Here is a 55,956-nt window from a genome sequence, read left to right as displayed (position 1 = left end):
GAGCAGGCATGTCGATGGGCTGGCCGAGGCACTGATGTTCGACCTTGATGAAAAGCCGCGCCTCGTGCACCGCCTCGACAAGGACACGTCGGGCGTTCTGTTGCTGGCGCGCACGCGGCTGGCGGCCAAGGCGTTGACCGAGGCGATGCGGCACCGCGAAACGCGCAAGATCTACTGGGCGCTCGTCGCCGGCGTGCCGACGCCCTACCTGGGCGAGATCAAGTATGGGCTGGTCAAGGCCCCGGGCCGCGGCAAGGGCGGCGAGGGCGAGAAGATGATCGCCGTGCATCCGCGCGACATCGACGACACGCGCGGCGCGAAACGGGCGCATACGCTCTATGCCACGCTTTACCGCGTGGCGAGCCGCGCGGCATGGGTCGCGATGGAACCGGTGACGGGCCGCACCCACCAGCTGCGCGCCCACATGGCCGAGATCGGGCACCCGATTGTGGGTGACGGAAAATATGGCGGATCAAGCCAGGAAAACATGGGCGACGGCTGGGGCGCGAAGGTGGGTGGCATCATCTCGTCCAAGCTGCACCTGCACGCGCGCATGATGCGGTTCGAACAGCCAGAAACGCGCAAGGTCATCACCGTGACGGCCCCGTTGCCCGACCACATGAAAGACAGTTGGGACACGTTTGGCTGGACCGAGGATCTGGCCGCCGAAGACCCGTTCGAGGCGCTGTAAAATGCGGCTGGTGGTGTTTGACGTGGACGGCACGCTGGTCGACAGCCAGGCCGACATCATCGCCAGCATGGCGGCGGCCTTCGATGCGGTCGGCCGCGATGCCCCGTCGCGGCAACAGGTCCTGAGCATCGTGGGCCTGTCCCTGCCGGTTGCCATGGCGCGGTTGGCACCGGATGCGGATCACGACCTCATGGTGCGCCGGTACAAGGACAGCTATGCCGCGTTGCGCGTGACCAAGGGGGCGTCGTCCTCGCCGCTGTATCCCGGTGCGCGCGCCGCCCTTGATCGCCTGAATGCGCGCGATGACATCGTGTTGGGTGTGGCCACGGGCAAGTCCAGGCGCGGCCTTGACGGATTGATCGAGACGCATGGGCTTCACGGCGTGTTCGTCACCCTTCAAGTGGCCGATTTCCACCCGTCCAAGCCGCATCCGTCCATGCTGTACACCGCGTTGAACGACGCAGGAGTGGCGGCGCGGGATGCGGTGATGATCGGCGACACAAGCTTTGACGCGGACATGGCCCGGGCGGCGCAGATGCCGTTTATCGGGGTCAGCTGGGGCTATCACCCGGTGTCGCACCTGACCGGTGCGTATCGCGTGCTGGATGATTTTTCGGAACTCGATGACGCGCTGGGCGCGCTGTGGGGGCAGTGACATGAGCGAATGGAAGCAAAAGCGGTTCTGGACAACCGCAACGCCCGAACGGACAGCGGCAGGATGGACCGTCACGCTGGACGGGCGGGCGATCAAGACACCGGCCAAGGCGGCGTTGGTGCTGCCGACATCCGCGCTTGCACATGCCGTCGCCGCCGAATGGGACGCGCAGGACGGGGTGGTGAACCCGCTGTCCATGCCCTTCACCCGCAGCGCCAATGCCGCCATCGACAAGGTCGCGGTTCAACATGCCGAAGTGGCGGACATGCTCGCCGCCTACGGCGATGCGGATCTGCTGTGCTACCGCGCCGATAGGCCACAAGGGTTGATCGACCGGCAGGCGGCACAATGGGACCCCTATCTGGACTGGGCCGCGGATGTGCTGGGCGCGCGTCTGTTGCCGCGCACCGGGTTGATGCACGAATCACAGGACGCGGCGGCACTGGCAACACTGTCCCGGCAGGTGCATGCGCTGTCGCATTTCGAATTGGCGGCGTTTCACGACCTTGTCAGCCTGTCCGGATCACTGGTCCTTGGTTTCGCTGCTGCCCAAGACCTGAACCCTGCGCATACAATTTGGGCAGCGTCCCGCCTGGACGAAATCTGGCAGGAAGAGGAATGGGGCGTCGATGAAGAGGCGCAGGAGGTGGCCGCGATCAAGCAGGCATCGTTCCTGCACGCAAAAGCCTTTTTTGACGCCTGCAAAGGGGCCTGAACCCCGGCCCCGAACAGGGGTGAGATACTGCACAATTATGCATCGTTTTTGGTGAAGCGGCCCTTGACGTCCAGCGATGAATCCGCCCAAACTGCGGCCCACCGGTACGGGACAACCCCGACCGGATCGCCTTCGGTGCATCATGCTCACTCAGGGTGCGCCGATCGAACCGCCGAAACATGGCGGAAAATCAGGAAGAGGTAAAAATGAAAAAAACCGTAATCTTTGGCGCGCTGACCGCCGCTGGCCTGAGCGCCGGCGCTGCGGCTGCTGGCACGCTCGATGACGTGAAAGCACGTGGCACGCTGAACTGCGGCGTGACAACCGGTCTGGTCGGCTTTGCCGCACCCGACGCAAATGGCGAATGGAAAGGCTTCGACGTGGCTGTGTGCCGCGCTGTCGCCGCCGCTGTGCTGGGCGACCCCACCGCAGTCGAATTCGTGCCCACAACCGGCAAGACGCGCTTCACCGCGCTTGCGTCCGGCGAAATCGACATGCTGGCACGGAACACCACCTGGACGTTCAGCCGCGATGTGGACCTCAAGTTCACCTTCGTTGGCGTGAACTACTATGACGGCCAGGGCTTCATGGTTCCAAAGGACCTGGGCGTGTCGTCGGCCAAGGATCTGGACGGCGCGACCGTCTGCATCCAGACCGGCACCACAACCGAGCTGAACCTGGCGGACTTCTTCCGCTCGAACAACATCAGCTACGAGCCGGTTCCGATCGAAACCAACGCCGAAGCACAACAGCAGTACCTTGCCGGTGCCTGTGACGTGTACACCACCGACGCCTCGGGTCTGGCCGCGACACGCGCCACGTTCGAAGCCCCCGGTGACCACGTTCTGCTGCCCGAAATCATCTCGAAAGAGCCGCTGGGCCCGCTGGTCCGTCACGGCGACAACGAATGGGGCGATGTGGTCCGCTGGACCCTGAACGCGCTGATCTCGGCCGAAGAGCTGGGCATCACCTCCACCAACATCTCCGAGATGGGTGCAGGCACCAACAACCCTGAAATCAACCGTATCCTGGGCACCGAAGGTACCCTGGGCGAGATGCTGGGTCTGGACGCGGACTGGGCGATGAAAGCCATCAGCGCCAGCGGCAACTACGGCGAAGTGTTTGAACAGAACATCGGCGAAAGCACACCGATCGGTCTGGCCCGTGGCCTGAACGCTCAGTGGACCGATGGCGGCCTGCTCTACAGCCCGCCCTTCCGCTAAGATACAAAGCCGAGGGGCGCAGGTTAATCCCTGCGCCCCTCGCGCATTTGGACACAAGACCGCTGAAAACAGCGGCAGGACTGTCCAAAATGCAGCCAACAACTGAAAACCCGGCCCCGCGCACTGCCGCGTAAAACCAAAGGCCGGAACCACGGGGACCATCTCCATGACCACGTTGACCGACCCTCCTCAGGAGTCGTTCCGCCTGTCGATGCTTTTGAACGACACGCGGTACAGATCATATACGTTTCAATTCATTGCCCTGATCGTTCTGATCGCGTCCGCCGCCTTCCTGATGAGCAACCTGTTCAGCAACCTGGCCGCTGCCGGACTGAACATTTCGTATCAGTTCCTCGGGACGCCCGCGGGCTACGACATCAACCAGACATTGATTGAATACACCAGCCAGTCGTCCAACGCGCGTGCCGCGCTGGTGGGCATCCTGAACACGCTGCTTGTGGCCTTTCTGGCCTGTGTGACGGCCACAGTCTTTGGCGTGATCGCCGGGGTCCTGCGCCTATCCAACAACTGGCTCGTGTCCAAGCTGATGTCCTTCTACGTGGAGATTTTCCGCAACATTCCGGTCCTGATCTGGATCATCATCATTTTCACCATCATGATTGCGGTGCTGCCGGGGCCTCGGGCCTTCCGCGGGGACGATCCCGCGGCCAGCATGGTGCTCGATGCCATCGCCTTTACCAACCGGGGGGTCTACATCCCTGCACCGGTCTGGGGCGCGGGTTCGCTCGTGGTTGTGGCGACGTTCGTCCTGTCGGTGATCGGCGTCTTTGCCTACCGGCGATACGCGACCAAGCTGCTGTATGACACCGGACGCCTGCTGCCGATGGGCTGGCCCAGCCTGGTCATCCTCTTTGTGCCGACGCTGCTGGTCTACTTCGTCATGGGCATGCCCATCGGGCTCGACTACCCCGAGCTGAAGGGCTTTAACTTTTCCGGCGGGATCAAGGTCGGTGGACCGCTGATCGCGCTGTGGTTCGCCCTGTCGATCTATACAGGCGCCTTCATCGCGGAGAACGTCCGCGCAGGGATTCAGGCCATTTCCAAGGGCCAGTCCGAAGCAGCGGGTGCGCTGGGCCTGCGTCCGGGACGGATCATGAACCTTGTGGTGTTGCCGCAGGCGCTGCGGGTCATTATCCCGCCGCTCATCTCGCAATATCTCAACATCACCAAGAACTCGTCGCTGGCGATCGCCGTGGGGTATGCCGACATCACGGCTACGCTGGGCGGGATCACCCTGAACCAGACGGGCCGGGCCATCGAATGCGTGCTGCTGCTGATGTTGTTCTACCTGACGATCTCCCTGGCCATCTCGGCCGTCATGAACGTCTACAACACGTCCGTTAAGTTGAAGGAGCGCTGAGATGTCGGATACTTCTGCTGCCTTCGTGCGCACCGAAACGGTGCCACCTTCGCCGCCGCCTTCCTCGGCCACCGGCCCGGTCAAATGGGCCAGGGACAACCTGTTTTCCACGCCCTTCTACTCGGTCCTGACCGTCGTCGCGCTTTATGTGATCTACGTGATCCTCAGCAACACGTTGCCATGGATCTTCGCCGGGGTCTGGAACACGTCCAGCCTGGCGGAATGTCGTGAGGTTCTGGACGGCGAGTCGGGGGGCTGCTTTTCGGTCCTGACGGAACGCTGGAACCAGTTGTTGTTCGGGTTCAAATATCCGCCGGATGAATATTGGCGCCCCGCGCTGGCCTTCGTGCTGTTCTTTGCAGCCGCCGCGCCGGTGCTGTTTTACAAGCTGCCGCGCAAGCTGTTGCTGTTCACGGCGATCTTTCCGTTCCTGGCCTATTACCTGATCTGGGGCGGCACCATCCTGACACCGATCCTGGCGCTTGCCGGGGTTGTGTTTGGCTACATCGTCTACCAGCGCTTTGTTGCGGGCAGCTTTGCCGCCGGTTTCTTTGGCGGGATCGCGGCGGCGCTTGTGGTCTGGATCATCGGTGGAATGCTGATCCCCGACAACGCGAACGACGGTGCCATGCTTCAGGCGGTGCCGTCCCGCGATCTGGGGGGCTTCATGCTCAACATGATGCTGGGCGTGGCCTGTGTGTCGCTGTCGGTGCCGCTGGGCATCGCGCTGGCACTGGGCCGTCAGTCAGACATGCCGCTGATCAAGTGGATCTGCGTGATCTTCATCGAATTCATCCGGGGCGTGCCGCTGATCACCCTGCTGTTCGTGGCGTCGGTGATGCTGGCCTATTTCTTTCCGCCCGGCACGACGACCGACCTGTTCCTGCGCGTGGTGATCATGATCACAATGTTCTCGGCCGCCTATATCGCCGAGGTGATCCGGGGCGGCCTTGCCGCCCTGCCACGGGGACAATACGAGGCGGCGGACAGTCTGGGCCTGGATTACCCGCAAGCGATGCGCCTGATCATCCTGCCGCAAGCGCTCAAGATCTCGATCCCGGGGATCGTGAACGTGGCGGTGGGTCTGTTCAAGGACACGACGCTGGTGTCGGTCATTTCGATGTTCGACCTTGTGGGCATGATCCGGGGTCCCATCCTCGCCTCGACCGAATGGAACGGGGTGTACTGGGAACTGCTGGGCTTTGCAGCGCTGCTGTTCTTCGTCGTCTGCTACGGCATCTCTCAATACTCGCAGTGGCTGGAACGCCAGCTTGCGACCGATCACCGCTAAGGAGTGGATGATATGACTGACACAACACTTTCAGCGCCCGACACGGGCGACATCAAACACGTGGATGCCAACGTCTCGACCGAGGTCGCGATTTCCATCGACAAGATGAACAAGTGGTACGGGTCCTTTCACGTGCTGCGTGACATCGACCTGACCGTGTACCAGGGCGAACGGATCGTGATTGCCGGACCGTCGGGCTCGGGCAAATCCACGCTGATCCGGTGCATCAACGCGCTGGAAGAGCACCAGCAGGGCTCGATCACGGTGGACGGCACGCTGTTGTCGTCGGACGTCAAGAACATCGACAAGATCCGGTCCGAGGTCGGCATGTGCTTTCAGCACTTCAACCTGTTCCCGCACCTGTCGATCCTGGAAAACTGCACGCTGGCCCCGATCTGGGTGCGCAAGACGCCCAAGAAGGAAGCCGAAGAGATCGCGATGCACTTCCTGGAAAAGGTGAAGATCCCCGATCAGGCCGACAAGTATCCGGGCCAGTTGTCGGGTGGTCAGCAGCAGCGTGTGGCGATTGCCCGCAGCCTGTGCATGCGGCCGCGCATCATGCTGTTTGACGAACCCACATCGGCACTGGACCCCGAGATGATCAAGGAGGTTCTGGACACCATGGTTGAATTGGCCGAGGAAGGCATGACCATGCTGTGCGTCACGCACGAGATGGGCTTTGCCCGTCAGGTGGCGAACCGCGTGATCTTTATGGACGAAGGTCAGATCGTGGAACAGAACGAACCCGAAGAGTTCTTCAACAACCCGCAAAGCCCACGGACACAACTGTTCCTGAGCCAGATCCTGGGGCATTGACGAAAGGTGCGCAGTGAATGCGCACCCTACATCAACTCGCGCGGGATCGCGAAATCAATCGGCTGGCCCGCGCGCCAGCCGATGTCGTTCCAGCCCGCCGCCTCAAACCGGATGACCGCCGTGGCACAGGTCGGATAGTCGGCAAAGCGCGGATGCGGCGGGGCCCGTGTCACCAGGCGATCCGCAAAATCCGCACTGCCCGGATTGTGGCCCAGCATCAGGACGGTGGGCGCTGTCTGCTCCTGCAACACCTCCATCATCATTTCCGGCCCCGCATGGTACAGCGCGCGGGTGAAGGTGATGGGGATGTCAAAGCCCAGTTTCACAAAGGTCTGGCCCGTCCGCGCGCTTGACGAACTGACGGCTGCATCGGGGTGGTGTCCTTGCGCGCGCAGCCAATCCCCCATCGCCACCGCGGACGCGATGCCGCGCGTGTTCAACGGGCGGTCGTGATCGGCAAGGTCGGGATTGTCCCAACTGGACTTGGCGTGCCGCATGAGGATCAGGGTGCAGGTCATCCGACGAAGGCCTTCATGTGAAAGGCCGACTGCGCCGCTGGACGTGCAAAGGCCTGACTGACCGGGCAGGCGCGGCGCGCGAGACAGCCGCCGGTCATGCACGACTGACCCGCGGGCGTATCCAGATACGCCTTGCACGCCGGCACGTCATAAGGGGCGTCGGCCGAAAGCGCGCCAACGGGGCAGGCCGAGACGCAGGGTCTGGCATGGCACGTGGTGCAAGGATGTGTCCCCGCGGGGACAGGTTCAAATTCTTCGGTGAATTCAAGGGCACTGCGTATGGAGATCATCAGTCCCGCCCGATCATGCACCATCATGCCCGTTGGGCTTGGCCAGAACCGCCCGGTGTCAAGCGCCCAGGCGATGAAGGGGGCGTAGGGTGGGCCGTCGGACGGAAAATGCGCCGTAGCGCCCGTCGCCCGGGCGATGCCGCCCAGAATGCGCTTGGACCACGTATCGACGGGATCGGTGACCTTGTTCAGGTATTCCGGGCTTTGGGTGAATACGTCCCACCAGTGGGCGTCGGTCCCGATAAGCACGCGGTTTGCGCTGTGACCCATGACCATCAGGCCATGGGGTGCAACGCAGGCGGCGATGTCATCCAGTGTCATTTCCGGGCAAAAGGCAGGGCCAGCGACCAGCCCAGCTTGGCCGGGCGGTCATCCTGCCATTCAAGGCCGACGGCCATGTCGTCATGTCCCGCCTCGGGCTGGGCAATGTAGGTGCCGAACATCCGGTCCCAGATCGACAGGGAAAAACCGTAGTTGCTGTCATGTTCGTGCCGATGCACCGAATGGTGCACGCGGTGCATGTCGGGCGTGACCAGCACCCGCCGTAGGGTGGCGTCCAGCCAGAGCGGCAGGCGGATGTTGGCGTGATTGAACATGGCGGTGCCGTTCAGGATGATCTCGAACAGGATCACGGCCAGCGCGGCGGGGCCGAGCAGATAGACGGCACCGATCTTGATCAACATGGACAGGCCAATCTCGATCGGGTGAAAGCGGATGGCGGTGGTCACGTCCATGTCCACATCGGCGTGATGGACCCGGTGCAGGCGCCAGAGGATCGGCACCTTGTGCGTGATCAGGTGCTGCGCCCAGATGATGAAATCCAGGATGACGACGGCGGCGATCACCTCGATCCAGGTGGGCAGCGCAAGCGCATTGAACAGGCCCCATCCCTGATTGGACGCGTCGATGGCCGCACCGACGGCCAGAACGGGCAGCGCAAAGGCCATGAGACGGATAATGACCGTATTGGCCAGCGTGATACCCCAATTCGTGACCCACCGGCGCGACCGGGTCTGGGTGCGGACACGGCGCGGCACCACGGCTTCGACCAATGCAAAAAGCGAAAACAGGCCGAGAAAGACACCAAAGCGGATGAGCGTTTCGTTTTCCATGCCCCATATCTACCGCGCTGCGCCCCCGGCGCAATGCGGCGCGCAGACACGTTTGTGTCAGCGGGGGCGGATGATGGACCCCGCGCCGTGATCGGTGAAAAGTTCGAGAAGACAGGCGTTTGGTGCGCGACCATCCAGGATCACGACCGCGCGGACGCCGCTGGCAATGGCGTCGAGCGCGGTTTCGGTCTTGGGGATCATGCCGCCCGCGATGATGCCGTCGGCGGTCAGGTCGCGGATCTGATCGGCGGTGAGTTCGGTGACAACCTCGCCATCCGCGTTCTTGACGCCGGACACATCCGTCAGCAACAAGAGCCGGTCGGCCTTGAGCGCGCCTGCGATGGCACCGGCGGCCGTGTCGCCATTGATGTTGAAGGTTTCGCCGTTTGCGCCCGACCCCAGCGGGGCAATCACCGGGATCATCGCGCGATCAAAGAGCGTGGACAGGATGGTCGGGTCCATTTGCGCGGGCGTGCCCACCAGGCCCAGGGCCGCATCCGTCTGGTCACAGGTGATCAGGTTCGCGTCCTTGCCCGACAGGCCGACCGCCTTGCCACCTGCGCGGTTGATCGCTTGCACGATGCGCTTGTTCACAACCCCCGACAGCACCATTTCGACCACTTCCATGGTCGCGGCGTCGGTCACGCGCTTGCCGTTGACGAAATCGGACTGGATATCCAGCCGCTTCAGCATGTCGTTGATCATGGGCCCGCCGCCATGCACGATCACCGGGTTCACGCCGACCTGGCGCATCAGGACGACATCGTTGGCAAAGCTTTCCATCGCCGCGTCCGAGCCCATGGCGTGGCCGCCCAGCTTGATGACGACGGTCGCACCGGTATAGCGCTGCATGTAGGGCAGTGCCTGGCTGAGGGTGCGGGCGGTGGCGATCCAGTCGCGGTTCATGTCTTGGGTCTTCATCTGTTGGGGCCTTTGAAACGGGCGGGCGAATTTTCGAAAATTCGCGGGCGCTATTCAAGCGTGGCGATGATGGCGCGGAGCGTTTCGATGCCGTCGCCCTTTTCACTGCTGGTCAGCACGATCTCGGGAAAGGCGGCAGGGTGTTTGGACAGCGCCTGTCGGACCTGGGCCAGCACCGCATCGCGATCCTTGGCCTTCACCTTGTCCGCCTTGGTCAGCACGCATTGGAATGTCACCGCAGAGGTGTCGAGGAGCTTGAGAATATCCTCGTCCACCGACTTGATCCCGTGCCGGGCATCGATCAGCACAAAGGCGCGGCGCAGGGTTTGACGCCCCGACAGGTAGTGTTTGAGCAGCCGTTGCCATTTTTCGACCACGGGCAGGGGCGCATTGGCGTAGCCATAGCCGGGCAGGTCGACAAGGTAGTGGTCGTCGCCAGCGGTGAAATAGTTGATCTCCTGCGTGCGACCCGGCGTATTGGACGCCCGCGCCAGCCCCTTGCGCCCGGTGAGCGCGTTGATCAGCGACGATTTTCCGACATTCGAGCGTCCGGCAAAGCAGACCTCCATCCGGTCGGCGGGGGGCAGACCGGACATAGCGACCACGCCTTTGACGAATTCGGTTTCGCCCGCGAACAGGAGGCGGCCCTGTTCGGCGGTCTGCGGGTCAGGTGTTTCGGCCACGGGAAAGGGCAGCGCGGCTGTCATGTCAACCGATCCCCCACAGCGACGGTGCCGCCGGATTTGACCTTGAAATAGACCCCGAAATCGCGCGTGTTCCAGCCATCTTCGAGGGTGCGCAACATGCCGATATCGCGGTGTCCGTTTTGCGGGTTGGCGTCGGGCGCGCGGCAGCGTTCGATGGGTTCGACCGGCGCCAGTGTCACGCCGCCGATGGTGATGTCACCGGCCAGCAGGTCGATTTCCTCGAACGGGGCCAGCCCGTCCAGCCAGAGGTTGATCCGGAACCGCCGCATGTCGACATGCATGCCGGCCCGCTGGCTGAGCGCGCGCAGAGAGGACAGGTTGCCGATCGAGACCGAGGCGTAGGGCACGTCCGTCATGCCCTGGGGCGGCGCCTTGACCAGCCGTGCGGGGCCCGGGCGGCCCGTTGGCCACAGATCACCGATCCATGCGCCCAGGGTTTCGGGGGCGGTGTCCGGTTTGAAATCAAGCGGGTCACGGTCCGGATGTGTGAGCAGCACGCCGTTGTCCGTGCTGACCGCGCCCACAGCGGCTAGCGCCGGGCCCGACGCGACCTGCAGGAAGTTGCGGCGGGGTTGCCAATCATCGGTGTCGTCCGCCTCGGCATTCAGGAGCGCCCAGGTGCGGTCGCCCACAACCGCATGGTCCGGGGTCAGGTCCGCCTGGTCGCAGGCTTCGGATCCGATCCCCTTGATCGGGTGCCGCCAGATATGGGCGAGGGTGCCCGTCACTTCTTGGGTTCCTCGGCCGCCTTCTTTTTGAAGCCGCTGGTGATGTTGCCCAGAAGGTCGGGTTTGTAGCCCTGGCTGCGCATGATCAGGTATTGCTGTGTGAACGTGATCACGTTGTTGGCGATCCAGTAGACGACAAGGCCACTGGCGAAACTGCCCAGCATGAACATGAAGACCCAAGGCATCCACGCAAAGATCATCTGCTGCGTGGGATCGGTGGGCGCCGGGTTCAGCTTTTGCTGCAGCCACATCGAGATACCCAGCAGGATCGGCAGGATGCCGATGAAGATCAGCGCCATGATGCTGGTGGGATCGGGCGCTGCGTTGGGCAGCAGGCCGAAGAGGTTGATGATCGAGGTGGGGTCCGGCGCGCTGAGGTCCTGGAAGGGCCCGAAGAAGGGGGCGTGGCGCAATTCAATCGTGACGAAGATCACCTTGTAGAGCGAGAAGAAGATGGGGATTTGCAGAAGGATCGGCAAACAGCCCGCGGCGGGGTTCACCTTTTCCTTCTTGTACAGCTCCATCATGCCCTGCTGCAGCTTCTGCTTGTCGTCGCCTGCGCGTTCCTTCAGCTCCTCCATCTGGGGCTGGAGTTCCTTCATCTTGGCCATGGAGACGTAGGACTTGTAGGCCAGCGGCACGAGGACGGCCTTGATGATGAGCGTGAGGCCGATGATGGCCCAGCCCATGTTGCCGATCAGGACGTTAAGTTCGTGCAGCAGCCAAAAGATCGGCTTGGTCAGGAAAAAGAACCAGCCCCAGTCGATGCTGTCGATGAAGCCGTCGACACCGGCGGATTGGTAGTCGCGGATGGTTTCCCATTCCTTGGCGCCGGCAAAAAGCTGCGTCTGGATGGCGACGGTCGCGCCGTCGGCCACGTCCTGCGTGGGCAGGCGCGTGACGGCGCGGTAGACATCGCTGCGCGGCGCGTAGGTCAGCGCCTGATCAAAGCTTTGCACACCCGTGGGGATCAGGATCGACTGCCAGTAATGGTCGGTGAAGCCGACCCACCCCTGGGTCACGCCCTGGGTCACGATGGCCGGGCGTCCCCACGCCGCGTCAACATCGGCGTCGGGGATTTCATCCCAATCGGTTTCCGCCAATTCACCGTCGGCCATGGCCACGGCGCCTTCGTGCAAGATGAAGAAGTTCTTGAGGTCCGACGGTTCGCCATGGCGGGTCAGCATGCCATAGGGCGCGGCGCGCACGGCGGCACCGGATGCATTGGTCACCGACTGGGTGATGTCGAACATGTACTGGTCATCGATGCTGATCATCCGTTCGAACACCAGGCCCGCGCCATTGTCCCAGCTGAGCGTGATGGGAGAGCCCACGGACAGGGTGTCACCGTCCGTCTGTTGCCACAGCGTGTTTGGACCGGGCACGGCGTCCGCCTCCAGACCGCTGCCCGGGGCCCAGCCGTAGACAGCATAATAGGCGTCCGGCGATCCCACGGGCGCCATCATGGTCACGATGTCCGCGCCGGGTTCCAGGCTGGTGCGATAGTCCTTCAGCCGCAGATCATCGATGCGCCCGCCCAAAAGCGAGATCGAGCCGGAAATACGGGGTGTTTCAATGGCGATGCGGGGCGCGTCGGCAGTGTCCGAGGCCGCATCCGCAGCCGGTTGCGCCGGATCGGCGGCACCCGCAACGGACGGCACGGCGCCCGCGTCTTCGGTTTGCGCCGTCTGCGACGCCGGTGCGTCCAGCGGCACCTCGGGTTCCGGCGGTGGAAACAGGACGAACCACACGAGAATGACAAGGAAACTGAGCGCCGTTGCAAGAATGAGGTTCTTGTTCTGATCGTCCATCGGGGACTGCCACCTGCTGTCTGAAACGTTTCACGGGTTCAACAGAGTGCAGGCCCAAAGGTCAAGCGGATTCGGGCGAATTGCGGCGACCTGGCCCGTCGCAATGGGCCGTGGATGTGCCATGGTCAAAATCAGGGTCGGATGGCTGCCCCAAGCTGTGCAGCGGCACGCCGGCCTAGTTCATGCGCCGCACCGGCAGGGAGGGGGCCGCTTGCAACTTGGCCTCGTGCGCACGGACCCAGTCCAGGGTCTTTTCGAAAGGCATGGGCCGCGCGATGCCAAAACCCTGAACATAGTCACAGCCCAGCTGTGCCAGCAGGGCATGTTCCCCCACGGTTTCAACACCTTCGGCCAGGGTTTCGATGCCCATCCGTTCTGCCATGGTCAGCACGGCGCTGATCATGCGTTGCTGTTCGGGATCGCGGTCCGCCTTCATCACGAAGGAGCGGTCAATCTTGATCCGGCCCACGCCGAAGCGGCGGATCGAGGCAATCGACGCGTGGCCCGTCCCGAAATCATCCAGATCAACCCGGCACCCCAGCTTGGTCAGCGCGTTGATGTTGCGCGTGATGGTATCATCGGTCGTGTCCGTCACGACGGTTTCCAGAATCTCGACGGCGAGGCGGTCGGGGGTGAGGTCGAACCGGTCCAGTTCCCAACGCACCTTGTCTACCAGCTTGGGATTGTTCAGTTCCGACCCGGAGAAGTTGACACCCACATGCGGCACGTGCAGCCCGGCGGAATCCCACGCCTTGAGCGCGGTGAAGCTGTGGTAGATCATGATTTCCGCCAGACGTTCCAGCAGCCCGGCATCTTCGATGGCCGGCAGGAATTCGGCCGGGGAAATGGCGCCCTTGTCGGGGTGAATCCACCGCGCCAGCGCCTCGAACCCTGCGACCTTGCCCGTGTCAGTGGAAATCTGGGGTTGGAACCAGGGCTGGATATGTCCCTGTTCCAGTGCCGCGGCCACCTCGTCCCGCAGATGGGCGCGGTTCTTGAGGCGAGAGTGCAATTCGGTCGAATAGGCGCGCACCGAAGAGGGGCCGCGCCGCTGCGCTTCGGTCAGGGCGGCAAGCGATCCGTCGATCCAATCCTGCCCGGACGCGCCCGGCGCGCGGTTGAGCAGGCAAAACCCGATACTGACCGAGACATAGACCGTGGCGCCGTCAATCGCGATGGGTTCCTCGATCGCTTGCTGGTAACGCCCGCACAGCTGGATACAGCTTTCGAGATCGAGGTGTTGCACAGCCCCCAGGCACATCGAAAACCGGTAGTCCCCTGTACGGCTGAGCGTGTCGGTATCACGCATGGTGGCAACCAGCCGGTCGGCGACGGCCTTGAGAATACGGTCAATTGCGGCCCGTTCGAAACGGTCGGCCAGGCTGGTATGGTCATCAACCTCGATCGAGAAGATCGCGCTGTGCCGGTCCGCAGGCGGCGCATCCTGACGCATCGTTTCGACCTTTTCGGCGAAGGTGTCCCGGGACACCAGGCCGGGGACAATGGCCCGCGCGCTGCCCTTGCGCAACAGATCCTCGACCCCGCCAAAGACAAACCACGCGATGGGCAGCGCCAGGGCCATCGCCGTCAGGGCCATTTCCCCGCCCAGCCAATATGCGGCAAGCATGAGCGCGGGCAGAAACGCCAGCATTTGCGGCCCGCTCAGGGCCGTGGCAGCGCCCTGTCGCAGACGTTTCATCATATCCGGCGCGCGGAATTCCATCATTGACCCCTTTTTCCGTCCTGCCCTGTCGCAACCACAGGCTGATCAAAGCAGTAGGAAATCGAGGTGAGCGCGCGCTTAACGCAAATCCGGAATGTTCTCGTTTTTTTCTTCAAATTGTTCGGACCTGCGGATCAGCCCGGCAAAGTCGAACAGTTTGGGGTCCAGGAGGTGCGAGGGCCGCGCATTCATCAGCGCGCGGAACATCACCTGCCGCCGGCCGGGGCTGTTGGCTTCCCATCCATCGAGGATCTGCTTGACCTGCTGGCGCTGCAATCCGTCCTGGCTGCCGCACAGGTCGCACGGAATGATGGGATAGGTCATGGCCCGCGCGAACTTCTCGCAATCCGCCTCGGCCACATGTGCAAGGGGGCGATAGACAAACAGGTCCCCTTCCTCGTTCACCAGCTTGGGCGGCATGGTCGCGAGCCGCCCGCCGTGAAAGAGGTTCATGAAGAAGGTTTCCAGGATATCATCGCGGTGATGGCCCAGGACAACCGCCGTGCAACCTTCCTCGCGCGCGATGCGGTAGAGATTGCCACGCCGGAGCCGCGAGCAGAGCGCACAGAACGTCCGCCCCTCGGGCACCTTGTCCATGACGATGGAATAGGTGTCCTGATATTCGATCCGGTGCGGCACCTGCATCCGTTCCAGAAATTCGGGCAGCACGGTCGCGGGAAACCCGGGTTGGCCCTGATCCAGGTTGCAGGCCAGCAAGTCGACCGGCAGCAGGCCGCGCCATTTCAGTTCGTACAGAACCGCCAGCAGCGTGTAGCTGTCCTTGCCCCCCGACAGGCACACCAGCCATTTGCCGCCCGGTTCGATCATGCCGTATTGCTCGATCGCCTCACGGGTGTAGCGGACGATGCGTTTGCGCAGCTTTTTGAATTCGGTCGTCGCGGGCGCGCCGGAAAAGAGCGGGTGGATATCGTCGCCGTTGTCTAGCATGTCGTCTCCTGCATCGCCGTTGCTTTTGCGGGTTCAGCGCGCAAAGCGCAATAATCCTTTGCGATGCCGCGGCGACGACGACATCATTCCATTCATTGTTTCGATACCCCCCATTGCAAGGACCCCGGAATAGATGTTGCTGATCGCCTCCCGTCGAAAACTTGGACACAAGCGCCGCGACAAGCGCAGGACAAGCGCACAGACCCATTACCTGGCCGTGAGCCGCCACACAGAGTCCAACAGTACGGACCTGGTCACGGATATCGGTCAGGCCACGTGGCTGTCGCATGTCAAGGATGCGGGTGCCGCCCATGGTATGGCCATCTATGTGCATGGGTTCAACACGCCGCAAAAGACGATGCTGGCGCGGCATTACCGGATGAAGCATCACGTGCGGCGGAACGGGTTCAAGGGTGTGGTCATTGCCTTTGACTGGCCGAATTTCGCAAGCAAATGGCAGTATTCTGCGGACCGCACGCTGGCCCTTGGGGTGGCGCCGTTCCTGATGTCGGACGTGGTTGCCCCTGTTGTGCAGGCGGTGCCCGCCGCGAAGATCCACATCGTTGCCCATTCGATGGGCGCGTTGCTGACGACCGAAGCGCTCAAGACGCGGGCGGCGGGGCTGTCCTTTGACCAGGTCTGTTTCGTGTCGGCCGATGTCGATGCCAGGGACTTTGCGCCCCATTCCACCGATTGGACGGCCGTGACCGGGGCCTGTAACCGGTTTACCAACTTTTGCAGCGGCACGGACAAGGTGCTGAAAGTGCCGGGTGCCTTTGTAAATGGCATGCAAAAGCGGTTGGGGCAGGCCGGGCTGCCGCAGGCGGGGGCGGGTGATACGTTCGATGTCGAGGGGCAGCACAGGTTTGCCGAGGTCAAGCAGCGCAACAGCGCCCAGCATTCCCATACCTGGTGGTTCGAGGACGCGTTCTTTTTCAAGGACCTGTGCCAGACGCTGATGGGGGGATCGGCCGCGCATGTGTCGACACGGTTGCCGGGACATCCGCCCCCCAAGCAGATGATCCGCGCGCGCCCCTGATCGGCGCCGGGCCTTGCGTGAACCAATCCGGGCAGCGCGCCGTATCCTTTCCAGCAGGAAAAGGGTGTGAATATGCGTTGGTGTGTCATGGGTTTGGCGTTTGCGATGTTGGCGGCGTGCACGGGCAAACCCGATCTGGATGACGCGGCCCTGTCTGACCGGAAGCTGAACCTCGAAGAGTTCTTTGACGGCGAATTGATTGCCTATGGGCAGTTCCAGGATGTGTTCGGCATGGTCCGGCGGCGGTTCACCGTCGAGATCGAGGGCACGTGGGATGGGGAGACCCTGACCCTGGTCGAGGATTTCGTCTATGAAGATGACAGCACCGAACAGCGGATCTGGACCCTGACGAAAACGGGACCCGACAGCTGGGCCGGCACGGCCCCCGGCGTGATCGGCACGGCGACGGGACAAGAGACGGGCGACACGTTCAACTGGCAGTACAAGATCGACTTGCCGGTGCCCGATGGCACGCTGCGCGTGACCTTTGACGACTGGATGTGGCTGCTGAGCGACGACCGCCTGTTGAACCGGGCCTACATGAAACGGGCAGGCGTCGATATCGGTGACGTGATCATCACGTTCGAAAAACTGGACTAGGCACCGGACATCACCATTCAGGCGATTGCCTGCGTGACGCGCGGGGTCGCATGGCAGTGTGGGCTTGCGCCCCAGTGCTTGGCGCGGCGGGGCCTTGACTGTTCACGCCGCCCCACAGGCAGGCAGAGCGGCCTTTTCCGTCAGGGGTCGTCGCGGTTGGGCACCGGGTCGTACCCGTCACCGCCCCAGGGGTGACACCGCGCAATGCGGCGCGCGGCCAACCAGCTTCCCTTGAGTGCGCCGTACTTTTCCAAGGCGTCCATCGCATAGGCGCTGCACGTGGGCTGATACCGGCAATTGAAGCCGACCCACGGCGAAAACAGCAGCCGGTATGCGCGCACGGGCAGGGAGACGATGAAGGCAAACGGGGTCACGGCAACTGATCCAGCGCGGCGTTGCAATCCGCGATCAGGTCCGAAAACGGGCGGGAGGCGGTGATATCGGCGCGGCCCACCAGCACGTAATCGGTGGCCGCACGCCCCCGCTGGCCAAGCACGTGGCGCGCAACCTCGCGCAGGCGCCGTTTGGCCCGGTTGCGCGCGACCGCATTGCCGACTTTCTTGGAACAGGTGAAACCGACGCGGATCGGCCCATCATCGTCGCGTTTGCGCGCCTGCAGGATAAACCCCGGCATCACAACCCGCCTGGCCCGCGCGGCGCGCAGGAAATCCGCGCGGGTCTTGAGGGTCTCCAAACGCAACGATCCCGCCGGCGGCATATCCCCGCCAGCGGGTGTGCTGGGCGAAGAGGCCGTCGGCGGGGTCATAGGTCTTCCCGTGTCAGGGACGCTTAGGCGCTCAGCGACTTCCGACCGCGGGCGCGGCGGGCGTTGAGGATCTTGCGGCCAGCCTTGGTTGCCATGCGGGCACGGAAACCGTGACGGCGTTTGCGCACGAGGTTCGAAGGTTGGTAGGTGCGTTTCATCGCATTGGCTCCGGATCTGTTGGCCCACATACCCGCGGATTCGGGATAGGGCAGTATTCGAAGCCCGTCCTCTAATGCGCAGACCGGGGCAAGTAAACCCTCTGGACACCGAAATCGGCGCGGTTTGCAACAAAACGGGCCACATCCGCGCCGCTATGTTTCAATGTGTTGCGGGAAGCCAAATAAACCTCACGGAAATGGGCACTTCCGTTCAACCGCCCGTGATAAACCTGTTTTGGAGGGTGCGGGACGCGCATTTTCAGGTCACACACAGCGCAACATCCGGCGCATTTTGACGAACGCCCCGAAGGATAGGCCATGACCGATACGAGCGACCCACGCAAATCGACCCTGATGCGGAACCTTCCGTTGATCGGGATCCTGATCATTGCCGCCATCGGTGCCTTTACCTTGCGCGACTATCTCAGCTTTCAGACGCTGGCGGACAACCGCGAAGCGCTGATCGATTTTCGGGATGCCAATTACCTGCTGACAGCCCTGGTTTTCGTTGCTGTATATGTCCTGATCGTGGGGTTTTCCCTGCCGGGCGCCAGCATTGCCACGCTGACAGGCGGCTTTCTGTTTGGAACGGTGTTCGGGTCATTGTTCGCGGTGACTGCCGCGACCATCGGGGCCACGATCATCTTTCTTGCGGCGCGCCATGGCTTTGGCGAGACGCTGGGCCAGAAAATGGAAGCGTCCAAGGGGACCATCAAGAAGATCAAGGACGGCATCGACGAAAACCAGTGGTCGATGCTGTTTGTCATCCGGTTGGTCCCGGCGGTTCCCTTCTTTGTCGCCAACCTGATCCCGGCCTTCATGCAGGTGCCGCTGCACCGCTATGTCATTTCGACCTTCTTCGGCATCATCCCCGGCTCTGTCGTCTTCAACTCGGTCGGTGCCGGTCTGGGCGAGGTATTTGCCCGCGGCGAAACGCCTGATCTCGGGATCATCTTTGAACCGCACATACTTCTTCCTATCCTTGGTCTGGCGGCACTGTCCCTGCTGCCGGTGGTGGTCAAGGCCGTGACGGGCAAGAAAGGTCTGTAAATTCGATGAAACGTATCAAGACCGACATCCTGGTCATCGGGGCCGGGTCCGGTGGCCTGTCCGTGGCCGCCGGTGCCGTTCAGATGGGGGCCAAGGTGGTCCTTCTGGAAGGGCACAAGATGGGCGGCGATTGCCTGAACTATGGCTGTGTGCCGTCCAAGGCGCTGATTGCAAGCGGCAAGGCAGCCTATGGTCAGACCCACAGTGCCGAATATGGCGTGGCCAATGCGGCCCCGCAGGTCGATTATGCCGCGGCCAAGGATCATGTGAACCAGGTGATTGCGCAGATCGAACCGGTCGACAGTCAGGAACGGTTCGAAGGTTTGGGTGTGCATGTCATCCGGGAATTCGGGCGGTTCATCTCGGACACGGAAGTGCAGGCCGGTGACACGGTCATTGCAGCGCGCCGCATCGTCATTGCGACCGGGTCGAGCCCGCTGGTGCCGCCCATCGACGGGATCGAGACGGTGCCATATCTGACCAACGAAACCTTGTGGGACCTGCGCGTGCGCCCCGATCACCTGTTGATCATCGGCGGCGGTCCCATCGGGATGGAAATGGCGCAGGCGCACCGACGTCTGGGGTCACAGGTGACCGTGATCGAGGGCGCCAAGGCGCTGGGCAAGGATGATCCGGAAATGGCCGAGGTCGTGTTGACCAACCTGCGCCGCGAGGGGATCGTGATTGCCGAAGACGCGCAGGCCGACCGCATCGAAGGCCGCGACGCGTCGGTGACGGTCCATACCAAGGACGGGCGCAGCTTTGACGGCTCGCACCTGTTGGTGGCCGTCGGGCGCACGTCCAACACCGACAGTCTGAACCTTGATGCCGCCGGGATTGAAACCACCAGGTCCGGGGTAAAGGTTGATGACAGCCTGCGCACCACCAATCGCCGCGTCTATGCCGTGGGGGATGCCGCGGGCGGGCTGCAATTTACGCATGTGGCCGGGTATCATGCCGGGGTCATCATCCGGTCGCTGCTGTTTGCGTTGCCGTCCAAGGCCAAGACGGCACATATTCCGTGGGCGACCTACACCGATCCTGAACTGGCCCAGGTCGGCCTGACCGAAGCGCAGGCGAGGGAGCAGCATGGTGACAAGCTGGAGGTGGTCCGTTTCCACTATAACCACAACGATCGCGCCATTGCCGAACGCAAGACCGATGGCCTGATCAAGGTCATGGTGGTCAAGGGCCGCCCCGTCGGGGCCTCTATCGCCGGTCATCAGGCGGGCGAGTTGATCAACCTGTGGTCCCTTGTCATCGCCAACAGCATGAAAATGAGCCAGGTCGCCGCCATGGTGTCGCCCTATCCCACCATCGGCGAGGTCAACAAACGCGCCGCCGGTGCCTATTTCAGTCCGCGCCTTTTTGAAAGTGATCTGGTCAAACGGGTGGTAGGGCTTGTGCAACGCCTTGTTCCTTGACCACATAGCACGATGATGAACTCACTCTCCGGCCGTTTCCTGATCCTGACCACGATCTTCGTGATGCTGGCCGAGATTCTGATCTTTGTGCCGTCGATTGCGCGGTTCCGCGAGGAATATCTGCAGAACCGGTTGGAGCGGGCGCAGATCGCGTCGCTCGCGTTGCTGGCGGACGACATGATCGACAGCGCGCTGGAAGCGGAGCTTTTGGAAAATGCGGGCGTCTTCAACGTCGTGCTGCGCCGGGACGAGGTGCGGCAGCTTATGCTGGCCTCACCCATGCCGCAGCCCATCGACGGCACGTTTGACCTGCGGGACGGCACGGCACCGGTTCTGATCCGCGATGCGCTGATGCGGATCGTCGAGCCTGAGAACGAGGTCATCCGGGTGATCGGGGCGCCCACGCGCGAAGCCGGGCTGCTGATCGAGGTCACAATGGAAACGGCCCCCTTGCGCGCCGCGATGATCGACTATGGCATTCGCATCCTGGTGCTGTCGGCCGTGATTTCGATCGTGACGGCAGGGCTTTTGTTCATTGCGGTCCGCGCCATCCTGGTCAAACCGATCCGCGGCGTGGTGGGGCATATGCAGCGCTATGCCGCGGCCCCGGAGGATGCCCGCCGCATCATCACGCCCAATGCGGGGGTGACCGAGTTGCGCGAGGCCGAAGAGGCGCTGCGCAGCTTGCAGACCGAACTGATTTCGGCGTTGCGCCAAAAGGATCGGTTGGCGCAGTTGGGAAGCGCGGTGTCCAAGATCAGCCATGACTTGCGCAATATCCTGACATCGGCCCAATTGTTCACCGACCGTATCGAGGCATCCGAAGACCCGCTGGTGCGGCGCATGGCCCCCAAGCTGGTGAACTCGATGACCCGGGCCGTGCATCTGTGCGAAAGCACGCTGGCCTTCGGCAAGGCGGAAGAACCCAGCCCGACGCTGATGATCTTTACGCTGGATGATCTGGTCGAGGATGTTTTGGAAAGCGAACGCCTTGCGATCGGCGAAAACGACCTGTCGCTGAGCGAGAACATCCCGCCGTTGTTTTCCCTGCGTGCCGATCCCGAACAGCTGTTTCGGGTGATTTCCAATCTGGTGCGCAATGCGCGGCAGGCCATCATCGCCACCGGCAACCCCGGAGAGATCAACGTGTCTGCCTATGAAGATGCCGACAATTGGTGGATCGAGATTGCGGATACCGGCCCCGGCCTGCCGCCAAAGGCGCAAGAGCATCTGTTCCAGCCGTTCCAGGGCGGTGTGGCGAAGGGCGGCACCGGTCTGGGCCTGGCCATCGCCCAGGAACTGGTGCGCGGCCATGGTGGCGCGCTTGAACTGGACCGCACGGGGCCGAAAGGCACGGTGTTCTCGATCCGGCTGCCCAAGGGCGACGGCATTTGAGATCCGTGGCGCTTTTGCCCAGATAAGCCCTTGCAAACCGTCGCGGGCAGGACTAAACCGCCCGCCAGTGGACCGATAGCTCAGCTGGATAGAGTACTTGACTACGAATCAAGGGGTCGGGGGTTCGAATCCTCCTCGGTCCGCCACTTTCCCCTTGAAAAGTTGGCAGTCAATGTGGCGCACAGGCTGCGTCCGGCTGGCATCTGCGGAAGACAATTCAGGCTGACTGCATGAATTTGCGCGAACAAATCGGTCAGCCCTTGTCCCCAATGGATGACCGTTGCCGCGGGCGTGAGTGCTGAGGGAAATGCCCCTGGTCCGCTGACGTCGTGCGCAACGATCCGGCGCCGGTTTTTTGAGCCTGCAAACATGATCTTGATGCGGTTGCACCGCTTGCACCTGCGCACCGAACAGGACGTCCTGTCTGAAACGACGGGAATGGCGACCAGTCGTGGTTCACCTGGATTGCGTTACGCGTCGGCGCCTTGGCGGGCAATTGCGGCGTAAGATGTCAACGCCGCCCCGCATCCTTGTTCCCAGATTACGGAAGACCATCTGCAAAACGCCTCGGAGAAGGGGCGGGATTGTGCCAGGTCACCGTAGATCTTGTCTTGTTCCAACCACGCTTCGGGGCGATCCCTTGCGGCGTCTGCCGCTTGGCGCAATTCGGTCCAAAGCGGATCGTTGGCTTCGATGACCGTGCCGTTTTCACGTGTCCCCGCACACATGCGCGCCCAGAAGGCTTCGACCAGCGCCAACCCTTCTACAGATCGACCGGCTGCCAGTTGATCGCGAACGATGGGCAGAACGAAGCCTGGGTGGCGGGCAGAGCCGTCAAAGGACACCCGGCGTGTGGTGTCGACAATCCGAGGGTTCGAAAACCGCGCCTCGATCAGGTCCACGTATTCTTCGGGTGTCTTACCCGGCACAGGCGCGACCGTGGGCGCGATCTCGGTACGTTCGACCCTGCCAAAGAATGCCCGAACATCCGGATGTGCCATACAGCCGGCTATCGTTTCGATGCCCAGTATTTCACCCACATTTGCAACAACCTGATGGCCCGCATTCAGAATTCGGATCTTCATGGTTTCAAATGCGTGGACATCCTTGGAAAAGGTCGCGCCCATTTCATTCCAGTCCGGCCGACCCGCACAGAACGTGTCTTCCATCACCCATTGGCGAAAGGCCTCGTGGGTGACGACGGCCTTGTCCACAATGCCGAAACCTTCGGCAAGGGCCAGTTCGCCCGGTCCCGTGGCGGGGGCGATGCAATCGACCATCGAGTTGGGGAAGGAAACCTTGGCATCGATCCAGTCCGCCAAATCGGGATCTGACATACGGGAAAGGGACACGACCGTCTGGCGCAAGATATCGCCATTGCCTTGGAGGTTGTCACAGCTGAGGCAGGTGAACGGGCCATGTCCTTGTGCGCGGCGCAGCCCAAGGGCCGCCACGATCGCGCCAAAGGCGGTGATCGGGGTGCCGGGGTGGGTGGCGTCATGTTGCACATCCGTATGGGCCCGGTCGAAGCGTTTGGTGACGGGATCAACGTAATACCCGCTTTCCGTCACGGTCATTGCAACAATGCGAATTGCCGGATCGGCCATTTGCGCGATGAGCGCGCCATTGCCCTCTTCAATAGGCAGATAGTCGATCATGGAGCCGATGACTTCTGCGGACACGTCTTTCGGGTCAAGTTCGATCAGCGTTGTGAGACAGTCCTGCGCCAGCAGCTTTTCCCGCATGGCTGCATCGTAGGGGCGCACACCCGCGCCGATGATCGCCCAGTCGTGCGCGTGACCCGCCTGCATCAGACGGTGCAGATACCAGGCCTGATGCGCACGGTGGAAATTGCCGACACCGATATGCACGATGCCCGGTGTCAGGGCGCTGCGATCATAGCGCGGACGCTCAACTGTCAACCGATCAAGCGTCGCGTTCGAAAGGGAGATCAGCTCATCCATTGTCCACCATCCACGTTGTAGGTTTGCGCCACGATGTACTTCGCCGCGTCACTTGCGAGAAAGACAGCCATGCCGGTGAGGTCTTCGGGCGTGCCCATGCGCCCAAACGGGACAGCATCGCCCACTTCCTTTTTTTTCTGACCCGGCTGCTTGTTCTCGTATTTGGCAAAGAACGCGTCGACACCATCCCAGTGTTCACCATCGACAACCCCGGGCGAGATCGCGTTGACGTTGATCCCGTGCCGGATCAGGTCCAGCCCCGCCGATTGGGTCAGGCTGATCACGGCGGCCTTGGTGGCGCAGTAAACGGCCACCAACGGTTCGCCGCGCCGCCCGGCCTGCGAGGCCATGTTGATGATTTTGCCGCCTTTGCCCCGGGCGATCATGTGGCGGGCGACGGCCTGCATCACGAAAAGCGGGCCGGACACATTGACATCAAACACGCGGGCAAAGTCGTCGCGGTCGATCTCGACGATGGGGGCTGCGGTAAACAGGGCCGCGTTGTTGATCAGAATGTCGATGTGGCCAAGGTGCCGGATGGTGTGTTCCACGGCGCGGTCGATGCTGGACTGATCCGTGACATCCATGTTCACGGACCAAGCGGCATCGCCGAGGTCCTGGGCCGTTTGTGCTGCCCGCGCCTTGTCGATATCCGCAATCGCGACGCGCGCGCCCTCGCGGATATATGCAGCAGCGAAGGCCCGCCCGATCCCCCGGGCGGCCCCGGTTATAAGGGCTGTTTTTCCAGCCAGTTGCATCACTCGATCCTCAGGCCCTGCGCGTCAAACCGGTGAAGTTGCGACACGTTCGGTGTCAGATAGACCGTGTCGCCATGTTTGAACGACGCATCCCCGGCGGCGCGAACCGTCACCGGATCACAGCCCGGGATGCCATGAATATGGATGAAAGTGTCTGAGCCAAGGTGTTCGGCGACCCCAACCGTGCCCGTCCAGGTGCCATCCGTGGCCGAAACCGCCATATGCTCGGGACGGATGCCGATGGTATGGGCCCCGTGCGCTTCGGCCTCGCGCCCTTCGATCAGGTTCATCTTGGGGCTGCCGATAAAGCCTGCGACGAATTTGTTGCAAGGGCGATGGTAGAGTTCCAGCGGGCTGCCGACCTGCTCGATCACGCCAGCTTGCAAAACGACGATCTTGTTGGCCATGGTCATCGCTTCGACCTGATCGTGCGTCACGTAGATCATGGTGGTCTTCATGCGTTCGTGCATCTCTGTGATCTCGAGACGCATGCCGACGCGCAGGGCCGCGTCGAGGTTGGACAGCGGTTCGTCAAACAGGAAGGCAGATGGGTCGCGCACAATCGCACGACCGATGGCGACACGCTGGCGCTGACCGCCCGACAATTGGCCCGGTTTGCGATCCAGGTATTCGGTCAGGTTCAGCGAGTTGGCGGCCGCTTCTATGCGCGTGTTCTGTTCGTCCTCGCTCATTCCGGCCATCCGCATGGGGAAGGCGATGTTCTTGCGCACCGTCATGTGCGGATACAAAGCGTAGGTCTGGAACACCATGGCAAGGCCACGCTTGGATGGAGAGACTTGGGTTACATCCTCGCTATCGATGATGACCTTGCCGCTTGTTGCGTCTTCCAACCCTGCAATCACGCGCAGCAACGTGGATTTACCACAGCCGGAGGGGCCGACAAACACGGCAAACTCGCCATCTTCGATGGTCAGGTCCAAAGGAGGAATGACCTGCGTTTCGCCAAAACTCTTGGTGACTTGTTCGAGTACGATACGTCCCATGATCTTTTCCTAATTCCCGAATTTATTTGACCGCGCCAAAGGTGAGACCCTGGACCAGCTGTTTCTGGCAGAACCAGCCCAACACGATGATGGGGCCGACGGCGGCGGCGGAGACAGCCGACAGGCGGCCAAAGAACAGGCCTTCCGGGGCACGGTTGCCTTCGATCAGTTTCGACAACGTCGCCGCATCCGTCGTGGTCAGGCGAACCGTCCAATAGGCCTCGTTCCAGCAGAAGATGAAGCACAGCAGCGCCGTTGAGGCGATGCCGCCCCAGGCCAGCGGGATGAGAATCTCGCGGATTTCGCCCCAGGTGTTCACGCCGTCCATCTGGCCCGCTTCGATGATCTCCTTGGGGATCTCCTTGAAGTAGGTGAAGAGCATCCAGATCACGATGGGCAGGTTGATCAGCATCAGCACCACGATGACCATGAAGTGGGTGTCAAAAAGGCCCAGGCTTTTTGTCAGGAAGGTCATCGGGTAAAGCACGGCTGCCGCTGGCAGCATCTTGGTGGACAGCATCCACATCAACACGTCCTTGGTCGCGCGGGACGGGTTGAAGGCCATGGCGTAGGCGCAGGGGATACCCACGGCGAGGGCAAACACCGTGGCGAAGACCGAGGTGATGACCGAGTTGGTGGCAAAGCGCCAGTAGTCGTAGTTCTCGGTCATGTTCAGGTAGTTGTCGAGCGTCGGTGTGAAGAAGAACAGGAACTCCGGTTTCACCGCGTCGGCGTCTGTCTTGAAACTGGTCAGGACCAGCCAGAAGATCGGGAAAAAGAACAGCAGTCCCACGGCCCAGGCCAGAATGGTGCGGCCGGTTTTCCCGTATTTCGAGGATTGTGCAACGATAGCCATGTGTCCGTTACTCCATCAATGTCTTGCCAACCATCCGCAGCAGGAAGATGGCGACGATGTTGGCGAGGATGACGGCGAAGATGCCGGTGGCAGAGGCCGCGCCGATGTTGTTGTTGGCAAATTCACCGATCAGATACGGCAGGTTCTTGTTGCCGTTGCCGCGGCTCACGATCTCGATCTCGGCATAGAGCGACAGGTGGAAGATCGCCTGGATCATCACAACGATGGCGATGGGGCGACCCAGATGGGGCAGGGTCAGGAACCTGAATTGCGACCATGCGCTGGCCCCATCAAGGATCGCGGCCTCTTTCTGTTGCTGGTCCTCGGATTGCAGGGAGGTCATGAAGATCAGGACCGCGAAGGGCGTCCATTGCCATGTGACCATGATGATCACCGCATAGGCCGATGTTTGCGTGGCGCGGAAGGAAATCGGTTCCAGTTCCGGCCAGAGCGAGAAGAACCAGCCCACGACAGGCGCGCCCTGCAGCGATGCGATCAGGTCATTGATGCCATTCACGGCAAGGCCCTGCAGGCCCAACACGGGGTCGAGGATCATGTTGATCCAGAGCACGGCGTTCACGGCGGGCATCACGAAAAAGGGCGAGATCAGCAGGACCCGGACGATCCCCTGGCCCGGAAAGGCCTTGTTGATCAGGACGGCGATGAGGACACCGAGGATGACGGTCAGAAACAGGATGCTGCAGACAATCAGCAGACTGTTCTGGATGGCGAGTACGAAGTCCTTGGAGTTCAGGACGAATTCGTAATTGCCGAACCCGCGCCAGTTGCTGAAGGACGGGGTGGTCCATTCGGGGCGACGCAGGTTGTTCAGCACGTAGCGGATGAACGAAAAGTAAAGCGTGAGGCTCAGAGGGATCAGCATCCAGATCAGCAGCAGTATGACGGCGGGTGTCTGAAGCAAACGGGGGAGCGTTCTGTTGGACATGACTTTCCTACCTTGGCGAGACGTTTTGTCCGCCGCGTGCAGTGCGTTAAAATTCTATGGGTTTCAGTTTCGAACGGTATGCCCGATCGGGCAAGGCTTTCGATGGGCCCTTGGGGTGAAGGCCCGGGGGTCCCGGGCCTTCCTGGTCTGCTCGAATTACTCGTAGTAACCCGCTTCTTTCATGACCGAGTCAGCGGCTTCCTGAGCCGCGGCCAAGGCATCTTCGACCGACTTCGCGCCGGACAGTGCCGCGGCCATTTCCTGACCGAACGCGCTGCCGATTTCCGGGAACTCGGGAATGGCGACAAACTGGACACCAACGTATGGCTTCAGGTCCGTGGCGCCGGGTGCAGCGGAGTCGATGGCGGCCATTTCAGCCTCTGCGAATTTTGCAACAGCCTGGAATTCAGGGATTGCGTAGGTCGATGCGCGCTGACCTGTCGGAACTTTGGCCCAGCCAAAGTCGGGATGGTTGCCAACAGCCTGCACATAGTCTTTGGACGTGGCCCACTCGATGAAGGCTTTTGCTTCTTCGGCGTTCTCTGTACCGGCGGGCACGGCCATCGCCCACGCCCACAGCCAGTTTGCACCTACCGGGTTACCGGCGTTAGGCGACTGTGCATAGGCGACGTTCGGGTTTTCCAGGAACGAGGCGGCGATTGTCGCGTCGATCCACAGGCCACATTTGTCTTCGTTGTAGAGCGCCAGGATCTCGTTGAACGAGTTGCCTTCCGAACCGGGAGGGCCGTAGCTGCTGAGCAGGTCAACATAGAAGCTGACGGCTGCGTTCCATTCGGGTGAGTCGAGCTGGGGTTTGAAATCTGCATCGAACCAGCGTGCGCCGAACGAGTTGGCCACGGTGGTGATGAAGGCCGCGTTGTCGCCCCAACCGGGCTTGCCGCGCAGGCATGCGCCATAAACGCCGTTGTCGGGGTCGTGCATTGCGGCAGCGGCTGCCTTGACGTTTTCCCAGCTGTCGTTGTCGGCGATGGTGACGCCAGCCGCGTCGGCCAGGTCCTTGCGGTACATCACCATCGAGCTTTCGCCGTAAAACGGTGCCGCATAAAGCGTGCCGTCATGGCTCAGGCCTTCGCGCATGGCGGGCAGGATGTCGTCAGCGTCGTACTCGGCGCCGAACTCAAGCGGTTCGATCCAGCCGGCTGCGCCCCAGATGGGTGCTTCTTGCATGCCGATGTTGATGATGTCGTACTGACCGCCGCCGGTGGCGGTGTCGGATGTGACCTGCTCGCGCAGCACGCCTTCTTCGAGCGACACCCAGTTCAGTGCAACGCCTGTTTCTTCTGTGTAGGCTTCTGCAACTTTCTGCATGTTGATCATGTGACCGTTGTTCACGATCGCGATTGTCAGCTCTTTCGCATGACCGTCGGCAAGAGCACCGCCAACTGTCACCAGTGACAGTGCCGTTGCACAATACAGTGTTTTCTTGATGGACATCCCCAATTTCCTCCGTGTTTGGCGATCGAAGGAAACGTACAAGGGGTGGTGACGCGAAGTCAATAAAAAATTTACGCGCGCAAATTATCTAGGGTGCTGGCGTATAGCTATTGGCCTAGGCGGAGTCCCGCATGACCAGGCGCCCCTCGAAGGTCGTTTCCGTGCGATCCGAAAGGCGTTCATCGTTTTCAAGCATCCCGAAAAGTTCGCTAACCGCATGATTTGCAATCGCTTCATAGTCCTGCGCGATTGTCGTCAGGGGAGGGCAGGTGAACCTGGAAAACGGGTGGTCATCATGTCCGGCAATGCGCAGGTCGCAGTCCGCGCCATGTCCCACGCAAAGCCCAAGCCCGTACGCTGCCGACAGCATGCCGATTGCAAGGCGATCATTGCTGCACAATACGGTGTTGGTGCTGAATGCCCTGGACGACAGCAGACGACCACCTTCGGTGCTCCCGATCTCTTCAAAGTTCCAGCCTTCGCCATCGGCCTGGAAAATGCGCGGGACCTGTCCGTGCCGCTCCATACTTTCGACATAGGCTTGGTGCCGTTTGTTGGCATTCGGGTTCGTGGGCGTCTTCATCTCGAAAAAGCAGGGTGGTTCACCGCTGCGGCACAGGTACTCAACCATTAAATCAACGCTTTGCGCGTTGTCCGTGCCGGCGAATGCCTGGCCGATCCCGCTCATGTTCGCATCGAACAGAACAAGCGGAAAATCCCGGTCGATGTCCCGGACCGCAGCTTCGTCCGACATCCGTCCGAACGGTGCCAGCAAAATGCCCGCCGGTTTCAGCGACCGCAGTGAATTCAGGTTGTCCCGTTCCATGTCGGCACTGCCGTGAGAGCTTAGCAGAATGGGGCTGTACCCAGCCTTGATGCAGGCCAGTTCCACGCGCCTGCCGATCTCGGAAAAAAACGGGTCGGCGAGGTTTGGCACAACGACACCGATGTTCTTGGTCGTGCGCCTGTTCTGGTTCATCGCGAAGACGTTTGGCTGGTAGTCGTACTTTTTCAGGGCGGCCTCTATTTTCGCCCGAGTAGTTGCCCGGACGCTTTCCGGATCATTGAAGTACTTTGACACAGTTGGCCGGGAAATACCGCTGATCGCAGCGAATTCTTCCATATTGCGAATTTTCGGCTGTCCCATTTTAACACCTGATGCGTGCAAACATATCGCGCGGTAACTTCGATAAGGTATTTAACTTGCCCCGGATGCGTCAAGGCAATACCCCGTGCCGTCAGGTTTTTCAGGCAAATGCCGAAAGTCTGCACAGGTTTTGGCCGCTGGTTGTGGGCCGGTCCGGCCGGTCGCCCGGTGCAGGGGAACGCCGATGGCGGCGCGCGCTTATTCGGCTGACAAGGATGCGCCCTGTCTGATCACCCAGCGCCTCGCCCTCACGATTCTTCGTCGCTGTCTTCCGGTGAACTGAACTGCGCACCCCAGATGCAGGCGGTTATCGAGCAACACAGGCCAACCGCGCCTGGAAGGCCATCGAATACAAAATAGCCAAATGGGGCGCCGACCGCAGAGCCGACCAATGCACCGTATGCAAGTTTGCGTAACATTCAAAAGTTCCTTGCAGCAGTCATGCCAGCACCGCGGAAACACCCGGGCGGATGTAGAGGCATGAAAAAGGCGGGTTTGGCGCGCCGACCCAAGTGGGACCTGGGTCGGGCACCTGTTGGATGCGCCGGGCACAATCACCACCGATGGAACGGACACTGACAGTATGGGCGCGCTTTCAAGCCTTCCGGCGTCCCGAGCGACCCTTTCCGCAGATGCCGCTCGGGCGCGATCACTTAGAAACCCCCCGCCGACGTGGCCAAGGTTTGATTGCGGGCATTGACCCGTTGTTGAACGGCGGCGCAGGCCTGGAGGTTTCCGTTCAGACAGGCTGCATCCAGCTGATCGCTTGCAGCGATTTCCGCCGGTGAATCGCACGCGCTGAGGCCAAGTGCAGCAATGATAAGAAATTTTTTCATGGTTTTACCTTTCTCGTTTTCCATGACCCGACCCCGCTTGTGCAGGGCGGATGACAAACGAGGCGCGCAGCACCAGACAATTGGCGCATGTCACCTCGTTCCGGTTGCGTGTGTGTGAGTGGTGGCGTGTTCGGGTGTCCTGATCAGTCGTAATGGGGCGGACGTGGCCCAATCAGGATTTGCTGTCGTCCAAACCGTCACGCTGAGACATCGTTTTTCGATAACTGGACGGCGTTTGCCCAGCTATGCGCTTGAACGCGTTGTAGAATGAGGAACGGGCGTTGAACCCCACATCATAGGTTATCGTCAAAACGGATTTGTCGGTCGTTGCAAGCAGCGTCTTCGCCTCGGCCACACGATACCCGTTCACGAAATCAAAAAAGCTTTCGCCGATCTGTTCGTTGAGCGTTTGGGAAATGTAGTTTGAGGACGCCCCGGTGTGACGCGCCAAGGCCCAAAGCGACAGGTTGGGGTCGCGGTGCAGATGGTCAATCTCCATCGCGGCGCGCAGTTTGCGACCAAGCCGTTGGGACGCCTCGTCACTAAGTGCCGACTTTTCGTACTTTTTCGTCGTTTCACTGGCGGGCGGTTCAGGTGGATTTGGGTCTTCGACGTCCGGCACCAGAGGCGGGCGTTGCCGCAACCCCCAAAGCACGGTTGCCGAGACGAGCGCAAACCCGGCCAGGCTTGCAAAAATGAGGAATGCAGCCGGCGTTTCGGTGTCCGTTGTATCGAAGGCAACGAACAGCAAGCCCGCTTGCGTCAGCCAAAACAGCGCGCCAAGCCCGCCAATCACATAGATCCAGCGCAATTCGTGCCGTTCCGTGCTGGCATACACATCCCGCAACTTCTGCCGGAACCGCGACAGTCGGCGTATGATCAGGACAAGGTAAAGAGCAATTTGAGGATAGACGGCAAGTTGCAGCACGCCGACCCACACCATCAGGGCCAGTGTCCATGCCGTGTCCACCTCCCCTTGGTCCGACATCAAGGCGGTGCTGACATCGGGCGATGCCGCCAGGACCGGGAGGGCTGCCAGCAGGGCGAGACACGGCAACACAAAATGTCGCCAAAGCCGCGTGGGCCTTTTTTGTTCCGGCGACGTCAAAATGAAGACGTATATCCAGAAAAGCGGACCCAGCAAAAAGTTGCTGGGCCATACGGCGATGTCGATTGCAGGTCCATGAAGAGTTGGCGTCGCGTCGATCAGCTGCCGAAACGCATCGGGCAGGTTGTTCATGGCCACTGCCGCAAGAAACGCCGCGAAACTGCGGTTGATGCGAGAATACTTCGTCTGCATCAAACAGAACACAGCACCGAACGCCGCGATGGCGAAGGTGCCCGTGCTGGTCAGTTCCACGACCACATCATCCATGCATCAAACTGTCTCAAACACCGTCAATGGGCCAATCCCCTAAAGCGGCAGTGGTCAGAAGACCAGCACGACCGGTCGCGTCATTGAGGCAAGAGTTGGCGGGCATATGTATCAAGGGCGCCGTTTTGGTTTGTGACAGCCGCACGGACGCGTCCGGTTCTGAGATCGGCAACCACAATTGCATCAAAACCGAAGTTTCGCCCCTGATGCGAAATCATCGGGCCGGGGGACACAAAAACACCTAAACCTGCGCCGCTGCTTACCGGTGTGACCATACGCTCGGCCAATGCGATCGGGATGAGGGCGTGGCGCACCCCGTCCAACGCGCGAAGCACGGCGTGGAATATCCGGGCAAGATCAGATGCAGTGGCCCAGAGCCCGGCCGCAGCGCTTTCGGGGTGCCTTCTGAAGCCACCGTTGAGCGCCTTGCCGTTTTCAAAGGACCCGTGTGCGAAAGGTGCGTCCGGTATGATTGCAAACGTCGCGCCGGATGCGCCAACGGGTTTAAGAACCGCATCACGTGTGTAAGCCGCGAAATCCATGCCGGTCACGTCTTCGATCAGCGCTTGCAAAACCATTGTGCCGCCACCGCTGTATCTGAACTGCCGAAACAGCCTGCGACGTGCCTGGATGGGACCTGAATTCGCCGGTCCGTGCCCTCCCAGGATTTCGGTCAGATCTGGAAGGTCTTCGTCCGGCTCGTAGCCTTCGAACCCATGTACAGTCGTGCCCGCCGTGTGAGACATGAGTTCCGCGATACTTGCCTTTGCGCCCCTGGCTCCGGTCAAGTGCCATCGGCGGAGATACCGGTTGACCGGTTCGTCCAGGTCAACGTGTCCGTCGCGCACCAGAGCCAGGACAGCCAGGGCCGTCACCGTTTTCGAGCAGGATGCCACTTGAAACAGGGTGTCATCGTCGACGGCGGTTCCGGCGCGGGCCATGCCGCTGTGCTTGACTGTGAGCAGCCCGTCATTGATCGCGGCAAACTGGTAGCCGGTCGAGGCTTTGGAAACGGCTGCTGCGGATAGCTGGCGCGGCAATGGCGACACGGCAGCGGCGATCGCTGTCGCGTTAAAGGTACGTCGGTTCATGTGGTCGGGTGTCCAATGTCGAATGGGGCTTCAGTGGTCAGGCTGTCCATGTCCACTGTGGTTTCAAAAACCAGAGGCATCGCCCGGACCTGTAGGGATGGACAAAAAGGACCGAAAAAGACCGTGGCGCCCCAAACCCGCGTGGAGTGAACCCGGTATCCGCCATAACGGCCACGTTGCGGCGGGCGTTGATCCCCTACGTCCGCGGCGCGTGCCTGTCCCGCTTAACCGGCTTCAAAGAAAGTCGTCACGGCGCGGCGTGAAGCAGTCAATCAGCGTACCCGGTTCCATGCATTCGCACCCGTGCAGTGCGCCGGTCGGGATGACAAAGCTGTCTCCGGCCGCGACGTCGCGGATTTCATCACCTATCGTGAAGCGAAAGCGCCCCGTCTCGACATAGGTCGACTGAACATGTGGGTGGGCGTGTAGCGCGCCAATGGCGCCCACGCTGTCGAACCGGAACGCAACCACCATCATGTCGGGATGATCGGCAAGCACCTGACGGGTCACGCCGTCGCTGGTCACGACAATTGGGTATTCGGTCATGTCAAAGGGCCCCTTGCGGTTCACGAAAACAGCATGCCGCCGTTGATGTCGATATTCGCGCCCGTGATGAATGCCGAATCATGGCAGGCAAGAAACAGGATCAGATTGGCGGTGTCTTCGACTGTCCCTTGCCGTTTGACGGGGACCGTTGCCTCGAACCCACGGCGGGCGGCGTCTGCGGTGTGAATGTTGTGGAAGTCCGTATCGATCATGCCGGGACACAAGGCGTTTACACGGATGTCGGGGCCAAGCTCTTTTGCGAGGCCACGGGTCATGGTGGTGATCGCGCCCTTGGACGTGGCATAGGCGACAGCACCTGCACCGCCACCGTCCCGGGAGGCTTGGCTGGCGAGGTTCACGATTGCACCTGATGTCATGTGCGCAAGGCACGCCTTGGTGATCATGAACACGCTTGTGACGTTCAAATCCATTACTGCATTCCAGTGGGCCAACTCCATCTCTGCGATGGTTTTGCGCGCGATCAGGCCACCTGCATTGTTCACCAGGATGTCGATGCCGCCAAATTCGTCGACAGTTTTGGCGACCAGCGCATCGACGTCGGATTGCTGTGTCAGATCGCCTTGCAATGCAAACGCTTGGCCGCCTTGTTGCTTGATGTGTTCAGCGGCAGCATCTGCGCCTGCGCCACTTGAAAAGTAGTTGAGTGCCACATTTGCACCTTCCGATGCGAGCCTAAGTGCTGCTGCAAGCCCGATGTCGCGGCCGCCACCGGTCACGATGGCCGTTTGTCCGGCAAGTTTCATGCTGTCATCCTTCGTCCATTTTTGCCTGGATTTTTGACGATAGGGCAGGGGAGATAGGCGCCCGCGCCGTCCCTTGATCCAGATTCGATTTCACTTTTCCCGGAAACTGGTATACTAGTCAATCAGTGTTATTTCGCTTGCGGATGCACGGTGTTCAGATTGCAAGGTGATCGGGTCTGTGCATCTGCAATTGGAGTGTTCGTCGCGCCGCAAACCCATTAAACCCGGCGAAAGACGACACGGTACGGAGGCGGTCAGATGGCGCAAGTAACTCAAATCGGTGCGCGCCGCACAAGCGTAGATGACATCTACGCCTATCTTTACGAAGAGATTTCCGCGTTGCGGCTGCGGCCGGGTGACAAGATTTCCGAGGCGGATATCGCCACGAAATTCGGTGTGTCGCGACAACCGGTTCGGGACGCGTTCAACCGGTTGGCCACTTTGGATTTGTTGCTGATCCGCCCGCAACGCGCCACCGAGGTGAAACGCTTTTCCATGCGCGAAATCGTTAAGTCACGCTTTGTCCGCCTGTCGGTCGAAAAGGAAGTGCTGATGCGTGCATCAGAGCAGTGCGACGATGACGGTGCGAGTCAGCTTGGCGCGGCATTGAACTTGCAGGAACAGTCCGTCAGAGACCGGGACATCGACCGCTTCAACACACTTGACTACGAGTTTCACAAACTGATTTGCCAGATTGCGCGGTCGGAATTCGCCTTCGATGTCATACTGGCCGAAAAGTCGAAAGTTGACAGGTTGTGCACCCTTAGCCTGTCCAAGGGGGACCGCATGCCCGAGCTGGTGGAGGATCACCGCGCGATCGCGACAGCCATTCAGAACCACGACGCGGGTGCCGCGATCCAGGTCGGTGTTCATCACCTGTCCCGGCTGGACGAGACGATCAACCAGATATCTCAAACCAATGCGGACTACTTCGTCCCTGATGACACCTGAGAGCAGGGGATTGCCAAGATGACACCGAAGCCCCACGTCGGAAAGCCCGTCGGCCCGTTTGAGTTCGCGACTGTGGGTGCAGGCGCGGTCTCGGTCGGTCAGGCCAAGGAACGCTGGACCATGTTGTTCGTTTACCGCGGGCGACACTGCCCGCGATGCAAGCGGTTCCTCAACAAGCTGAATGATATGTTGTCTGAGTGGACGGACCTCATGGATGTCCTTGTCGTCTCTGCCGATACCGAGGAAAAGGCGCGTCTGGATCAGGCTGAATTTGCGTGGAACTTCGACCTTGGATACGGATTGACCGAACTTCAGATGCGGTCGCTTGGGCTTTATGTTTCTGACCCACTGTCAGAGGCGGAAACCTCGGATCGCTTTGCGGAACCTGGCGCATTTGGCATTCGCCCCGACGGCACATTGATGCTGGTCGACATTTCCAACGGTCCCGCTGCGCGACCTGATCTTGCCGAATTGTTGGACGGCATGACCTTCAACATCACGAACAATCGCCCGGTGCGCGGCACCGCCTGACCTGCCCGATCGTTTGTGTTTTCGGTCCTCGGTGGCGCACTTCGCTGGGCGTATGGGCAAAACAATTCAGTTGACAGAACTGGTATACTAGTAGTCTGATGAGTGCATCAAGACGCCAAGTTGCCGTCTTTTGCCGGTCAAGGCGGGACATACCCGCGTCCAAGGCAAAGCAGGGCGCGCTATCGAACTGGCTCAGATCGCAAGGGAGGACTTCATGTTCAACAACATCACCAAATCACTGGTCGGTGCGGCAGCTGCCGCAGTCATGGCCGTTACGGCCAACGCGGCAGACTGGCGTGGCTGGAACATCCACGTCGACGGCTATCCAAACACCGTCGCCATGGACAAATTCGCAGAGTTGCTGGCCGAAAAAACGGGCGGCGAGGTGACGCTGCAAATGTTCCATGGCGGGACATTGGGCAGCCAGCCTGACGCGGTCGAGCAGGTGCGCGCCGGTGCGCTTGAAGTCGGCAACTTCAACCTTGGTCCCATCGGTCCCATTGTCGCCGAGGCGAATGTCGTGTCACTGCCGTTTGTCTTCAAGGACGTCCCGCATATGTTCCGGGTTCTCGACAGCGAGGGTGGGGCGGCAATTGCCGAAGGCATGGCCGCCAAGGGGCTGACCCCTTTGGCCTGGTATGACGCCGGGGCGCGGTCCTTTTACAACGGCGACAAGGCAATCAATACGCCAGCGGATGTCGCGGGAATGAAAGTGCGTGTGATGAACAACGACCTGTTCACAGGGATGATTGCGCAACTGGGTGGCAACCCATCGCCCATGGCATTTGCCGAAGTGTACCAGGCCTTGAAAACGGGTGTCGTGGACGGTGCCGAAAACAATTGGCCGTCCTACGAATCCACCGGGCATTATGAAGTTGCGGGCTACTACTCTCTGTCGCAGCACCTGATTATTCCCGAATGCATCTGCGTCAACACGGCCGCTTTCCAGGCGCTGTCTGCCGACATGCAGGCCGCGGTAACCGAAGCGGCCCAGGAATCGGCGATCCTGCAGCGTGAATTGTGGGCCGCTCGCGAAGCAGCCAGCCGCGAAGCAGTAGAAGCCGGTGGCGTGATCGTCAATGAAATCGCTGACAAAGGTCCTTTTCAGGACGCGATGGGTCCCGTCTACGAAGCCTATTTCGAAAGCAATCCAGGCCTGCGGCCTCTGGTCGAAATGATCCAGGCCACCGAGTAACCTGGTTCCGGATCAAGCTTCGAAGACGTCCCGGTTCTGCCAAGGCGGAGCCGGGTCCCTGTATCTCAAGGACCACTTCATGAGTGACGCATTGCACAGGCCGCAGTTGCAGAGCATGTCTGTTGTGCTGGATGGAATTGCCCTTCTTTGCAAGATTCTGACGGGAACTGCACTTGTTGTGCTGACGGTCATTTTCGGCTGGTTGGTCTTTGGTCGCTATGTCCTGAACGCGACCCCCACATGGGTGGAACAGGTCGCGTTGCTTCTTGTTATGCTGATCGCATTTCTGGGGGCGGCGGTTGGTGTGCATGAGAATACGCATCTGTCGGTCTCCATCTTGCGCAGTTCAGTTTCCAAACCTGTTCGGTTCATTCTGCTGGGTGTCTCTGACCTTGCCATGGCGGGCTTTGGCGGACTGATGTTGTGGTATGGATGGCAACTGACCCTGTTCAAATGGGGATCCCTTATCCCGCTGCTCCAGGTTCCCGAAGGCCTGCGATCCTTGCCACTTACCATTGGCGGAGGATTGATCCTGCTTTTTTCGGCTGGTCATCTCATCCGCCTGTTCCTGGGTGCGGATGAACGCGCCGACAGCATCGAATAGGACCGGCCCATGGGAATCGCAGTTCTTCTGGGCGCTTTCGCCTTTTGTGTCGTGATCGGCACCCCGGTCGCCTTTGCTCTCGGTATCTCCGCAATCGTCGCGTTCTGGTTCGAAGGGCTGCCGCTGATGATCGGCTTTCAGCGGATCGTGTCGGGCATCAACGTCTTTGCCCTGATGGCGATCCCTTTCTTTATTTTCGCGGGCGAGCTGATGTTCCATGGCGGCATCGCCATGCGGCTTGTCCGCTTTGCCCAGGCAGCGGTGGGCGCTGTGCGCGGCGGTCTGGGGATCGTGAACGTGTTTTCGTCGATGCTGTTTGGCGGCATTTCCGGATCGGCCATTGCCGACATTTCTGCTCTCGGGTCGATCCTTGTGCCGGTCATGAAGGAAAAGGGCTACGATGCGGACTATGCTGTCAATGTCACCGTGACCTCGTCCATTGCCGGTATCATCATCCCGCCCAGCCACAACATGATCATCTTTGCCATCGCGGCAGGAGGCGGTATCTCGATTTCGAAACTGTTTCTGGCAGGCGTCGTGCCGGGCATTCTGATGTGCATCTGCCTTGCGGCAGCTGCGTATCTCGTCGCGGTCAAACGGGGTTACAGCGCAGAAAAGTTCCCCGGCTGGACGGCCCTGATGATGGCATTCCTTGGGGCAATCCCGGGCTTGCTGACGGCGGTCATCATTGTGGGTGGCGTGCTGTCTGGCGTGTTCACGGTGACCGAATCCGGTGCGTTCGGCGCCATCTATGCCTTTCTGGTGACGCTTCTGGTCTATCGATCCATCACGTTGGACAAGTTCAAGACGGCGGTCATTTCTTCGGTGCGTACCACCGCCATGGTCATGATCCTGATCGCGTGCGCAGGGGCGTTTGCATACATGCTGACCTTCTATCGGGTCCCTGCCAAGACCGTTGATCTTTTGACCGGCCTCACGGAAAACCCGATCCTTATCTTGCTGATGATCAACCTGGTTTTGCTGATCCTTGGGATGATCATGGACATGGCGGCGCTGATCCTGATCTGTACGCCGATCTTTCTGCCGGTCGCAAACAGCCTTGGCATTGATCCGCTGCAATTCGGGATGATCCTGTTGGTCAATCTGGGTCTTGGGTTGTGCACGCCGCCTGTCGGGTCCTGCCTTTTTGTTGGATGTGCTGTCGGCAAGCTGCCGATGGAAAAGGCGGTGCGGACGATCTGGCCGTTCTACATCGCAATTCTTGTCGCCTTGATGCTGATTACCTTTGTGCCTGCAATCTCGCTGACGTTGCCGTCACTGGTCGGCGGGTAACCGCGATCGGGCTACGGATACCGGGTGGAAATCCGTGACCAAACATGTGCTTTGACCGACAAAAAAGGGCGCCTCGAAACGAGGCGCCCTGTCTGCGGTTATGCGGCTGGTCTTAGCCGACCAATGCGCCGTCGTCGCGTTTCACGACAACAATGGCCGACCGCGGCAGCGATCCGTCGCCATCCGGGAATGGTGCGCCGGGGTGCTGGATGCCGACAAACATGGTGCGGCGATCCGCTGACCATGTCAGACCGGTCACTTCGGACCCGTTGGGGCCGGTCAGGAAACGGCGAATTTCGCCTGTCACCGGATCACCTGCCAGCATCTGGTTGTTGCCCATGCCGGCAAATTCCCCCTCGTTGTCGTCGTCTCCGTCCGTCTGGATCCAGATCAGGCCGGTGGTGTCGATCTGCATCCCGTCGGGCGAGTTGAAGAGGTTGCCCGCATTGATGTTTGCCGATCCGGCATAGGGCCCATCGGTGTGCACGGTCGGGTTGCCAGCCATGACATACAGGTCCCAGTCAAAGGTAGATGCACCGTGGTCATCGTTGTGCGGACGCCAGCGCACGATTTGACCATAGCGGTTGATCTCGCGCGGGTTGGGGGCGTTGGGGACCATGGGTTCGCCAGCCGCATTGGTGCGGATCGACCCGTCATCATTGGTGGCCCCGCGGCGCGAGTTGTTGGTGAGGCAGCAATATGCCTCCACCGCGGTCGGATTGACCGCGATCCACTCGGGACGGTCCATGGTGGTGGCCGAAACGGCGGTGCCCGCCATCCGTGTGAAGACAGCAATTTCCGCTTCGGTCATGCCGGTGTCTTCCGGCGTCAGCGCGATCCAGGTGCCGGTGCCGTCGTCGTTGAACTTGGCAACCGAAAGCGTGCCCTCGCTCAGCAAGGTCGAGGTGTCGCCGCCGGGAACATAGATGTCACGGCTGGTCCACTTGTACATGTATTCGCCGCGTTCGTCGTCGCCCATATAGACCACAACCTGCCCTTCGGGTGTCAGGGCATAGGCGGCGTTCTCGTGCTTGAAACGTCCCAATGCGGTGTGCTTGACCGGCGTCGAGTCAGGGTTCCAGGGGTCAATCTCGACAATATAGCCCGCGCGATGCGGCTCGTTCGGATTCTTCGAGATGTCGAACCGTTCGTCAAAACCGTGATAGTTGTAGCGGCCCGTATCTACGTCGGTGTTCACGCCGTAGCGCTGGAACCCGGCGGCATGCACATCAGACAGCGACAGTTCTTCTGTTGTGCCGAAATAGCCGTTGAAGTTCTCTTCGCAGGTCAGGTAGGTGCCCCAGGGCGTCCGGCCAGAGCCACAGTTGTTGAACGTGCCAAGCGATGCAGTGCCGGTGGGGTCCGCGTCGGTTTTCAGCAGGTCGTGACCCGCGGCGGGGCCGTCAATCTGCATGGGCGTGCGGTGGTGGATGCGGCGGTTGTAAGGGCTGTCGACAACCACTTTCCATCCGTCTTCATCTTCGGTCACTTCCATGACGCTGACGCCCTGGAAGTTCTGCAGGCGCACGATATCGTCGGCAGAGGCAGGATTGCCTTCCTGATCGGCAGGCAGGTTGATCTTGGTGTTCACATATTCGCTGTTGACAACCAGCAGTTCGGTATCGCCGATGTGGAACAGTTCCATACCGTCGGTGTTTTCACCAAAGACGCGGTCCGATCCTGCGGTCGGGATGCCGGTTGCTGCATCGAATGCAGGCGCGTCCGAGAACAGCGGGTCGCCCCAGCGGACCAAAACGTCCCATTTGTAGCCATCGGGCACGTGCACGGTGCCGTCGGTTTGGGGGGCCAATTGCTCAAACGCGAAGCGCGACGATTGCTGTGCCATCGCCGTGGTGCCCTTGAGCATGCCGGTACCCATCACGGCAGCACCCGACCCAAAGGCGAGCACGCTGCCAAGGAAACCACGACGCGAAATGGCGCGGTCAACCACGGCATCAAAATCGTTGGTTTCGGGGCGGGGGAAATGATGTTCGTCCCACTCGTCGAACGAGAGGGCGTCGTGTTCAATTCTTTTCATGATTGCTTCCTGTCAGGTGGCAGTTTTTTGGTGGCAATTTTGCCTACACGGACGGTGCAGGAGGATCGTCACAACAGTATGACACGGTGCGTCCATTCCCGCTTGGCGGGTGGCGAAAAATTGCCCGTTCTGCGGCCTGAACACTTGCGCTCAGAATGTCTGGTCGTAGTCCCCGACGCCCGGCTCGGTGCGGATCACTGCATCAATATCGGCAAAGATGGCACGCAGTTCGTCTTCGCTTTCGGGGCTCTCGCAAACCACAACCAGGTTGGGCGTGTTGGACGATGCGCGGACCAGCCCCCAGGCCCCGTTATCAAGGATCACGCGCGCGCCGTTGACGGTAACCACGCTCTTGATCTGGCGACCCGCGACGGTGCCGCCAGTATCTGCCAAAGCGGTCAGTTTCTGAACGATCCGGTCCAGGATGTCATATTTCTCCGTGTCGGATGCATATGGCGACATGGTGGGCGTCGACCAGGTCTTGGGCAACGCGCGGCGCAGGTCCGACATCTTCATATCGGGGTTCCGGTCCATCAGCTTGCAGATCTCGACCGCGACCCGCATGCCGCAGTCGTATCCACGCCCCACGGGTTCGGCGAGGAAGTAGTGCCCGGATTTTTCGAAACCGGCCAAAGCGCCCAATTCCTTGACCCGCCGTTTCATGTGACTGTGGCCGGTCTTCCAGTAGTCCGCCGTCACGCCGTTGGCCTTAAGCTCGGGGTCCGAAGCGAAGAGGCCTGTGGATTTCACGTCCGCGACAAAGGTGGCGTTCGGGTGCAGTTTCGACAGGTCGCGGGCCATGATGACACCGACCTTGTCGGCAAAGATCTCTTCGCCCTCGTCATCCACAACGCCGCAACGGTCGCCGTCACCGTCAAAGCCAAGCGCGAGGTCCGCGCCTGATGCCGTCACGCTGGCCGACATGTCGTGCAGCATTTCCATGGCTTCGGGGTTCGGGTTGTAGTTGGGGAAGGTGTAGTCGAGCGTTGCATGGCTTTCGACCACCTCGACCCCGATGCGGCGCAAAAGATCCGGCGCGAAAGCGGCGGCTGTGCCGTTGCCGGTGGCGCAGACAACCTTGAGCTTGCGTGTCATTTTGAAGTCGCGGGCGAGGTCATCGAGATACGCCTCTCGTACGCCGTGCACGAATTCATAGCCACCGCCGGGACGCGGTTCGCCCGCGCCGTTCAGCACGATATCGCGCAGTTCCGACATATCGTCCGGGCCGTGGGTAAGGGGGCGGTCAAAACCCATTTTCACGCCGGTCCAGCCGTTCGGATTATGCGAGGCCGTGACCATGGCGACGGCTGGCACATCCAGATGGAACTGGCTGAAATAGGCCATGGGGGACAGGGCAGGCCCGATATCCTTGACCTGAATGCCGGCCTGCATCAGCCCCAGCATCAACGCGTTTTTGATCGACAGCGAATAGTCGCGGTAATCGTTGCCCACGGCGATGACCGGATCGATCCCGCGCCGCTGCATTTGCGTGCCAAGACCAAGTCCCAGGGCGGTCATGCCTGGCAGGTTGATCTCGTCCGGGTACTTCCAGCGCGCGTCATATTCGCGAAAGCCTGTCGGCTTGATCATCGGATCGCGCAGGAAATTCCACGTGTTCGGGGTCACGGTGTCGGCAGGTTTGGTCATGTGAAAAACTCGCGGACTTAAGCTGTCATGGGCCGCGCCTTGGCAAGCGCGTCGAATTGCATGAGCGTTTCGATCAGGGCGGGCATCTGGTCGAGATAGATCATGTTGGGCCCGTCCGACGGGGCGGTATCGGGATTGGGGTGCGTTTCGATGAACACCGCGCCCACGCCGATGGCCACGGCGGCGCGGGCCATGACCGGCGCAAACTCGCGCTGGCCGCCGGATGAGCCCCCCTTGCCACCCGGTTGTTGCACCGAATGGGTGGCGTCCATGACAACCGGGTAACCGGTTTGCGCCATCTGGGGCAGCGACCGCATGTCGGCCACCAGCGTGTTGTAGCCAAAGGAGGTGCCGCGTTCGGTCAGCAGGATACGGGTGTTGCCGGTGCTTTCGACCTTGGTGACGATGTTGGGCATTTCCCAGGGGGCAAGGAACTGACCCTTTTTGATGTTCACGACCGCACCGGTGGCGCCCGCGGCCAGCAGCATATCAGTCTGGCGGCAGAGGAATGCCGGGATTTGCAGGATGTCAGCCACTTCGGCGACGGGCGCACATTGCGCTTCGGTGTGTACGTCCGTCAGGACCGGAACGCCGATGGCGTCCTTGACCGATTGCAGGGCCTTGAGCCCTTCATCAAGACCCATGCCCCGGCCACCGGACAGCGAGGTGCGGTTGGCCTTGTCGTAGCTGGCCTTGAAGACATATTGCGCGCCCGCGGCGGCGCAGACTTCTTTCATGCGGCCCGCAACTTCCTGTCCGAGATCAACACTTTCCAGGGCGCAGGGCCCTGCGATCACTGTCAACGGGCGATCATTGCCGATCGTCAAACCGGCGACTTCAACATGTTTCATTTTGGGTCCTGACCCTAGCTGGTCACCTGTTCTCTGAGGATCGACGCGGTAAGCGAGATCATCAGATAGATGCCTGCAAAGACGAGGAAAGCCAAGATCGTGTTTTCGAATGCGCGCGGATAGGTCGGTTCCTCGGGGGCAATGGGTTCCACGGCCACTGTCAGATAGCGCACCTGCCGCGTGGCCTCGACGCGGGCCTGTTCCATCTGTTGCAGGGCCGATTGCAGCATCAGGTCGCGCGACGCGAGGTCGGCCTGCGCAATCTGGATGCGCGCCGCCAGTTCGGCCAGCGAGTTTTCGCCCTGGCTGACATCGGTCATCTTGGCATTCAGCAGCGCAAGCTGGTTTTCGAGGATCTCAAGCGTGCTGCGTGCACCGTCCACGCGACTTTGATTGGGGCGGGAGTTGTTCAGAAGGCTTTGCAGTTCGATCTGCTTTTCGATGATCTGCGTTTCCAGCTGCCCGATCTGGGCGCGCAGGCTGGCGATGACGCCTTCCGGGTCAAGCGTTGAACCCTCGATCTGCAGGCGCACCAGGTTTTCCTGCGCGGCGCGGCGTTCCGCCTCTGCCCGTTCGAACCCTTCGCGGGCGTCGCGCATCTGGTCGTCACGCTTTTGGGCAGACAGCCCGTTCACCCGTTCTTCGGCATAGTCGATCAGTTGGCTGGAAAACTCTGCCGACACTTGAGGGTCTGCGGCTGCGACTTCCATGCGGATCATACCTTCGGTCGGGTCGTAACCGATTTTGACGTTCTTGGTGAACGTCTTGTATGCCTCTTCGTTTGTGGGATCGTCGCTCAGGCGCTGGATCGGATCGATCCAGTCCTGCGTGAAATGCGATTTGAAGCCCACGTCACGGTCCAGCCGCAGCATCGCATCCTTTGATTGCAGAAAGCTCTGGACCGCAATGCTGTCCGAGCTGTTGGCAAATTGCGTGGGCAGGAGGCCACCCAGCGGCCCGGCGCCACCCGATCCCTCGTTCTGGATGATCAGGAACTCGGACTTGGTCGCATACATCGGCGTGGCGATGGAATAGAAATAGTATCCCGCAAGGAACGTGGGCAACACGACAAAGAACGCGAGCCGGACCAGAAGGAGGCCCATCTTCTTGCGACGACGGCGTGCAATGTCGCGCTGGATGTTCTGGATTTCCTGTGTGCGCCGTTCCGCGGGGCTCAACTCGGTCGAGGGAAGCTGTTGCTGCTTGGGCTGGATCGTTTGCGGCAATTGGGTGCGCGCGGCGCCCGCGCCGCCGGTGGTGGCAGGCAGGTTCGCGAATGCATCAGGTGCGCCGCCTTCATGCGGTTCGGCCCCGGCCTGCGGCACCACAAGTTCCAGCATGTTCGACCGTTGGAACGGGTCGATCCCCTGTGCGCGCAGAAGGCGCACGGCGTCGAAATCCGACGTGGGCGCAAGCCCGTGTTTCTGTGCAACCCTGCGGGCCATCCGCAGCTGGCGGCCCGTCAGCCCCTCTTGCCGGATCGTGTCGATGGTGTTTTCGCTTTGGACCTCGGTGGCCGACGCAACCTCGCCCTGTTGCGGAGTGGCCGGCGGATGTTTCGGCGGCGGTGCTGCCGGCGCGGCAGGTTGAGCAGCTTGCGGGCCATCATCACGCGCGGTGGCGGCATGCGACGTGCCAAGCGCGGGCGCCGTCCGCTTGATGCGAAATTTTCTAGCTTTGGGTTTCGTAGTCATAGAGCCGTTTCGCTTCTTCGAGCGTGTCGAACATATGCAGCTTGCCGTCCAGCAGCACAGCCGCAGAGCGCGCGAACTTTTCGAGCGTCTGGGCCTGGTGAGACACAATGATAATGGTGGTGGTGCGCAATCGTTCCTGCAGCACATCACCGGCTTTGCGGTTGAATTCGACGTCGGTGGATGCGGGCATCCCCTCGTCAATCAGATAGATGTCAAAGTCGAGCGCGAGCATCAGTGCAAAGGAAAAGCGCGCCCGCATGCCCGATGAATAGGTGCCGAGCGGCTGGTCGAAATATTCGCCCAGGTTGCAGAGCCAGCGGCAGAAGCTTTCGACATAGTCGGGGTCGAGCCCATAGAGCCGCGCGATGTAGCGGGAGTTTTCCAGCGCCGAGATCTTGGGCAGCACGCCCCCCATGAAGCCCAGCGGAAACGAGATGTTGCAGCTGCGGCGGATCTCGCCCTCGTCGGGTTTTTCGAGGCCCGCCATCATGTTGATCAGCGTCGTCTTGCCAGTGCCGTTCGGGGCCAGAATGCCAAACGAATTGCCCAATTCCACCCGAAAGGACACACGGTCAAGGATCACCTTGCGCTGTGTGCCCGTCCAGAAGGACTTGGATACGTTTTCGAACTCAAGCATCCTTGCGTTGCTCCGCGGTGTCTGCTCTGCCCCCACACCTTCAGGTGGGCGACCGGTGCCCTCGTTACCAGAGGGGTCTTAACGGTCTATTCACCGACTTTGGCGATATTATGTCCAATGTCCCGATAAATGTATAGGTTCAGGCGGGCATTGTTGCAGGGGAATTGACAATGGAGCATCCCCCGCCACGCAGTCGTGACGGGGTGTGAAGGTCAAGCTTCCTGTTTTTCGACCCGCGTGAGCCGCCCCACGACAATCGAGATCACCGCAGCGATAAAGCTGAAGAGCGCGCCCATCTTGGCCGCATCCTGAACCGGCCCTGCATCGAAGGCGGCGGAGGCGAAGAACAGCGACACGGTAAAGCCGATGGCAGCCACACAGCCGATGACCACCAGGTCGATAATGCGCATGCCTTCGGGAATGCCCAGTCCAAGCGGTCGTGCGGCCAACCAACCGAAGATCAGGATGCCGACGGGCTTGCCGATCAGCAAGCCCGCCAGCACGAGCCACGTCGCGTCCCCGATGGCGCTGAACGCAACCCCTGCGTTCAGGAGACCAAAGAAGAACAGCACGATTTCCACGGGTGATTTCAGCGCGTGTTCGATCTGGTTCAGCAGGTCGGTCAGGTATTTCTCGGCCTCCGAGAAGATGCCGAAGGCACGGTCTGCGTGCGGAATGGCCGGTACGATGGGCAAAAGGCCCAGCGACGGGTGCAGGCCCGACGCCATGAACCCGTACCAGCTGACACAGCCCGCCACGGCATAGGGCCAGAAGCCAAGCGTTTTGCGCACCCATGTCGAATTGGGCCGGTCCTGCTTGTGCTGGTCCATGCGCCGGGGCAACCAGTTGAAGATAAAGAAGACGGCCACGGCGGCGAAGGCCGACAAAAGCAGCCATTCCAGCGCCAGTTCACCAGAGGGGTAGAAGATCGCAAGGATGATCAGGCCCGCCGCGTCATCCGCGATGGCCAGCAGCAGCAGGAACCGCACGGCAGGGTGGCCCGCGCCAAACACGATACGCCCGACCAGATAGCTGAACGCGATGTCGGTGGCAGTGGGAATGGCCCAGCCATTGGCGACAGCATCATAAGTGTCGGACCCCAGCAGCACGGCAAGCCCGAGGTAGACCGAGATGGGGCCAACCATACCGCCCACCGTTGCAAACAAGGGGGTTGCGGCCTTTTTTCCGCGCAGCGAACCGTTCTTGAGGACGACGGCCTCCCACACTTCCTTGGCCGCGATGCCAAAGAACAGGGCCATGGCCATGTCGTTGATCAAGTAGTGGGCAGACAGAACCTTGGCCGCGCCGCCAGCGTCATACTTGTCGTACCCGTCGCCATAGAGCTTTTTCCAATAGTCATAATCGACGCCGATCCAATCGTTGAACCAAACCGGATATTCCACGAAATGGTGATAGGAATGGGCGTCAATATTGGCCCAGATCAGGGCAGTGACCGCGCCGAGGATCAGCAACAGAGAATAGTTGGTCAGAAAACTCCAGACGCGGTACATGTGCGCTCCACCCGTATTATTGCTAAAGCGGCTTAGCGCATGTGGCGGCAAAGGGGCAACCCGGCGGATGCATCGCCGGGCCGGTTGACGCGAATTCGGCAGGGGGTGTGGCGGTCAGGCGATCATTTGCCACGCGATGCCGGTCAGAACGGACCCGATCAGGGCAAAGCCCAGATAGGCCGCAAAAATGCGCGGCTTGACCAGCGCCCAGACAGCAAGTGCGGCCGGGATCGAACTGACACCGCCCGCGATCATGAAGGACATCGCGGCACCCGGTGCCATGCCCTGATCCAACAAGTCGCCGATCAATGGGGCCGCGGCATAGCCGTTGAGGTAGGCGGGCATGCCCACGAACGCACCCAACAGAATGGTGCCCAAGCCCCCGCCACCCAAGACATTGGCGATGAAATCAGCGGGCATGTAGTAGACCATCAGCGCTTCGATCACGTAGGCAAGTGTCAGCCACTTCAGCAGGAATACCCCGTTTTCGAGCCCCGCATGGCGAAAGATCTGTACCCGTTCCGGAACCTGCCAGAATGACCAGACAGGCGTGGCGGAGAAGGGCGCCTTGACCCCACAGCATCCACCCACGGCGGGCTTTTCCCGCAACGGGTCGGTAAAAATGGGCGTCCGCGAAAGCATCAAAGTGCCGAACCCGCCAAAAAGGCCAAGCGCAACAGCGGCGAGCGTTTTCGCAATTGCGAAGTCCAGCGTGATGGCACCGGTGGTGATGGCGAACATGGCCGGATCCATCAGCGGCGAGGCAAGCCAGAAGGCCATGACGGCGGCCAGCGGCGCACCGACGGCCAGCAGGGCGGCGATGAACGGGATGACTTCGCATGAGCAAAAGGGCGATAACCCACCCAGCAATGCGGCCATGACGATCATGCGCGCAGGGTTGCCCTGAAATGCCTTGGCCAGAAGGTTTTCGGCACCGGTCGCTTTCAGATAGGCGATTGCGAAGACGGCGAAGGCAATAAAGGGCAGGGTGCCCAGCAACGCCCTGGCCGCAAAGGTGATCACATCATCGGTCCGGGGAAAGTCGATCAAGGCCACGACGCCGATGATCAGCGCGGCGGCAAGCCAGACACGGTCGATACGCGCCCAGAGCCGTGGCGTGGAGGAGGGGGACGTGGTGTCAGCCATGATCGTGATCCTGGTTGGGGCTGTCTGCACAGCATTCGGTCAGAAGGAAATTCGACAAGTCCTGCACTTCGTCAAAGGCGACAGCCGCACAGATGATCGATCGGCCCTGACGCGCTTGTGTCACAAGGCCTGCGCTATGAAGGATCTTGACGTGGTGGGTCAGGGTCGAGCCTGTAACACCAGTGCGCGCGCCCAAATCACCGATGCTCAACCCGTCCGGACCCGCCCGGACAAGCATACGCAGAACCGACAAGCGCTGTTCGGATCCAAGCGCGGCAAAAGCAGCGGCAGCGCGCGTCAGATCAAGCGGATGATGCGAATCTATTTTCATATTTCTAGAATTGTCGAAATGAATGGCTGGCGCAAGACTTATTTCGACAATCCTCGAAGTAATTGCCTAAGTGCCTGAACGCGCTTAGGTGCTTGCCATGGCTTTGACCGATGACATTCGTGCCTGCACCCTTTGCGCCGACCGCTTTGCCGCGACCGAGACGGCCCACAGGCCGCGCCCAGTCGTGTGGTTCAAGCCCGGCGCGCGCATTCTGATCGCAGGACAGGCGCCCGGAGCGCGCGTGCATGAAAGCGGAAGACCCTTTACCGACCCTTCCGGCGACCGGTTACGCGATTGGCTGGGGATGGATGAGGCAACGTTTTATGATCGCGACAAGCTGGCGATCGTTCCGATGGCGTTCTGTTTTCCGGGCTACGACGCCAAGGGGTCCGACCGTCCGCCGCCGAAAATCTGCGCCACGACATGGCGAACCCAGGTTATGAACCATTTGGGCGACGTACCTTTGGTGCTGCTGATCGGGGGCTATGCGCAGTCCTGGCATCTGGGCACCAGGATGTCGGTGCGCGACACGGTCGCGTCGTGGCGTGACTTTGCACCCCGGGCCTTTCCCTTGCCTCATCCGTCATGGCGCAATACCGGGTGGCTGAAGAAGAACCCGTGGTTCGAGGAAGACGTGCTGCCCGTGCTGCGGGCGCGGGTGAAAGAGGTACTGGCGTGACGGAAACAGTATTGGATCAGGCTCATGCTTCCATGCAGGCAGCGCCCGAGGATGACAGCGTTCGCCTGCGGTTTTTTGAACGGCTGGGCGATGCAGAACTCTTTCTGCTGTTGGAAGCAGAGGCGACCGGTGATCAGGTCACGCCGCAAGTGTTTGATCCGGGCGCAGGCCCACTGGTGCTTGTTTTTGATCGTGAAGAACGGCTTGCCGCCTTTGTTGGGGCAGAGGCCCCTTATGCCGCGCTGTCCGGCCGCGTTATTGCACAGCTGCTGGCGGAACAGGGTCTTGGTCTTGGTCTGAACCTCGATGTTGCACCCTCGTCCTTTCTGCTGGATGCGGATGGCGTCCGGTGGCTGGCCCAAACGCTGGGACATGGGCCTGACGAAGTTGAGGCGCGCCTGGCCGAGGTGTCCGCCCCCGCCGGATTGCCGGACATTCTGATTGCCGCCCTGGACACCAAGCTGGCGACAGCAACCGGATTGGCCCAGATCGCCTATCTGGTGGGGACCACGGATGATGCGGGCGTGTCCGGCCACATGCTCGCCTTCGTGGGTGCCGCGCCGGGGGCAGAGGATGCGCTGGCCCGTGCCGCTTCCGAGGCTTTGACCTTCTCGGGGATCGAGGCGGGCGCGATGGATGTTGGATTTTTTGATGCCGCTGATCCGGTGACCGAAAGACTGGCCCGTGTTGGTCTGCGGTTCGACCTGCCGCAGCCCGCCCCGGCACGGTCACCAGAACCGGTCGCACCAGGCATGGACCCGGACCGCCCGCCCCGTCTGCGCTAGGGCGCAGTATCCCCTGTGAATGATCACGTATTCCCGCGCGTCCTCACATCGCCGCGAGAAGGGCTGAAATGCTGGACCGTGCGCCCTTATTGTCCGATCATCCGGCGCAACACTGCGCGGGTCCCAGTTTGACAAAGGATGACACCGGATGATGAACCGCTTTTCGATGACCCTTGCCGCTGCTGCTACCAGCGCGCTTGCTTTTGCTTCTGCGGCGTTCGCGGGAGATCAGTATGTAGACGAGACCGGCTTTGCCGTTTCGGGATATGACGTCGTGGCATATTTTGACCTGCCATCCAAACCTGTCGGCCAAACACAGACCGCGGGCGTGCCAGGCAACGCCAACATCACGGCAGAGTACAACGGCGCGACATTTGCATTTTCCACCGAAGAGAACCGCGACAAGTTTGTCGCTGACCCAGCCCGCTATGCACCTCAATACGACGGTCATTGTGCTTACGGCGTTGCCCAGGGCGGCAAGGTTCCTGCCAACCCCAACCTGTGGCGCATCGTTGATGACAAGCTGTACCTGAACATCACGGATGTGGTTGTCGGGTTCTGGGAGGAAGACATTCCCGGCAACATCTCGAAATCCGAAACCAACTGGGTGAGTATCGAGGATGACGCGGCTTCGGACAGTACGATCCCGAAATTCACGAGCGAAGCACCGAAAACCTGACATGACCAACACGCCCGAACACCCCCCCGAAACTGATCGGGCGCAGGCCCCGGCGCGCATGTCGCGCCGGGGCTTTGGCCTTTTGACGGGTGCCGCCGTTGTCGGCGGTGCGGTGTTTGCCTCCCGCTGGTACAACATCTCGGCCCAGGCCGGGGTGGATGGAACGCTCAGCACACCCGATGCGCATGTTGCGGCGGTCAATGGGGACATCATTCTGGTTGACATTCGCCGCCCCGACGAATGGTCGCGTACCGGCATCGGCGAGGGCGCGGTGCCCATCGACATGCGCCGCAAGGACTTTACGGATGTGCTCTTGACCCGCACAAACGGCCGGACGGATACGCCTGTCGCGCTGATCTGCGCGCGGGGCGTGCGGTCCCGCAACATGACACGACGCCTGACCGACGCGGGCTTTTCCAACATCATTGACGTTCCCGAGGGTATGCTGGGATCCGGTGCAGGACCCGGTTGGCTGAAGCGCGGCTTGCCGACCGTGACGTGGGTGGCCGAGTAGCGCGCGGTTCAAGCAAGCGCGGTTGTGCCTGGGCCTCGATGCCACTGTCTGCCTGATCAAAACAAAAAGAGTTTGCCTGCCTGTGCCGACGTGATCGATGGCAAGGGGTGCCGAACGGCCAGCACACTCTGGCACATTTCCAAGAGAACACGTCACCGACACCGCACCGGACGGTGAAACGCCCTAGCGGTGCTTGCGCGCCTATTCTGCCGCGATTTTGCTGGCTTCGATCCGGGCCCGCATTTCTGCGCGTGCCGTGCGGGCGCTGCCCACAATAGCGGGCTCGCGCAGGGTCAGAGGATTGTCGAGCCGCAACCCCGAGAGGCGCGACTGTGCCAATGGATAGGCGCTAAGCGCAGACAGCGGCACCGCGAAGGCAAGGCTGACGGCGATCGGGATCAGCCACCAGGACACCAAACCAGCACCCAGACCCAGGACCAGAAGCGCACCCAGGGCGGATTCGATCCAATGGAACTTGATCAACGTGGTCCAGGGATAGGCCTGAGCCGTTCGGCTTTGTGGCGCCCAGCCCCCGCGTCCCAACATTCCCCCGATCACGGCCTTGGTCTGTTGGATCATCATGATGGGGGCATAGGCAATCGACAGCGCCAGTTCGGTCAGGACAGCCCCGGCAAAGACCCGGCGCCCTCCGAAAAAGCGCACGGCCTTGCCGTTTGCCGAAATGATGATCGAACTGGTGATCTTGGGCGTCAGCAGCATCGCGTACATCACAACCAGGAAGATGGCACTGTCGATATGTGTCATCGCGGGCGGCCAGTTCGGAAAAAGCGGGTTCGCCTCGTTGAAATACGAAATCACGTTGGTTTCGGAATCGCGACCCAGAAGCGCCCAGAACACCAGCAGGACAAACCATGCGGGCGACATCAGATAGGCAGCAGCCCCCTGGAACAGGTGGAAACGGCTGACGGGGTGCAGTCCGCGTGTGCCCAATAGGCGCAAGTGCTGCAGGTTGCCCCGGCACCAGCGCCGGTCGCGCACGATGTAGTCAATCAGCGTGCCGGGCGTTTCCTCGAAACTGCCGGAGATGCGCGGCAGGAAGCGCACCCGCCAACCTGCGCGACGCAGCAGTGACGCTTCGACAAAATCATGGGACAGGATCAGATCGGTGCGTCCCGACAGGCTGCGCAAATGCGGCAATCCGGCCGAGGAAGCAAAGGCATGTGTGCGGATGATCGCGTTATGACCCCAATAGTTGCCCTCGGTCCGCGCCCAATGCGCCAGCCCCTCGGCCAGAAGCCAGCCATAGGCGATGTTCGAAAACTGCTGCATCCGGGCAAATAGCGTATTTGCACCGATCAGCTGCGGAAAGCTCTGGATCAGACCGGCCCTGGGATCAGCGGCAAGTTCCGTCGACAACCGGTCAACCGCGCGCCCTGTCATCAGACTGTCGGCGTCCAGCACCAGCATCGCCTCGAACGCGGCACCCCACCCGGTGATCCAGTCTTCGAGATTGCCGACCTTCTTGTCGGTATTCTGCTCACGACGGCGGTAGTACACGGGCATCGGTGCGGTGGCTTGCAGCGCTTGAAACGCCTCCCACTCCTGGTCGGCAATCGCCTCATCCGTCGTGTCGCTCAGGATGAACAGCGCGTAACGGTGGCCGCCCGTCCGGCGCGTCAGATCCGTCAACATCGCTGCGGAATTGCCGAAGACATCCCAGGGCGTTTCGTTGTAGATCGGCACCAAAAGCGCCACATCCAAAGGGTCCGCAGAGGCCGGCTTGCACGTCGGATCAAGCCGCCCGGCCAGACCCACGCCAACGGTCGACACTGCAATCGTGACCCAGATAAACGTCAGACCGATCAGCGCCAGCAGCACATATTCGAATCCGGTCATGCCCGACATCTCGAACAGCCCGTAAAAACCCCAAAGCGTCAGACCCGTGATTGCAAGGGCTGGCAGAAATACGGCCATGCGCCAGATCGGGTCTTGGCGTTCGGTGCCCGCGTCGGCCTGCGATGGCGCGCGGGCAAAATCCTGCGCCGGCATATCAAGCGGCGCGCGAGGGGGCATGGCGTGCCGGGTCATGCGGTCCACCTGTACAACCACACTTCGCTCAAAGCCTGACCATCAAGACGCAATTGCGCGCGGAACTCGGCCCAATTCGCGTCGCCTGCCGTGAAGGTGAAGGCAAGGCGCGGGCCACCTGTTTCAGGATTGCGCTGGATGATGCCTTCGGTCACATCGCCCGCACTCGACCGCACAAGGCGGTCGATCTTGGACAGGTCATCCGGAACGTGCGGCGCGTTCTCGAAATCGATGGTAAAGATGCGTCCACCTTCGGGGCGGCCACCTGCGGCCGTATTCAGCACGCGCAACGGCATGGCGGCGGTGGGGGCGGGGTCTTCGCCCCAATCCAGCCGATAGGTCATGCGGTGTGACGTCCCGGCCTCGATATCAGCCGACGGTCGCCAATAGGCCACGATGTTGTCGTAGATTTCCTTGTCGGTCGGAATTTCGACCAGCGCGACCGAGCCGCGCCCCCATCCTTCGCCGGGCGTGACCCACAGGCCGGGGCGGCGATGATAGAGCGCTTCGAGATCGTTGAAGTCGCTGAACTTGCGCGCCCTTTGCATCAGGCCAAAGCCGCGCGGATCTGTGTCGCCGAAGGCGCTGATCTGCAACGTGCGGGGATTGGCGAGGGGCCGCCAAATTACTTCGCCCGCGCCATTGTGGATCATCAGCCCGTCATTGTCGTGCACGGCCGGGCGGAAATCATCAAAACGCTGTTTGTCCATGTCGTCGAACATGAACATGGAGGTCAGCGGTGCGATGCCCACATGGGTCAGTGTTTCGCGCGCGAAAATCTCAGCCTCGACTTCCATCACCAAGGGCTGGCCGGGCATGATCTCGAACCGGTAGGCACCGGTGCACGACGGGCTGTCGAGCAGGGCGTGCACGATGATTTTTGCGGCCCCGGATGCGGGACGCTCCAGCCAGAATTGGGTGAAGTCGGGAAATTCCTCGCTTTGGCGCAGGTCGGCGGTATGCAAGGCAAGGCCGCGTGCCGACAGGCCATAGATGTCGCCCGTCCCGATGCCCCGGAAATAGCTGGCCCCTTGAAAGACGGCGTATTCCTCGTAGATGCCGGGCTGGCGCAGCTCGGCCCGCAGGCGCAGGCCGGAATAGCCCAACGTGTCATCCACGGGCAGGTCTGCCGGGAACTTGTCCGTGGTGTCAAAAACACCAAAGTCGAACTTCAGCGGTCGGGCTTGCCCATTTTCGACCACGTAGGTGCGGATGGCCTGCGGGTAGTAAAGGCCAGGCGGGAACACGTCGACCCGTTGGGACGCGTCGGTGCCTTCCCAAAGACCGTTGCGGCTGTCGAACCAGATCTTGCGATACTGGTCGTAGGTCAGGTTCTGCCACGGCTCCGGGATCATCGGGCGGGGCTCATAGGCCCGCGATGCCTTGTCGCGCGCCAGCGCGATCACGTCCGCCGGATTGAATGCTGTTGCGTCGCCCAGTTGCAAACCGGGTTCATCCTGCGCCCAGGAGGCGCCCGGCGCCGCGGCGAGGGCGGCCAGAGATGCGAGAAACTCGCGTCGCAGCATCAGCGGGTCACCTTCGGTTTCCACGGGGTCGTTTTGAACCAGCCTGCCAGGTAGGCGGTCAGGATCAGCACGCCACACCCAAACGCATTGACGGCCAGAACAGTTCCGGTGTCGCGGCCAAGAACATCCATCGCGAAGCCGTTGAAGCGGGCGACAAAGATCGACACCACGAAAACGGCGAGCGATTGCTGGCCGACCTTCAGGATCAGGGCAAGCACTTTTTCCCAGGCCCGTGCGATTGCATTGGTCGCGGTCACGCGCAACCGGTTGCCCTTGTCCCCTGCCAACACCCAGGCCAGATAGGCCAGCGCTAGGAACTGGACATAGCGCAAGAGCCCAAAGTCGGACTTCGAAATCCATTGACGGTTCTCGGACCGCCATTCGCGGGCCCACTCAAGGCCCAGCCCGCCATTGTCGCGCACGCCGACGCTGGAAAACGGGATGTTCGCCAGCACGATGATCGTGGCGATGCCGATCAGTACCGCGTTCACCGGCGGTTTGGGCAACCACCCCCGCATGAAGGCAAAGCCGGTAAAGAACACGAGCTGCCAGCCAAAGGGATTGAGGAACCAGCGCCGTTGCCACTCGTCA

Annotated in this window: 56 protein-coding genes and 1 tRNA gene (2 of these 57 cut by a window edge); 22 read left to right on the top strand and 35 right to left on the bottom strand. The window is 61.1% G+C overall.

All coding sequences use genetic code 11. The annotated features are described in order from the left end of the window. From Q0844_RS15630 to Q0844_RS15600, 7 genes are all read left to right on the top strand, one after another. Positions 1 to 691 carry the 3' portion of an RluA family pseudouridine synthase gene (locus Q0844_RS15630; RefSeq protein ID WP_299046648.1) on the top strand. 347 nt of this gene lie to the left of the window's left edge, so 691 of the gene's 1,038 nt are visible here — the last part of the coding sequence; its start codon lies beyond the left edge, outside the window; its stop codon occupies positions 689 to 691. 1 nt (position 692) lies between these two features. Further along, entirely contained in the window at positions 693 to 1,346 is a 654-nt protein-coding gene (locus tag Q0844_RS15625; protein ID WP_299046646.1) for an HAD-IA family hydrolase, read from the top strand. Between the two features lies 1 nt (position 1,347). Then, on the top strand, positions 1,348 to 2,061 hold the full coding sequence (locus Q0844_RS15620) for an ATP12 family protein (RefSeq protein WP_299046643.1): 714 nt from the start codon (positions 1,348 to 1,350) through the stop codon (positions 2,059 to 2,061). A gap of 206 nt (positions 2,062 to 2,267) precedes the next feature. Continuing rightward, positions 2,268 to 3,284 carry an amino acid ABC transporter substrate-binding protein gene (locus Q0844_RS15615; RefSeq protein WP_299046640.1) on the top strand — a complete coding sequence of 339 codons (1,017 nt, stop codon included), beginning with the start codon at positions 2,268 to 2,270 and terminating at the stop codon, positions 3,282 to 3,284. 166 nt (positions 3,285 to 3,450) lie between these two features. Continuing rightward, positions 3,451 to 4,665 carry an ABC transporter permease subunit gene (locus Q0844_RS15610; protein WP_299046638.1) on the top strand — a complete coding sequence of 405 codons (1,215 nt, stop codon included), beginning with the start codon at positions 3,451 to 3,453 and terminating at the stop codon, positions 4,663 to 4,665. A 1-nt stretch (position 4,666) separates the two neighbouring features. Then, complete coding sequence (locus Q0844_RS15605; protein ID WP_299046635.1) at positions 4,667 to 5,956, top strand: amino acid ABC transporter permease; 1,290 nt, start codon at positions 4,667 to 4,669, stop codon at positions 5,954 to 5,956. A 12-nt stretch (positions 5,957 to 5,968) separates the two neighbouring features. Next, positions 5,969 to 6,772 (top strand): amino acid ABC transporter ATP-binding protein, encoded by an 804-nt coding sequence (locus Q0844_RS15600; RefSeq protein ID WP_299046633.1) that lies wholly within the window; start codon positions 5,969 to 5,971, stop codon positions 6,770 to 6,772. A gap of 26 nt (positions 6,773 to 6,798) precedes the next feature. Here Q0844_RS15600 and Q0844_RS15595 read toward each other — a convergent pair whose 3' ends face one another. From Q0844_RS15595 to ttcA, 9 genes are all read right to left on the bottom strand, one after another. After that, on the bottom strand, positions 6,799 to 7,290 hold the full coding sequence (locus Q0844_RS15595; RefSeq protein ID WP_299046631.1) for a histidine phosphatase family protein: 492 nt from the start codon (positions 7,288 to 7,290) through the stop codon (positions 6,799 to 6,801). Further along, a complete protein-coding gene (locus Q0844_RS15590; RefSeq protein ID WP_299046628.1) occupies positions 7,287 to 7,901 on the bottom strand; it encodes a ferredoxin in 615 nt (204 codons plus the stop codon). Before Q0844_RS15590 ends, Q0844_RS15595 begins: the two co-directional genes overlap by 4 nt. Beyond that, positions 7,898 to 8,692, bottom strand: a complete 795-nt coding sequence (locus tag Q0844_RS15585; protein ID WP_299046625.1) for a sterol desaturase family protein — start codon at positions 8,690 to 8,692, stop codon at positions 7,898 to 7,900. Before Q0844_RS15585 ends, Q0844_RS15590 begins: the two co-directional genes overlap by 4 nt. 57 nt (positions 8,693 to 8,749) lie before the next feature. Continuing rightward, a complete protein-coding gene (argB, locus tag Q0844_RS15580; protein ID WP_299046622.1) occupies positions 8,750 to 9,613 on the bottom strand; it encodes an acetylglutamate kinase in 864 nt (287 codons plus the stop codon). A gap of 50 nt (positions 9,614 to 9,663) precedes the next feature. Beyond that, the gene (gene yihA / locus Q0844_RS15575; RefSeq protein WP_299046619.1) at positions 9,664 to 10,320 is read right to left on the bottom strand and encodes a ribosome biogenesis GTP-binding protein YihA/YsxC; all 657 of its coding nucleotides are present in this window, start codon (positions 10,318 to 10,320) and stop codon (positions 9,664 to 9,666) included. Continuing rightward, positions 10,317 to 11,048, bottom strand: coding sequence for an MOSC N-terminal beta barrel domain-containing protein (locus Q0844_RS15570; protein WP_299046616.1), 732 nt, complete (start codon positions 11,046 to 11,048; stop codon positions 10,317 to 10,319). Before Q0844_RS15570 ends, yihA begins: the two co-directional genes overlap by 4 nt. Then, positions 11,045 to 12,859, bottom strand: coding sequence for a membrane protein insertase YidC (gene yidC, locus Q0844_RS15565; protein ID WP_299046614.1), 1,815 nt, complete (start codon positions 12,857 to 12,859; stop codon positions 11,045 to 11,047). The genes Q0844_RS15570 and yidC overlap by 4 nt, the downstream gene beginning before the upstream one ends. A 175-nt stretch (positions 12,860 to 13,034) precedes the next feature. Further along, positions 13,035 to 14,582 (bottom strand): bifunctional diguanylate cyclase/phosphodiesterase, encoded by a 1,548-nt coding sequence (locus Q0844_RS15560; RefSeq protein WP_299046803.1) that lies wholly within the window; start codon positions 14,580 to 14,582, stop codon positions 13,035 to 13,037. Between the two features lie 78 nt (positions 14,583 to 14,660). Beyond that, the gene (gene ttcA / locus Q0844_RS15555) at positions 14,661 to 15,530 is read right to left on the bottom strand and encodes a tRNA 2-thiocytidine(32) synthetase TtcA (protein WP_299046612.1); all 870 of its coding nucleotides are present in this window, start codon (positions 15,528 to 15,530) and stop codon (positions 14,661 to 14,663) included. A gap of 133 nt (positions 15,531 to 15,663) precedes the next feature. Here ttcA and Q0844_RS15550 point away from each other — a divergent pair, with 133 nt between their 5' ends. After that, positions 15,664 to 16,569: an alpha/beta fold hydrolase gene (locus Q0844_RS15550; protein ID WP_299046610.1), complete on the top strand. Its 906-nt coding sequence runs from the start codon at positions 15,664 to 15,666 to the stop codon at positions 16,567 to 16,569. Between the two features lie 72 nt (positions 16,570 to 16,641). Then, positions 16,642 to 17,169 (top strand): DUF3833 domain-containing protein, encoded by a 528-nt coding sequence (locus tag Q0844_RS15545; RefSeq protein ID WP_299046608.1) that lies wholly within the window; start codon positions 16,642 to 16,644, stop codon positions 17,167 to 17,169. 140 nt (positions 17,170 to 17,309) lie between these two features. On the opposite strand, the gene yidD is transcribed toward Q0844_RS15545, so the two are convergent. The 3 genes from yidD to rpmH all read right to left on the bottom strand — a co-directional run bounded on the left by yidD (position 17,310) and on the right by rpmH (position 18,093). Next, the gene (yidD, locus tag Q0844_RS15540; protein ID WP_299046607.1) at positions 17,310 to 17,543 is read right to left on the bottom strand and encodes a membrane protein insertion efficiency factor YidD; all 234 of its coding nucleotides are present in this window, start codon (positions 17,541 to 17,543) and stop codon (positions 17,310 to 17,312) included. Next, positions 17,540 to 17,887: a ribonuclease P protein component gene (rnpA, locus tag Q0844_RS15535; protein WP_299046800.1), complete on the bottom strand. Its 348-nt coding sequence runs from the start codon at positions 17,885 to 17,887 to the stop codon at positions 17,540 to 17,542. The genes yidD and rnpA overlap by 4 nt, the downstream gene beginning before the upstream one ends. A gap of 71 nt (positions 17,888 to 17,958) precedes the next feature. Continuing rightward, on the bottom strand, positions 17,959 to 18,093 hold the full coding sequence (gene rpmH / locus Q0844_RS15530; protein ID WP_005980833.1) for a 50S ribosomal protein L34: 135 nt from the start codon (positions 18,091 to 18,093) through the stop codon (positions 17,959 to 17,961). A 318-nt stretch (positions 18,094 to 18,411) separates the two neighbouring features. On the opposite strand from rpmH, the gene Q0844_RS15525 reads away from it, so the two are divergent. The 4 genes from Q0844_RS15525 to Q0844_RS15510 all read left to right on the top strand — a co-directional run bounded on the left by Q0844_RS15525 (position 18,412) and on the right by Q0844_RS15510 (position 22,108). After that, complete coding sequence (locus tag Q0844_RS15525; RefSeq protein ID WP_299046605.1) at positions 18,412 to 19,143, top strand: TVP38/TMEM64 family protein; 732 nt, start codon at positions 18,412 to 18,414, stop codon at positions 19,141 to 19,143. A 5-nt stretch (positions 19,144 to 19,148) separates the two neighbouring features. Continuing rightward, positions 19,149 to 20,567, top strand: a complete 1,419-nt coding sequence (locus Q0844_RS15520; RefSeq protein ID WP_299046603.1) for an FAD-dependent oxidoreductase — start codon at positions 19,149 to 19,151, stop codon at positions 20,565 to 20,567. 12 nt (positions 20,568 to 20,579) lie between these two features. Further along, entirely contained in the window at positions 20,580 to 21,962 is a 1,383-nt protein-coding gene (locus tag Q0844_RS15515) for a HAMP domain-containing sensor histidine kinase (protein WP_299046601.1), read from the top strand. 69 nt (positions 21,963 to 22,031) lie between these two features. Then, positions 22,032 to 22,108: transfer RNA gene (locus tag Q0844_RS15510), tRNA-Arg, on the top strand. Between the two features lie 324 nt (positions 22,109 to 22,432). On the opposite strand, the gene Q0844_RS15505 is transcribed toward Q0844_RS15510, so the two are convergent. The 12 genes from Q0844_RS15505 to Q0844_RS15450 form a co-directional block, all read right to left on the bottom strand. After that, positions 22,433 to 23,926, bottom strand: a complete 1,494-nt coding sequence (locus tag Q0844_RS15505; protein WP_299046598.1) for a mannitol dehydrogenase family protein — start codon at positions 23,924 to 23,926, stop codon at positions 22,433 to 22,435. Beyond that, positions 23,914 to 24,687 (bottom strand): L-iditol 2-dehydrogenase, encoded by a 774-nt coding sequence (locus tag Q0844_RS15500; protein WP_299046595.1) that lies wholly within the window; start codon positions 24,685 to 24,687, stop codon positions 23,914 to 23,916. Before Q0844_RS15500 ends, Q0844_RS15505 begins: the two co-directional genes overlap by 13 nt. Beyond that, positions 24,684 to 25,688, bottom strand: coding sequence for an ABC transporter ATP-binding protein (locus Q0844_RS15495; protein WP_299046594.1), 1,005 nt, complete (start codon positions 25,686 to 25,688; stop codon positions 24,684 to 24,686). Before Q0844_RS15495 ends, Q0844_RS15500 begins: the two co-directional genes overlap by 4 nt. Before the next feature lie 22 nt (positions 25,689 to 25,710). Next, positions 25,711 to 26,544: a carbohydrate ABC transporter permease gene (locus Q0844_RS15490; protein ID WP_299046592.1), complete on the bottom strand. Its 834-nt coding sequence runs from the start codon at positions 26,542 to 26,544 to the stop codon at positions 25,711 to 25,713. Between the two features lie 7 nt (positions 26,545 to 26,551). Further along, positions 26,552 to 27,490 (bottom strand): sugar ABC transporter permease, encoded by a 939-nt coding sequence (locus tag Q0844_RS15485; protein ID WP_299046591.1) that lies wholly within the window; start codon positions 27,488 to 27,490, stop codon positions 26,552 to 26,554. Between the two features lie 156 nt (positions 27,491 to 27,646). Continuing rightward, complete coding sequence (locus Q0844_RS15480) at positions 27,647 to 28,945, bottom strand: sugar ABC transporter substrate-binding protein (protein ID WP_299046798.1); 1,299 nt, start codon at positions 28,943 to 28,945, stop codon at positions 27,647 to 27,649. 115 nt (positions 28,946 to 29,060) lie between these two features. After that, positions 29,061 to 30,092: a LacI family DNA-binding transcriptional regulator gene (locus tag Q0844_RS15475; protein ID WP_299046589.1), complete on the bottom strand. Its 1,032-nt coding sequence runs from the start codon at positions 30,090 to 30,092 to the stop codon at positions 29,061 to 29,063. Between the two features lie 653 nt (positions 30,093 to 30,745). Further along, entirely contained in the window at positions 30,746 to 30,952 is a 207-nt protein-coding gene (locus Q0844_RS15470) for a hypothetical protein (RefSeq protein WP_299046587.1), read from the bottom strand. Positions 30,953 to 31,100: 148 nt separating this feature from the next. Further along, positions 31,101 to 32,303 carry an AraC family transcriptional regulator gene (locus tag Q0844_RS15465; RefSeq protein WP_299046585.1) on the bottom strand — a complete coding sequence of 401 codons (1,203 nt, stop codon included), beginning with the start codon at positions 32,301 to 32,303 and terminating at the stop codon, positions 31,101 to 31,103. An 80-nt stretch (positions 32,304 to 32,383) separates the two neighbouring features. Continuing rightward, positions 32,384 to 33,394 carry a serine hydrolase domain-containing protein gene (locus Q0844_RS15460; RefSeq protein WP_299046582.1) on the bottom strand — a complete coding sequence of 337 codons (1,011 nt, stop codon included), beginning with the start codon at positions 33,392 to 33,394 and terminating at the stop codon, positions 32,384 to 32,386. 234 nt (positions 33,395 to 33,628) lie between these two features. After that, a complete protein-coding gene (locus Q0844_RS15455) occupies positions 33,629 to 33,940 on the bottom strand; it encodes a cupin domain-containing protein (RefSeq protein WP_299046580.1) in 312 nt (103 codons plus the stop codon). 20 nt (positions 33,941 to 33,960) lie between these two features. Then, positions 33,961 to 34,704: a glucose 1-dehydrogenase gene (locus Q0844_RS15450; protein ID WP_299046578.1), complete on the bottom strand. Its 744-nt coding sequence runs from the start codon at positions 34,702 to 34,704 to the stop codon at positions 33,961 to 33,963. Between the two features lie 258 nt (positions 34,705 to 34,962). Here Q0844_RS15450 and Q0844_RS15445 point away from each other — a divergent pair, with 258 nt between their 5' ends. From Q0844_RS15445 to Q0844_RS15425, 5 genes are all read left to right on the top strand, one after another. Beyond that, positions 34,963 to 35,655 (top strand): GntR family transcriptional regulator, encoded by a 693-nt coding sequence (locus Q0844_RS15445; RefSeq protein ID WP_299046575.1) that lies wholly within the window; start codon positions 34,963 to 34,965, stop codon positions 35,653 to 35,655. A gap of 18 nt (positions 35,656 to 35,673) precedes the next feature. Next, the gene (locus Q0844_RS15440; protein WP_299046572.1) at positions 35,674 to 36,186 is read left to right on the top strand and encodes a redoxin domain-containing protein; all 513 of its coding nucleotides are present in this window, start codon (positions 35,674 to 35,676) and stop codon (positions 36,184 to 36,186) included. 214 nt (positions 36,187 to 36,400) lie between these two features. Continuing rightward, complete coding sequence (locus tag Q0844_RS15435) at positions 36,401 to 37,381, top strand: TRAP transporter substrate-binding protein (protein WP_299046570.1); 981 nt, start codon at positions 36,401 to 36,403, stop codon at positions 37,379 to 37,381. A 79-nt stretch (positions 37,382 to 37,460) separates the two neighbouring features. Next, positions 37,461 to 37,985 (top strand): TRAP transporter small permease, encoded by a 525-nt coding sequence (locus Q0844_RS15430; protein WP_299046568.1) that lies wholly within the window; start codon positions 37,461 to 37,463, stop codon positions 37,983 to 37,985. 9 nt (positions 37,986 to 37,994) lie between these two features. Beyond that, complete coding sequence (locus tag Q0844_RS15425; RefSeq protein ID WP_299046566.1) at positions 37,995 to 39,278, top strand: TRAP transporter large permease; 1,284 nt, start codon at positions 37,995 to 37,997, stop codon at positions 39,276 to 39,278. 112 nt (positions 39,279 to 39,390) lie between these two features. Here Q0844_RS15425 and Q0844_RS15420 read toward each other — a convergent pair whose 3' ends face one another. The 8 genes from Q0844_RS15420 to Q0844_RS15385 all read right to left on the bottom strand — a co-directional run bounded on the left by Q0844_RS15420 (position 39,391) and on the right by Q0844_RS15385 (position 49,133). Further along, positions 39,391 to 41,316: a PhoX family phosphatase gene (locus tag Q0844_RS15420; RefSeq protein ID WP_299046562.1), complete on the bottom strand. Its 1,926-nt coding sequence runs from the start codon at positions 41,314 to 41,316 to the stop codon at positions 39,391 to 39,393. A 150-nt stretch (positions 41,317 to 41,466) separates the two neighbouring features. Further along, on the bottom strand, positions 41,467 to 42,963 hold the full coding sequence (locus Q0844_RS15415) for a phosphomannomutase/phosphoglucomutase (protein ID WP_299046560.1): 1,497 nt from the start codon (positions 42,961 to 42,963) through the stop codon (positions 41,467 to 41,469). Positions 42,964 to 42,980: 17 nt separating this feature from the next. Further along, positions 42,981 to 43,814: a 3-deoxy-8-phosphooctulonate synthase gene (gene kdsA / locus Q0844_RS15410; RefSeq protein WP_299046558.1), complete on the bottom strand. Its 834-nt coding sequence runs from the start codon at positions 43,812 to 43,814 to the stop codon at positions 42,981 to 42,983. Positions 43,815 to 43,828: 14 nt separating this feature from the next. After that, positions 43,829 to 45,508 carry a capsule biosynthesis protein gene (locus tag Q0844_RS15405; protein ID WP_299046555.1) on the bottom strand — a complete coding sequence of 560 codons (1,680 nt, stop codon included), beginning with the start codon at positions 45,506 to 45,508 and terminating at the stop codon, positions 43,829 to 43,831. Then, a complete protein-coding gene (locus tag Q0844_RS15400) occupies positions 45,486 to 46,145 on the bottom strand; it encodes an ATP-binding cassette domain-containing protein (protein ID WP_299046552.1) in 660 nt (219 codons plus the stop codon). Before Q0844_RS15400 ends, Q0844_RS15405 begins: the two co-directional genes overlap by 23 nt. A 212-nt stretch (positions 46,146 to 46,357) precedes the next feature. Then, on the bottom strand, positions 46,358 to 47,656 hold the full coding sequence (locus Q0844_RS15395) for a Na+/H+ antiporter NhaA (protein ID WP_299046549.1): 1,299 nt from the start codon (positions 47,654 to 47,656) through the stop codon (positions 46,358 to 46,360). Between the two features lie 114 nt (positions 47,657 to 47,770). After that, positions 47,771 to 48,802, bottom strand: a complete 1,032-nt coding sequence (locus Q0844_RS15390; RefSeq protein WP_299046546.1) for a permease — start codon at positions 48,800 to 48,802, stop codon at positions 47,771 to 47,773. Beyond that, complete coding sequence (locus Q0844_RS15385) at positions 48,795 to 49,133, bottom strand: metalloregulator ArsR/SmtB family transcription factor (RefSeq protein ID WP_299046544.1); 339 nt, start codon at positions 49,131 to 49,133, stop codon at positions 48,795 to 48,797. Before Q0844_RS15385 ends, Q0844_RS15390 begins: the two co-directional genes overlap by 8 nt. Before the next feature lie 97 nt (positions 49,134 to 49,230). Between Q0844_RS15385 and Q0844_RS15380 the strand changes: the two genes are divergently transcribed. The 4 genes from Q0844_RS15380 (at position 49,231) to Q0844_RS15365 (ending at position 51,790) form a co-directional block, all read left to right on the top strand. Further along, on the top strand, positions 49,231 to 49,812 hold the full coding sequence (locus tag Q0844_RS15380) for a uracil-DNA glycosylase family protein (RefSeq protein WP_299046541.1): 582 nt from the start codon (positions 49,231 to 49,233) through the stop codon (positions 49,810 to 49,812). After that, positions 49,809 to 50,597: an SseB family protein gene (locus Q0844_RS15375; protein ID WP_299046538.1), complete on the top strand. Its 789-nt coding sequence runs from the start codon at positions 49,809 to 49,811 to the stop codon at positions 50,595 to 50,597. The genes Q0844_RS15380 and Q0844_RS15375 overlap by 4 nt, the downstream gene beginning before the upstream one ends. A 151-nt stretch (positions 50,598 to 50,748) precedes the next feature. Beyond that, positions 50,749 to 51,276: a YHS domain-containing (seleno)protein gene (locus Q0844_RS15370; RefSeq protein WP_299046794.1), complete on the top strand. Its 528-nt coding sequence runs from the start codon at positions 50,749 to 50,751 to the stop codon at positions 51,274 to 51,276. Between the two features lies 1 nt (position 51,277). Then, positions 51,278 to 51,790, top strand: coding sequence for a rhodanese-like domain-containing protein (locus Q0844_RS15365; RefSeq protein ID WP_299046535.1), 513 nt, complete (start codon positions 51,278 to 51,280; stop codon positions 51,788 to 51,790). A 201-nt stretch (positions 51,791 to 51,991) separates the two neighbouring features. Here Q0844_RS15365 and mdoH read toward each other — a convergent pair whose 3' ends face one another. The 3 genes in view from mdoH to Q0844_RS15350 are tightly spaced (each overlapping or abutting the next) and all read right to left on the bottom strand, a layout consistent with a single transcriptional unit that may run on beyond the window. Continuing rightward, positions 51,992 to 53,839 carry a glucans biosynthesis glucosyltransferase MdoH gene (mdoH, locus tag Q0844_RS15360; protein ID WP_299046532.1) on the bottom strand — a complete coding sequence of 616 codons (1,848 nt, stop codon included), beginning with the start codon at positions 53,837 to 53,839 and terminating at the stop codon, positions 51,992 to 51,994. Further along, entirely contained in the window at positions 53,836 to 55,365 is a 1,530-nt protein-coding gene (locus tag Q0844_RS15355) for a glucan biosynthesis protein G (protein WP_299046530.1), read from the bottom strand. The genes mdoH and Q0844_RS15355 overlap by 4 nt, the downstream gene beginning before the upstream one ends. Beyond that, a protein-coding gene (locus Q0844_RS15350) for an OpgC domain-containing protein (protein WP_299046527.1) crosses the window boundary here: on the bottom strand, positions 55,365 to 55,956 show its end. 686 nt of this gene lie beyond the right edge of the window; the window shows 592 of its 1,278 coding nt (coding positions 687-1,278); the start codon falls outside the window, past its right edge; its stop codon occupies positions 55,365 to 55,367. Before Q0844_RS15350 ends, Q0844_RS15355 begins: the two co-directional genes overlap by 1 nt.

The organism is uncultured Tateyamaria sp. (assembly GCF_947503465.1).
GTDB lineage: Bacteria > Pseudomonadota > Alphaproteobacteria > Rhodobacterales > Rhodobacteraceae > Tateyamaria.
The sequence above is the reverse complement of the archived record's forward strand: the minus strand, read 5'-3'. Positions and strand labels throughout refer to the sequence as shown.

Excerpts from the sequence above, each read along its gene's own strand:
- Q0844_RS15625 (WP_299046646.1), top strand. The coding sequence starts at position 693 with ATGCGGCTGGTGGTGTTTGACGTGGACGGCACGCTGGTCGACAGCCAG.
- Q0844_RS15620 (WP_299046643.1), top strand. The coding sequence starts at position 1,348 with ATGAGCGAATGGAAGCAAAAGCGGTTCTGGACAACCGCAACGCCCGAA.
- Q0844_RS15615 (WP_299046640.1), top strand. The coding sequence starts at position 2,268 with ATGAAAAAAACCGTAATCTTTGGCGCGCTGACCGCCGCTGGCCTGAGC.
- Q0844_RS15610 (WP_299046638.1), top strand. The coding sequence starts at position 3,451 with ATGACCACGTTGACCGACCCTCCTCAGGAGTCGTTCCGCCTGTCGATG.
- Q0844_RS15605 (WP_299046635.1), top strand. The coding sequence starts at position 4,667 with ATGTCGGATACTTCTGCTGCCTTCGTGCGCACCGAAACGGTGCCACCT.
- Q0844_RS15600 (WP_299046633.1), top strand. The coding sequence starts at position 5,969 with ATGACTGACACAACACTTTCAGCGCCCGACACGGGCGACATCAAACAC.
- Q0844_RS15595 (WP_299046631.1), bottom strand. The coding sequence starts at position 7,290 with ATGACCTGCACCCTGATCCTCATGCGGCACGCCAAGTCCAGTTGGGAC.
- Q0844_RS15590 (WP_299046628.1), bottom strand. The coding sequence starts at position 7,901 with ATGACACTGGATGACATCGCCGCCTGCGTTGCACCCCATGGCCTGATG.
- Q0844_RS15585 (WP_299046625.1), bottom strand. The coding sequence starts at position 8,692 with ATGGAAAACGAAACGCTCATCCGCTTTGGTGTCTTTCTCGGCCTGTTT.
- argB (WP_299046622.1), bottom strand. The coding sequence starts at position 9,613 with ATGAAGACCCAAGACATGAACCGCGACTGGATCGCCACCGCCCGCACC.
- yihA (WP_299046619.1), bottom strand. The coding sequence starts at position 10,320 with ATGACAGCCGCGCTGCCCTTTCCCGTGGCCGAAACACCTGACCCGCAG.
- yidC (WP_299046614.1), bottom strand. The coding sequence starts at position 12,859 with ATGGACGATCAGAACAAGAACCTCATTCTTGCAACGGCGCTCAGTTTC.
- Q0844_RS15560 (WP_299046803.1), bottom strand. The coding sequence starts at position 14,582 with ATGGAATTCCGCGCGCCGGATATGATGAAACGTCTGCGACAGGGCGCT.
- ttcA (WP_299046612.1), bottom strand. The coding sequence starts at position 15,530 with ATGCTAGACAACGGCGACGATATCCACCCGCTCTTTTCCGGCGCGCCC.
- Q0844_RS15550 (WP_299046610.1), top strand. The coding sequence starts at position 15,664 with ATGTTGCTGATCGCCTCCCGTCGAAAACTTGGACACAAGCGCCGCGAC.
- Q0844_RS15545 (WP_299046608.1), top strand. The coding sequence starts at position 16,642 with ATGCGTTGGTGTGTCATGGGTTTGGCGTTTGCGATGTTGGCGGCGTGC.
- rnpA (WP_299046800.1), bottom strand. The coding sequence starts at position 17,887 with ATGCCGCCGGCGGGATCGTTGCGTTTGGAGACCCTCAAGACCCGCGCG.
- rpmH (WP_005980833.1), bottom strand. The coding sequence starts at position 18,093 with ATGAAACGCACCTACCAACCTTCGAACCTCGTGCGCAAACGCCGTCAC.
- Q0844_RS15525 (WP_299046605.1), top strand. The coding sequence starts at position 18,412 with ATGACCGATACGAGCGACCCACGCAAATCGACCCTGATGCGGAACCTT.
- Q0844_RS15520 (WP_299046603.1), top strand. The coding sequence starts at position 19,149 with ATGAAACGTATCAAGACCGACATCCTGGTCATCGGGGCCGGGTCCGGT.
- Q0844_RS15515 (WP_299046601.1), top strand. The coding sequence starts at position 20,580 with ATGATGAACTCACTCTCCGGCCGTTTCCTGATCCTGACCACGATCTTC.
- Q0844_RS15505 (WP_299046598.1), bottom strand. The coding sequence starts at position 23,926 with ATGGATGAGCTGATCTCCCTTTCGAACGCGACGCTTGATCGGTTGACA.
- Q0844_RS15495 (WP_299046594.1), bottom strand. The coding sequence starts at position 25,688 with ATGGGACGTATCGTACTCGAACAAGTCACCAAGAGTTTTGGCGAAACG.
- Q0844_RS15490 (WP_299046592.1), bottom strand. The coding sequence starts at position 26,544 with ATGGCTATCGTTGCACAATCCTCGAAATACGGGAAAACCGGCCGCACC.
- Q0844_RS15485 (WP_299046591.1), bottom strand. The coding sequence starts at position 27,490 with ATGTCCAACAGAACGCTCCCCCGTTTGCTTCAGACACCCGCCGTCATA.
- Q0844_RS15480 (WP_299046798.1), bottom strand. The coding sequence starts at position 28,945 with ATGTCCATCAAGAAAACACTGTATTGTGCAACGGCACTGTCACTGGTG.
- Q0844_RS15475 (WP_299046589.1), bottom strand. The coding sequence starts at position 30,092 with ATGGGACAGCCGAAAATTCGCAATATGGAAGAATTCGCTGCGATCAGC.
- Q0844_RS15470 (WP_299046587.1), bottom strand. The coding sequence starts at position 30,952 with ATGGAAAACGAGAAAGGTAAAACCATGAAAAAATTTCTTATCATTGCT.
- Q0844_RS15465 (WP_299046585.1), bottom strand. The coding sequence starts at position 32,303 with ATGGATGATGTGGTCGTGGAACTGACCAGCACGGGCACCTTCGCCATC.
- Q0844_RS15460 (WP_299046582.1), bottom strand. The coding sequence starts at position 33,394 with ATGAACCGACGTACCTTTAACGCGACAGCGATCGCCGCTGCCGTGTCG.
- Q0844_RS15455 (WP_299046580.1), bottom strand. The coding sequence starts at position 33,940 with ATGACCGAATACCCAATTGTCGTGACCAGCGACGGCGTGACCCGTCAG.
- Q0844_RS15450 (WP_299046578.1), bottom strand. The coding sequence starts at position 34,704 with ATGAAACTTGCCGGACAAACGGCCATCGTGACCGGTGGCGGCCGCGAC.
- Q0844_RS15445 (WP_299046575.1), top strand. The coding sequence starts at position 34,963 with ATGGCGCAAGTAACTCAAATCGGTGCGCGCCGCACAAGCGTAGATGAC.
- Q0844_RS15440 (WP_299046572.1), top strand. The coding sequence starts at position 35,674 with ATGACACCGAAGCCCCACGTCGGAAAGCCCGTCGGCCCGTTTGAGTTC.
- Q0844_RS15435 (WP_299046570.1), top strand. The coding sequence starts at position 36,401 with ATGTTCAACAACATCACCAAATCACTGGTCGGTGCGGCAGCTGCCGCA.
- Q0844_RS15430 (WP_299046568.1), top strand. The coding sequence starts at position 37,461 with ATGAGTGACGCATTGCACAGGCCGCAGTTGCAGAGCATGTCTGTTGTG.
- Q0844_RS15425 (WP_299046566.1), top strand. The coding sequence starts at position 37,995 with ATGGGAATCGCAGTTCTTCTGGGCGCTTTCGCCTTTTGTGTCGTGATC.
- Q0844_RS15420 (WP_299046562.1), bottom strand. The coding sequence starts at position 41,316 with ATGAAAAGAATTGAACACGACGCCCTCTCGTTCGACGAGTGGGACGAA.
- Q0844_RS15415 (WP_299046560.1), bottom strand. The coding sequence starts at position 42,963 with ATGACCAAACCTGCCGACACCGTGACCCCGAACACGTGGAATTTCCTG.
- kdsA (WP_299046558.1), bottom strand. The coding sequence starts at position 43,814 with ATGAAACATGTTGAAGTCGCCGGTTTGACGATCGGCAATGATCGCCCG.
- Q0844_RS15405 (WP_299046555.1), bottom strand. The coding sequence starts at position 45,508 with ATGACTACGAAACCCAAAGCTAGAAAATTTCGCATCAAGCGGACGGCG.
- Q0844_RS15400 (WP_299046552.1), bottom strand. The coding sequence starts at position 46,145 with ATGCTTGAGTTCGAAAACGTATCCAAGTCCTTCTGGACGGGCACACAG.
- Q0844_RS15395 (WP_299046549.1), bottom strand. The coding sequence starts at position 47,656 with ATGTACCGCGTCTGGAGTTTTCTGACCAACTATTCTCTGTTGCTGATC.
- Q0844_RS15390 (WP_299046546.1), bottom strand. The coding sequence starts at position 48,802 with ATGGCTGACACCACGTCCCCCTCCTCCACGCCACGGCTCTGGGCGCGT.
- Q0844_RS15385 (WP_299046544.1), bottom strand. The coding sequence starts at position 49,133 with ATGAAAATAGATTCGCATCATCCGCTTGATCTGACGCGCGCTGCCGCT.
- Q0844_RS15380 (WP_299046541.1), top strand. The coding sequence starts at position 49,231 with ATGGCTTTGACCGATGACATTCGTGCCTGCACCCTTTGCGCCGACCGC.
- Q0844_RS15370 (WP_299046794.1), top strand. The coding sequence starts at position 50,749 with ATGAACCGCTTTTCGATGACCCTTGCCGCTGCTGCTACCAGCGCGCTT.
- Q0844_RS15365 (WP_299046535.1), top strand. The coding sequence starts at position 51,278 with ATGACCAACACGCCCGAACACCCCCCCGAAACTGATCGGGCGCAGGCC.
- mdoH (WP_299046532.1), bottom strand. The coding sequence starts at position 53,839 with ATGACCCGGCACGCCATGCCCCCTCGCGCGCCGCTTGATATGCCGGCG.
- Q0844_RS15355 (WP_299046530.1), bottom strand. The coding sequence starts at position 55,365 with ATGCTGCGACGCGAGTTTCTCGCATCTCTGGCCGCCCTCGCCGCGGCG.